The sequence below is a fragment of the Klebsiella sp. SYXHC3 genome (assembly GCF_057196925.1).
In genome coordinates this window covers 84,684-127,016 of the sequence record NZ_JBXUNG010000012.1, presented here as the reverse complement: position 1 = coordinate 127,016, position 42,333 = coordinate 84,684, and the positions used below count along the sequence as shown (strand labels likewise).

Annotated in this window: 44 protein-coding genes; 18 read left to right on the top strand and 26 right to left on the bottom strand. The window is 55.4% G+C overall.

Annotated elements, in window-relative coordinates; translation table 11 throughout:
* Together AC2CGP_RS21925 and AC2CGP_RS21920 are read left to right on the top strand one after the other, a co-directional pair.
* Positions 1-1,073, top strand: a 1,073-nt coding sequence (locus AC2CGP_RS21925; protein WP_484502454.1) for a VENN motif pre-toxin domain-containing protein, incomplete at its 5' end; no start/stop codon positions are given.
* Between the two features lie 304 nt (positions 1,074-1,377).
* A complete protein-coding gene (locus AC2CGP_RS21920) occupies positions 1,378-2,085 on the top strand; it encodes a hypothetical protein (RefSeq protein WP_227503938.1) in 708 nt (235 codons plus the stop codon).
* Between the two features lie 448 nt (positions 2,086-2,533).
* Here the strand turns inward: AC2CGP_RS21920 and AC2CGP_RS21915 are convergent, their stop codons facing one another.
* From AC2CGP_RS21915 to AC2CGP_RS21865, 11 genes are all read right to left on the bottom strand, one after another.
* Complete coding sequence (locus AC2CGP_RS21915) at positions 2,534-3,046, bottom strand: 4-hydroxyphenylacetate 3-monooxygenase reductase subunit (protein ID WP_002887467.1); 513 nt, start codon at positions 3,044-3,046, stop codon at positions 2,534-2,536.
* A gap of 19 nt (positions 3,047-3,065) precedes the next feature.
* Positions 3,066-4,628, bottom strand: coding sequence for a 4-hydroxyphenylacetate 3-monooxygenase, oxygenase component (gene hpaB, locus AC2CGP_RS21910; protein WP_002887473.1), 1,563 nt, complete (start codon positions 4,626-4,628; stop codon positions 3,066-3,068).
* A 225-nt stretch (positions 4,629-4,853) separates the two neighbouring features.
* Positions 4,854-5,744 carry a 4-hydroxyphenylacetate catabolism regulatory protein HpaA gene (gene hpaA, locus AC2CGP_RS21905; RefSeq protein ID WP_015368434.1) on the bottom strand — a complete coding sequence of 297 codons (891 nt, stop codon included), beginning with the start codon at positions 5,742-5,744 and terminating at the stop codon, positions 4,854-4,856.
* 9 nt (positions 5,745-5,753) lie between these two features.
* Positions 5,754-7,112 carry a 4-hydroxyphenylacetate permease gene (gene hpaX / locus AC2CGP_RS21900; RefSeq protein WP_008807576.1) on the bottom strand — a complete coding sequence of 453 codons (1,359 nt, stop codon included), beginning with the start codon at positions 7,110-7,112 and terminating at the stop codon, positions 5,754-5,756.
* Positions 7,113-7,133: 21 nt separating this feature from the next.
* Positions 7,134-7,931 carry a 4-hydroxy-2-oxoheptanedioate aldolase gene (gene hpaI, locus AC2CGP_RS21895; protein WP_213759903.1) on the bottom strand — a complete coding sequence of 266 codons (798 nt, stop codon included), beginning with the start codon at positions 7,929-7,931 and terminating at the stop codon, positions 7,134-7,136.
* Positions 7,932-7,941: 10 nt separating this feature from the next.
* Positions 7,942-8,745: a 2-oxo-hept-4-ene-1,7-dioate hydratase gene (gene hpaH / locus AC2CGP_RS21890; protein ID WP_002887487.1), complete on the bottom strand. Its 804-nt coding sequence runs from the start codon at positions 8,743-8,745 to the stop codon at positions 7,942-7,944.
* A gap of 137 nt (positions 8,746-8,882) precedes the next feature.
* Positions 8,883-9,263, bottom strand: coding sequence for a 5-carboxymethyl-2-hydroxymuconate Delta-isomerase (locus tag AC2CGP_RS21885; protein ID WP_015368431.1), 381 nt, complete (start codon positions 9,261-9,263; stop codon positions 8,883-8,885).
* Between the two features lie 9 nt (positions 9,264-9,272).
* A complete protein-coding gene (gene hpaD / locus AC2CGP_RS21880) occupies positions 9,273-10,130 on the bottom strand; it encodes a 3,4-dihydroxyphenylacetate 2,3-dioxygenase (protein WP_009485358.1) in 858 nt (285 codons plus the stop codon).
* Between the two features lies 1 nt (position 10,131).
* Positions 10,132-11,598 (bottom strand): 5-carboxymethyl-2-hydroxymuconate semialdehyde dehydrogenase, encoded by a 1,467-nt coding sequence (hpaE, locus tag AC2CGP_RS21875; protein WP_009485357.1) that lies wholly within the window; start codon positions 11,596-11,598, stop codon positions 10,132-10,134.
* Entirely contained in the window at positions 11,595-12,359 is a 765-nt protein-coding gene (locus AC2CGP_RS21870; protein ID WP_009485356.1) for a fumarylacetoacetate hydrolase family protein, read from the bottom strand. The genes hpaE and AC2CGP_RS21870 overlap by 4 nt, the downstream gene beginning before the upstream one ends.
* Entirely contained in the window at positions 12,356-12,988 is a 633-nt protein-coding gene (locus tag AC2CGP_RS21865) for a fumarylacetoacetate hydrolase family protein (protein ID WP_047036823.1), read from the bottom strand. Before AC2CGP_RS21865 ends, AC2CGP_RS21870 begins: the two co-directional genes overlap by 4 nt.
* A gap of 48 nt (positions 12,989-13,036) precedes the next feature.
* On the opposite strand from AC2CGP_RS21865, the gene AC2CGP_RS21860 reads away from it, so the two are divergent.
* Both AC2CGP_RS21860 and hpaR read left to right on the top strand, forming a co-directional pair.
* Positions 13,037-13,228, top strand: a complete 192-nt coding sequence (locus tag AC2CGP_RS21860) for a hypothetical protein (protein WP_047036825.1) — start codon at positions 13,037-13,039, stop codon at positions 13,226-13,228.
* Positions 13,229-13,275: 47 nt separating this feature from the next.
* Positions 13,276-13,710, top strand: coding sequence for a homoprotocatechuate degradation operon regulator HpaR (hpaR, locus tag AC2CGP_RS21855; RefSeq protein ID WP_045411671.1), 435 nt, complete (start codon positions 13,276-13,278; stop codon positions 13,708-13,710).
* 102 nt (positions 13,711-13,812) lie between these two features.
* Here hpaR and AC2CGP_RS21850 read toward each other — a convergent pair whose 3' ends face one another.
* Both AC2CGP_RS21850 and AC2CGP_RS21845 read right to left on the bottom strand, forming a co-directional pair.
* Positions 13,813-15,174 carry an MFS transporter gene (locus AC2CGP_RS21850; protein ID WP_045411674.1) on the bottom strand — a complete coding sequence of 454 codons (1,362 nt, stop codon included), beginning with the start codon at positions 15,172-15,174 and terminating at the stop codon, positions 13,813-13,815.
* Positions 15,175-15,354: 180 nt separating this feature from the next.
* Positions 15,355-16,269: a GntR family transcriptional regulator gene (locus tag AC2CGP_RS21845; protein ID WP_045411676.1), complete on the bottom strand. Its 915-nt coding sequence runs from the start codon at positions 16,267-16,269 to the stop codon at positions 15,355-15,357.
* Between the two features lie 141 nt (positions 16,270-16,410).
* Here AC2CGP_RS21845 and AC2CGP_RS21840 point away from each other — a divergent pair, with 141 nt between their 5' ends.
* A complete protein-coding gene (locus AC2CGP_RS21840; RefSeq protein WP_213759905.1) occupies positions 16,411-17,433 on the top strand; it encodes a zinc-binding alcohol dehydrogenase family protein in 1,023 nt (340 codons plus the stop codon).
* An 11-nt stretch (positions 17,434-17,444) separates the two neighbouring features.
* Complete coding sequence (locus AC2CGP_RS21835) at positions 17,445-18,890, top strand: tagaturonate reductase (RefSeq protein ID WP_213759906.1); 1,446 nt, start codon at positions 17,445-17,447, stop codon at positions 18,888-18,890.
* A 257-nt stretch (positions 18,891-19,147) separates the two neighbouring features.
* Here the strand turns inward: AC2CGP_RS21835 and AC2CGP_RS21830 are convergent, their stop codons facing one another.
* Both AC2CGP_RS21830 and AC2CGP_RS21825 read right to left on the bottom strand, forming a co-directional pair.
* A complete protein-coding gene (locus AC2CGP_RS21830) occupies positions 19,148-20,368 on the bottom strand; it encodes an amino acid deaminase (RefSeq protein ID WP_038434870.1) in 1,221 nt (406 codons plus the stop codon).
* 43 nt (positions 20,369-20,411) lie between these two features.
* On the bottom strand, positions 20,412-20,591 hold the full coding sequence (locus AC2CGP_RS21825) for a hypothetical protein (protein WP_032410742.1): 180 nt from the start codon (positions 20,589-20,591) through the stop codon (positions 20,412-20,414).
* Here AC2CGP_RS21825 and AC2CGP_RS21820 point away from each other — a divergent pair.
* The 5 genes from AC2CGP_RS21820 to AC2CGP_RS21800 all read left to right on the top strand — a co-directional run bounded on the left by AC2CGP_RS21820 (position 20,569) and on the right by AC2CGP_RS21800 (position 25,554).
* A complete protein-coding gene (locus tag AC2CGP_RS21820; protein ID WP_110916084.1) occupies positions 20,569-22,008 on the top strand; it encodes an N-acyl-D-amino-acid deacylase family protein in 1,440 nt (479 codons plus the stop codon). The two genes, AC2CGP_RS21825 and AC2CGP_RS21820, sit on opposite strands and share 23 nt — an antisense overlap.
* 10 nt (positions 22,009-22,018) lie before the next feature.
* Positions 22,019-22,411 carry a RidA family protein gene (locus tag AC2CGP_RS21815; protein WP_015368415.1) on the top strand — a complete coding sequence of 131 codons (393 nt, stop codon included), beginning with the start codon at positions 22,019-22,021 and terminating at the stop codon, positions 22,409-22,411.
* Positions 22,412-22,598: 187 nt separating this feature from the next.
* Complete coding sequence (locus AC2CGP_RS21810; RefSeq protein WP_015368414.1) at positions 22,599-24,086, top strand: sodium:solute symporter family protein; 1,488 nt, start codon at positions 22,599-22,601, stop codon at positions 24,084-24,086.
* Between the two features lie 9 nt (positions 24,087-24,095).
* The gene (locus AC2CGP_RS21805) at positions 24,096-24,968 is read left to right on the top strand and encodes a 2-dehydro-3-deoxygalactonokinase (protein ID WP_063402368.1); all 873 of its coding nucleotides are present in this window, start codon (positions 24,096-24,098) and stop codon (positions 24,966-24,968) included.
* The gene (locus AC2CGP_RS21800; protein ID WP_045365382.1) at positions 24,955-25,554 is read left to right on the top strand and encodes a 2-dehydro-3-deoxy-6-phosphogalactonate aldolase; all 600 of its coding nucleotides are present in this window, start codon (positions 24,955-24,957) and stop codon (positions 25,552-25,554) included. Before AC2CGP_RS21805 ends, AC2CGP_RS21800 begins: the two co-directional genes overlap by 14 nt.
* Here AC2CGP_RS21800 and AC2CGP_RS21795 read toward each other — a convergent pair.
* Positions 25,551-26,414: a MurR/RpiR family transcriptional regulator gene (locus AC2CGP_RS21795; protein WP_045379739.1), complete on the bottom strand. Its 864-nt coding sequence runs from the start codon at positions 26,412-26,414 to the stop codon at positions 25,551-25,553. The genes AC2CGP_RS21800 and AC2CGP_RS21795 overlap by 4 nt on opposite strands.
* A 93-nt stretch (positions 26,415-26,507) precedes the next feature.
* On the bottom strand, positions 26,508-27,041 hold the full coding sequence (locus tag AC2CGP_RS21790; protein WP_045388816.1) for a GNAT family N-acetyltransferase: 534 nt from the start codon (positions 27,039-27,041) through the stop codon (positions 26,508-26,510).
* Between the two features lie 32 nt (positions 27,042-27,073).
* Between AC2CGP_RS21790 and AC2CGP_RS21785 the strand changes: the two genes are divergently transcribed.
* Positions 27,074-27,889: a GNAT family N-acetyltransferase gene (locus AC2CGP_RS21785; RefSeq protein WP_213709491.1), complete on the top strand. Its 816-nt coding sequence runs from the start codon at positions 27,074-27,076 to the stop codon at positions 27,887-27,889.
* 27 nt (positions 27,890-27,916) lie between these two features.
* Here AC2CGP_RS21785 and opgB read toward each other — a convergent pair whose 3' ends face one another.
* From opgB to AC2CGP_RS21755, 6 genes are all read right to left on the bottom strand, one after another.
* Positions 27,917-30,208 (bottom strand): phosphatidylglycerol--membrane-oligosaccharide glycerophosphotransferase, encoded by a 2,292-nt coding sequence (opgB, locus tag AC2CGP_RS21780; RefSeq protein WP_484502453.1) that lies wholly within the window; start codon positions 30,206-30,208, stop codon positions 27,917-27,919.
* A gap of 256 nt (positions 30,209-30,464) precedes the next feature.
* Entirely contained in the window at positions 30,465-30,956 is a 492-nt protein-coding gene (locus AC2CGP_RS21775) for a YjjA family protein (RefSeq protein ID WP_015368407.1), read from the bottom strand.
* 65 nt (positions 30,957-31,021) lie between these two features.
* Positions 31,022-31,759: a replicative helicase loader DnaC gene (dnaC, locus tag AC2CGP_RS21770; RefSeq protein ID WP_015368406.1), complete on the bottom strand. Its 738-nt coding sequence runs from the start codon at positions 31,757-31,759 to the stop codon at positions 31,022-31,024.
* Positions 31,760-31,761: 2 nt separating this feature from the next.
* The gene (gene dnaT, locus AC2CGP_RS21765) at positions 31,762-32,301 is read right to left on the bottom strand and encodes a primosomal protein DnaT (protein ID WP_015368405.1); all 540 of its coding nucleotides are present in this window, start codon (positions 32,299-32,301) and stop codon (positions 31,762-31,764) included.
* Between the two features lie 85 nt (positions 32,302-32,386).
* On the bottom strand, positions 32,387-32,860 hold the full coding sequence (locus tag AC2CGP_RS21760) for a threonine/serine exporter (RefSeq protein WP_015704312.1): 474 nt from the start codon (positions 32,858-32,860) through the stop codon (positions 32,387-32,389).
* Positions 32,851-33,627 carry a threonine/serine exporter family protein gene (locus AC2CGP_RS21755; protein WP_015368403.1) on the bottom strand — a complete coding sequence of 259 codons (777 nt, stop codon included), beginning with the start codon at positions 33,625-33,627 and terminating at the stop codon, positions 32,851-32,853. The genes AC2CGP_RS21760 and AC2CGP_RS21755 overlap by 10 nt, the downstream gene beginning before the upstream one ends.
* Before the next feature lie 270 nt (positions 33,628-33,897).
* Between AC2CGP_RS21755 and pobA the strand changes: the two genes are divergently transcribed.
* From pobA to bglJ, 4 genes are all read left to right on the top strand, one after another.
* Positions 33,898-35,082 carry a 4-hydroxybenzoate 3-monooxygenase gene (pobA, locus tag AC2CGP_RS21750; protein ID WP_020079676.1) on the top strand — a complete coding sequence of 395 codons (1,185 nt, stop codon included), beginning with the start codon at positions 33,898-33,900 and terminating at the stop codon, positions 35,080-35,082.
* A 24-nt stretch (positions 35,083-35,106) separates the two neighbouring features.
* Positions 35,107-35,976, top strand: a complete 870-nt coding sequence (locus AC2CGP_RS21745) for a helix-turn-helix domain-containing protein (RefSeq protein WP_166479833.1) — start codon at positions 35,107-35,109, stop codon at positions 35,974-35,976.
* A 259-nt stretch (positions 35,977-36,235) separates the two neighbouring features.
* A complete protein-coding gene (locus AC2CGP_RS21740; protein WP_020079675.1) occupies positions 36,236-36,958 on the top strand; it encodes a helix-turn-helix transcriptional regulator in 723 nt (240 codons plus the stop codon).
* The gene (gene bglJ, locus AC2CGP_RS21735; RefSeq protein ID WP_015368397.1) at positions 36,919-37,599 is read left to right on the top strand and encodes a DNA-binding transcriptional activator BglJ; all 681 of its coding nucleotides are present in this window, start codon (positions 36,919-36,921) and stop codon (positions 37,597-37,599) included. The genes AC2CGP_RS21740 and bglJ overlap by 40 nt, the downstream gene beginning before the upstream one ends.
* Positions 37,600-37,607: 8 nt before the next feature.
* Here bglJ and AC2CGP_RS21730 read toward each other — a convergent pair whose 3' ends face one another.
* The gene (locus AC2CGP_RS21730) at positions 37,608-38,066 is read right to left on the bottom strand and encodes a YbaK/EbsC family protein (RefSeq protein WP_020079673.1); all 459 of its coding nucleotides are present in this window, start codon (positions 38,064-38,066) and stop codon (positions 37,608-37,610) included.
* Between the two features lie 336 nt (positions 38,067-38,402).
* Here AC2CGP_RS21730 and AC2CGP_RS21725 point away from each other — a divergent pair, with 336 nt between their 5' ends.
* Positions 38,403-39,746: a PTS sugar transporter subunit IIC gene (locus AC2CGP_RS21725; RefSeq protein ID WP_015368395.1), complete on the top strand. Its 1,344-nt coding sequence runs from the start codon at positions 38,403-38,405 to the stop codon at positions 39,744-39,746.
* A 37-nt stretch (positions 39,747-39,783) separates the two neighbouring features.
* On the opposite strand, the gene fhuF is transcribed toward AC2CGP_RS21725, so the two are convergent.
* Both fhuF and AC2CGP_RS21715 read right to left on the bottom strand, forming a co-directional pair.
* The gene (gene fhuF / locus AC2CGP_RS21720) at positions 39,784-40,572 is read right to left on the bottom strand and encodes a siderophore-iron reductase FhuF (RefSeq protein WP_020079672.1); all 789 of its coding nucleotides are present in this window, start codon (positions 40,570-40,572) and stop codon (positions 39,784-39,786) included.
* 112 nt (positions 40,573-40,684) lie between these two features.
* Positions 40,685-41,731, bottom strand: coding sequence for a GGDEF domain-containing protein (locus tag AC2CGP_RS21715; RefSeq protein ID WP_015368393.1), 1,047 nt, complete (start codon positions 41,729-41,731; stop codon positions 40,685-40,687).
* Between the two features lie 265 nt (positions 41,732-41,996).
* On the opposite strand from AC2CGP_RS21715, the gene AC2CGP_RS21710 reads away from it, so the two are divergent.
* A complete protein-coding gene (locus tag AC2CGP_RS21710) occupies positions 41,997-42,236 on the top strand; it encodes a DUF1435 domain-containing protein (protein WP_032706671.1) in 240 nt (79 codons plus the stop codon).
* Positions 42,237-42,333 lie beyond the last annotated feature (97 nt).

Below are 42,333 nucleotides of genomic sequence, written 5' to 3'. Positions count from 1 at the left end.
ACCAGAAGGTGGCGCAGGCGGTAACGGCGGCGATGCAGGGGCTGGCGGGTGGCAACCTGGCGCAGGCGGCGAGCGGGGCAGTGAGTCCGTATGTGGCGGAAATCATTCACAGCCAGACGACGGACAGCGCGACGGGTAAGGTGAATGTGGAAGCCAATGCGATGGCGCACGCGGTGTGGGGAGCGATAGCGGCGGCATCGGGAAATAACAGCGCGCTGGCGGGAGCGGCAGGCGCGGTGAGCGGCGAGCTGCTGGGCCGCTGGATAGCGGCGGAATATTATCCGGATGTTAAGACAGAAGAACTGTCGGATGAGCAGAAGTCGACGATAAGCGCGCTGAGTACGCTGGCGGCGGGACTGATGGGGGGGCTTAGCGGAGGCAGCAGCGCGGATGCGGTGGCGGGGGCGCAGGCCGGGAAGAATGCGGTGGAGAATAACCTGATGGGCGGGAACGAATGGAGCCAGGGTGAGAAAGCCAGAGAGCATGGCGCAGATGTTCTCTCATGCGCAGATAACCCGTCTGGTGAAGCCTGCCAGCGAGGAATTGCTGAAAATAAAGCTTATGCAGGTGCGTTGGCTTCAGCGGGGCTAATCTATCTGCCGGGAGGAATGCAGATTACTGGCGCGATAGGTGGAACGGCAAATGCTGGTATCCAGTATCTTATGAATGGAGAAGTTAATCCAACGGATGTGCTCATTGCGACGTATGTTGGAGCATTTACTGCAAATACGGGAGCCTGGGGAACCGTGGGCTGGAATGCGGCAGGTGGTGCAACATCCAGCTATCTGAACGGTGATGATCCATTTAAAGGTGGCGTAATAAGTGGTGCCGCTTCGGGTATCGGTTATGGAATAGGTAAAGTTGCCAAAATTTCATTAGATAAATGGGTTAATCCTGCATGGAAAAATTACGAGTGGGTTAATTTGGAGATGGGAATAAGCAAACCATTACCTTTATCACCGATACCTGGAATATCTGGGAACGCTATATCATCAATCATTACAGAAGCAACAGGACAAGGTGGCTCTAAAACTACTAATAATTTGTGGAAGAGAACTGAAAATGAAAAATGATTTTTACCGTTGGCTCACTGTTTTCACTGTTCTGATGATAATCATGAGCTTGAGTTCATTTCTTGCACTTTTTATTAAGCCAATTATTTTTTATTTCGAAACAGGAACTATTAATGTTTCAGTTATTAATTATTTGTTTTTGAGTATAAAAATTGGCTCGTTTGTTAGCGGGGTAATAATCATTGGTTTATGGATTAAACATCGATTTAATATCCACTAATATAGCTATTTAAAAAGATCCCGGCGCCAGTGCCGCGATCCTATCCATATAATAAACTACGATACGGGCGGAAAGTACCAGAAGGTGGCGCAGGCGGTAACGGCGGCGATGCAGGGTCTGGCGGGGGGCAACCTTGCGCAGGCGGCGAGTGGCGCAGTGAGCCCGTATGTGGCGGAAATCATTCACAGCCAGACGCCAGACTGCGATACAGACTGTAAAGGAAAACTTGCTGAAGATGTGGCAAAAGGGAATGCAGTAGTATCAGCCCATCTGGCAGGTACTGTTGGGTTAGGTATATTGCCAAAGGGGGCTCTGATAACAGCAACCATCAGTGGCGGAGCCAATACTGCAATACAATATGCCACGACTCGTGAAGTGAATTACACAGATGCGTTGATAGCGACTTGGGTTGGAGCAGCAACCGCAAAAACTGGTTGGTTAGGAACTGTGGGATGGAATGCGGCAGGTGGAGCAACATCAAGTTATATTAAAGGAGATGACCCCATGGTTGGGGCTATAACAAGTAGTGTTGGCTCTGGATTAGGATATGGGGTTGGTCATTATGTAGTGAAGCCTACTGCAAATACAATCGGTAAATGGATAACTGGTGGATGGGACCCCAAATTTGATCCCGTTAGATTAAAATATACGGAAATAAAAGGGCTGATTGGAATATCGAAAGAAATATCGCCAAGTAAAATTCCTGGAGCAACAGGAAACATAACTGGTTCCTTTCGCACAGAATACGGCAGTGTTGAAACTCAAGAAATTATCAATAAGGTTAAGAAATGAGTAGTTCAATCTTTCTTTTAAAAAGAAAAATGATCGCTAGTTTTTGCATATTTTTTGTCTGTATGTTCTCTGTAATTATTACTGGGCTATTGGCAAAAATTTTTTTTGTTACAGTACTATGGATTCTGGGTGATGAATTTCAATTGTCATGGAATGATATCCTACAAGGCATAAAAATCGGGAGTGTGGGAGGAGGGGTACTAGGTATCGGAATTATTCTTTCGCGCCTTTTTAAGGTTGAAGGATTCTAGTTCACGTTCAGAAGAAGTTTGTTCATAATATTATGAGTCCGCTATGTGACAAGGAGAAAGAGCAGAACCAGCCGGCGGTGACGCAGGGCAAGCTGAACGCGCAGGCGGCGCGGCGCTGACACAGTTTGCCCGGCAGGAACGCTAACGCGAATCTGTATTGCCCCTCCCCGTTATCCGGGGAGAGGCTGGCGAGGCCATTACACCGCGACTTCCATTTCCATCATCACCGGGTGGAAACGGCGTTTAAAGTAAATCAGGCCGTGCCCTTGCGGGCTCAGGGTAATATTGCGGATCTCCACCAGATACACCAGGTGGGTACCAATAGTTTGCACCTGGCTAATCTCGCCTTCGAGACTGGCCAGCGAACCCTTCAGTACCGGCTGTCCGAGCGCGCCCTGCTGCCAGCCGCTGAGGGCAAACCGCTCTTCCATCGTCACCCCGGTCATCCCGGCGAAATGACGGGCCATGATTTCCTGCTCGTGGTTCAGCACGTTGATGCACAACTTGCCGTTGCCCTGAAATACCGGGTTCATCGCGCTGTTGGCGTTGATACAAACCATCACCGATGGCGGCGTATCCGTCACCGAGCAAACCGCCGTGGCGGTAATGCCGCAGCGGCCGGCTTCACCTGCGGTGGTGACAACGTTAACCGCAGCCGACAGGCTGGCCATGGCATCGCGAAAACGCAGGCGTTGTTCATCTAATTGCATTATGACCTCCCGCTGTGAATTACTTCAGCAGCTTATCCAACATGTTGATATCAGCGTTATTGTGCAGATGCGGCACCGTCCAGCCGTTCTGGTCGTACTCGGACAGGCAGCGGTCAACCATCGCCATCATTTTGTCCATATTGCCGGAGCTCTGCGCCTGGCGCAGACACTGCAGGCGAATTTCATCCTGGCTACCGGAGTAGTTGATCTCATACAGTTCATGGCGGCCGCCGAATTCGCTGCCGATGGCGTCCCACATCAGTTTGAGGATCTTGATACGTTCAACGTGATCCATACCGTTGGAGCCGCGCACGTACTTCGCCAGATACTGATCGATCTGCGGGTTGTTCAGATCGCGGGCGCTGGACGGCAGATAAATCAGGCCGCTGGTGACGTTACGCTCGATGATGTTCTTGATCTTGGCGTAGGCCATCGGCGCCATCACGCGATAGGTCTGCAGCGCGGCGTGATCCGGCAGCCATGCGCCGTTGACCCACGGCGTCGCTTCCGAGCACATGGAATCGCTTAACGCCCAGAACATGTTGCGCCACGCCACCACTTCGCCAAGGTCGGCCTGTACGCCGCGGAATTCGAGGGTGCCGGTACATTCCAGAGAACGCTTCAGCAGGGCGGTGATAAAGTCGAGTTTTACCGCCAGGCGCACGCAGGCCTGCAGCGGGTACATGCGGGCGAAACCACCTTCCATGGTCCAGCGGCGGCAGCGGTCAAAGTCGCGATAAATCAGTACGTTCTCCCATGGGATCAGCACCTTATCCATTACCAGAATCGCGTCGTTCTCGTCGAAACGGCTGGAAAGCGGATAGTCGTACGGCGATCCGGTCGCGCCGGCGACCATCTCATAGGAGGCGCGGGAGATAAGCTTGACGCCTTCGGCATCCATCGGCGCGACGAACATCAGCGCGAAGTCCGGGTTCTCGCCCATCACCTGTGCGGAGCCGAAGCCGATCATGTTGTAGTGGGTCAGCGCCGAGTTGGTGGCGACCACTTTCGCGCCGCTGACGATGATCCCGGCATCGGTCTCTTTTTCCAGCTTGATGTAGACATCCTTCACTTCATCAGCCGGCTTGTGGCGGTCGATCGGCGGGTTGACGATAGCGTGGTTAAAGTACAGGCCGGTTTCCTGAATGCGGGTGTACCAGTTGCGGGCGTTCTGCTCGAACTGGCCGTAAAACGCCGGGTTGGCGCCCAGCGCGCAGCCGAAGGCGGCTTTGTAGTCCGGGGTGCGGCCCATCCAGCCGTAGCTTAAGCGCGACCATTCGGCGATGGCGTCGCGCTGCTGGCGCAGATCGTCGGCGCTTTTCGCCACGCGGAAGAATTTGTGGGTGTAGCCGCCGCTGCCGGTATCGGTGCCCCAGCACAGGGAATCCTGCATCTCCGGTTTGTGCAGCGCATCGTACAGCTGAGCGACGGAAGCCGCGGCATTACGGAAGGCCGGATGCGTGGTGACATCCTTCACGCGCTCGCCGTAGATATAAATTTCGCGGCCATCCTGCAGGCTTTTTAAATACTCTTCGCCAGTTAACGGGCGTTTCGCGTCGGCGCGGAAATCTTCAGGTTTCATAGGGGCCTCTTCAGTATTTATCGGAATAATGATGTTAAATATATGTTTTGTTTTTGTTGTTTAATTGAAGCGGTTATTGCGCTTGTCGTGAAGGGACGTTTGCGACAACGGCGGGTACTTTTCAGGCGGGAGTGAATTTTGTGATCTCTGCAGCTTTTGGCGGGCGGCGCGGCGCTGACAGGCCCTATGGACCGTAGCCCCGGCAAGCGCAGCGCCGCCGGGGTATTACGATACCGGTACTTTTTGCGCCCGGTAACTGCTTGGCGAGCAGCCGACCTGGCGGCTAAAAAAGCGCGCAAAATAAGCGGGATCTTTAAACCCCAACTGCCAGGCTATCTCATTGACCGCGCTATCGGAAAACAGCAGCAGCCGCTTCGCCTCGCGTAGCTGGCGGTCGAATATCAGCCGCTTCGGCGGGCGGTTGGCGAAGCGGCGGCAGATATCGGTCAACCGCGATTCGGTCAGATGCAGCTCGCTGGCGTAATCCGGTACCGTCCAGTGTTGATGGAAGTGGCTGTCGATCATCTGGTTAAAGCGCTGGAATAATTTCAGCTCGCCGCGCATGCCGCTGGCGGCATGATCGTCGAGCCTGGCGTTGCGCAGCAGCAGGGTAAATACCGCCTGCGCCAGCAGCGCCAGGGTATGCTCGCGCCCCGGTAACTGAGCGGTGGATTCACGGCGAATCAGCTGCCAGTAGTGCGCCAGCGCCGCCAGCTCGTCGGGTTTATCCGCCAGCGACAGGCAGATCCCCGGCAGACCGAAGGTCTCCCGCGTACCGGGATAAAGCACCTCCAGCAGCGGCCAGATGAGTTCTTCGTGCACCGTCAACACGTGACCATCGCTATCGGACTCGGTAATAAAGGCGTGCGGTACCGAGGGCGGTGTTATCACAAACAGCGGCGCCTGCACAGAATAGCGGTGGTCATCAAGCTGCAGCTCAATCTGTCCGGTATCAAGAAAGTGCATCTGAAAATAGCGGTCGTGGCGATGCGCCTGCATGTCGCGGCCAAAAAAGGCCGCCATGCGGGCAAACGACTGATAGTGCACCTCTTCGGTGCCCAGACTCTCGTCGTAATCTTTATTGATGTCGATGTTGGCGATTGAATGCTGGCACATACCCGCTCCTTAGTGGCCTTTTTGCGCCGCTAAGCCCGGCGCGGCGGCGGCGTCCTCGCGCTGGCTCATCGGAATGCGGGTGAGCACCAGCGCGCCGACGATCAGCAGCCCGGCGACAAACCACAGCCCGGAGCTAAAGCTGCCGGTGGTATCGCGCAAAATGCCGATCAACAGCGGGCTGACGGCAGAGCCGACGTTGCCGATGGCGTTGATCACCGCCAGCGCCACCGCGCGCGATTGCAGGCTGATCACCCGATCCGGGGTGGTCCAGAAAATGGCCATCGCGGTAAAGGATCCCACCGAAGCCATAATAATGCCGATCAGTTGGATCAGGCTGTGGTGCGTTGCCGAAGCCAGCAGCCAACCCGCCGCGGCGAACAGGTAGGGCAGGATGGTATGCATCTTGCGCTCTTTGCGCCGGTCGGAGCGGCGGCTCCACCAGATCATGCCGAAAATGGTGCAGAACTGCGGGATCGCCGCCAGCAGGCCAATCATGATGTTGCTACTGCCGGTGTTGAAGCTCTGCAGGATCTGCGGCGTCCAGATATTAATGGCGCTGAGGGTATTGGTCAGGCAGAAGTAGGCGAGGGTATACATCAGCACCGCTGGCGTCAGTACTTCGCGCAGCGTGGAACGCGGCGAAGCCGGGACGATCGCCGCATGTTCCCGTTCGCGATCGATCATCGTCTTCAGCGCCTGTTTCTCTTCGTTATCCAGCCAGTTGGCTTTATCCGGCGTGTCGTTGAGGAAGAACCAGGTGACGACGCCGAGCACCACCGACGGCAGGCCTTCCAGCAGAAATAGCCACTGCCAGCCTTTCAGGTTCCACAGGCCGTCGAGCGCCAGGATATAGCCGGAAAGTATCGAGCCGAGCATCATGGTCACCGGCATGGCGATCATAAACAGGGCGTTGGCGCGGGCGCGATGGTAGGCCGGGAACCACCAGGTCAGATAGACGAGGATCCCCGGCAGAAAACCGGCCTCGGCGATGCCGACCAGCATCCGCAGGATGTACAGCGTATGCGGGCTGGTGGCGAACATGGTGCAGGTCGAGGCGATCCCCCAGACCACCATGATCCCGGCGATCCAGCGGCGCGCGCCAACTTTCGCCAGCATGATATTGCTGGGGATCCCGCACAGCACGTAGGTGACGTAGAACAGCGTCGCCGCCAGGCCGAACATGGTGGAGGTCAGGCCGAGATCTTTACCCATCGTCAGGCCGGCGAAGCCGATATTAATGCGATCCAAAAATGAGAAAACAAAGAGAACAAACAGGAAGGTGATCAGGCGGCGGAACAGCTTTTTGATCACCCGGTTTTCTACTTCAACGGCTTTATTATCATTGTGTTGCAGGGTAGAGGTAGTCATGTTGCGCTCCACATTATCCGTTCAATAGACGGATTTATTGTTATCGGTTGTGGTGGTTGCGGTGTGGGTAAAACGGGCCGCCAGCGCTTCTGCGCCGCGGGCCAGCAGGGTGGTATCGACGCCGACGGCGACGAACAGCGCGCCCAGTTCGAGATAGCGTTTCGCCAGCTGTTCATTGGCCATCAGGATCCCCGGCGCCTTTCCGGCCTGGCGGATTTGCTGGATGGCATCTTCAATGGCGGCCTGCACTTCCGGGTGTTGTGGGTTGCCGCCGTGGCCCATATCAGCGCTGAGATCCGCCGGGCCGATAAACACGCCATCCACCCCTTCGACATCGAGGATCTGCGGCAGATTTTTCAGCGCTTCGCGGGTCTCAATCTGTACCAGTACGCACATGGCGTCATTGGCCTGATGGATATAGTCCGGGACACGATTCCAGCGCGAGGCGCGGGCAAGCGCGCTGCCGACGCCGCGAATGCCGGCAGGCGGGTAGCGGGTGGCTCTGACCGCCAGCCGCGCTTCTTCGGCGTTCTGCACCATCGGCACCAGCAGGGTTTGCGCGCCGACGTCCAGCAGTTGTTTAATTTGTACCGGATCGTTCCACGACGGACGCACCACCGGCTGGCTGGGGTAGGGCGCAATGGCCTGAAGCTGGGTCAGCACCGTTTGTACATTGTTGGGCGCGTGTTCGCCGTCGATCAGCAGCCAGTCGAAGCCCGCGCCGGCCAGCAGTTCGGCGCTGTAGCTGCTGCACAGCCCAAGCCACAGGCCGATTTGCGGACGCCCGGCCTTGAGCGCCTCTTTAAATGCGTTGTTCATGTTGCTCTCCTCAAACAAAGCGGCAGCTGATGGCGCCCATGTTGCCGTAGTCGACGTGGAAGGTATCGCCCTTGCGCGCCGGGACCGGGCGGGTGAAGGAGCCGCCGAGGATAATCTGCCCGGCTTCGAGCTGGACATCGTATGGCGCCAGTTTGTTGGCCAGCCACGCCACGCCGTTGGCCGGATGATTGAGTACGCCCGCGGCGACGCCGGTCTCTTCAATCACGCCGTTGCGATACAGCAGGGCGGAGATCCAGCGCAGGTCGAGCTCGTCCGGTTTAATCGGCCGGCCGCCGAGGATCACCCCGGCGTTGGCGGCGTTATCGGAGATAGTGTCGAACACTTTGCGCGGACGCTGGGTTTCCGGGTCGATGTTGTGGCAACGCGCGTCGATAAGCTCCAGCGCCGGGATAACGTAGTCGGTGGCGTTGTAGACATCAAACAGCGTGCAGTTCGGGCCGCGCAGCGGTTTGGCCAGCACGAAGGCCAGCTCGACTTCGATACGCGGCACGATAAAGCGGTCGGTGGGAATATCGCTGCCGTCGTGAAAGAACATATCGTCGAGCAGCGCGCCGTAGTCCGGCTCGCTGATCTGCGAACTGGCCTGCATCGCTTTAGAGGTCAGGCCGATCTTGTGGCCTTTGAGCACGCGGCCTTCGGCGATCTTCATCTCGACCCACTCGCGCTGGACGGCGTAGGCGTCCTCAATGGTGATCGACGGATAATCCAGCGAGATCGCGCGGATCTGTTCACGCTGTTTTTCGGCCTGGTTCAGCCGCTGGGCAATCAGGGTACGGGTCTGTTTATCGAGCATAGTGATTCCTGTGGCATTACCGGAAATGTGCACAATCGAGTAGCCCGGGCGAGGCGTTTACGCCGACCCCGGGGTGGCCCGGAGCAAACCCCGGCGTCGCGTTGCTCGGCCGGGCTACCTGCTTGAGCCTCGATGTATTATTTAAATAACGCGTGCACGTTGTTCTGTTTGTAGTTCAGCGTCGGGTCGAGTTCTTCCATGGCGAACGACAGCGCCAGATAGCGGCTCTCCATCAGCGCGGCAAAGTGGGCTTTGATCAGCGCGAAAAGCATTTCGCCCACCTCCTGGCGGCTCTCAAGGCTGCGCCCGGCGCCGATCTTCAGGGTCATATGCACGAAGGCGTAATCATGCTTGCCGTCGGCCATCTGCCAGGTATCGAGCCAGTGGGCGCGGCTACGAATGCCGCCAATCGGAAAGATACCGGTGGCGGCCAGCGCCTCGTTGACTTTAGCGAACAGCCCCGGTAAATCGGCCTGTTCGCGGATATTGTCGCTACACTCGGCGATAAAATGCGGCATACGGCCTCCTTACGCCTGCGCCGGCAGCGGGAACACGGCGTTAACCTGGCCGGTACCGGAACTGGCGAATAGCTCGGTGATAAACTCCACCTTGCCGTCGTATTTATCCCAACCCAGCAGGCCGAGCAGCATCACCGTGTCGTGCATGTTGCCTTCGCCGTAGCAGTAGTCGGCGTACTCCGGCAGCATGGTGCAGAACTCTTTGAATTTGCCCTCGCGCCACAGTTTCACCACGCGCTCATCCATCTGATGATCAAACTCGCGGGTATAGCTGTTCATCCCCTCTTCGGCGCGCTGGTCGTCGATAAAGCGATGCGACAGCGAACCGCTGGCCAGCACCGCTACGGTGCCGTCATATTTGTCGATGGCCTTGAGGATGGCCTCGCCCAGCTTGCGGCTGTCGGCAAAATCGTGAACGGTACAGAAGGCGGAAATGGACACCACTTTGAAATGCTTATCGCTATTCATGTAGCGCATCGGCACCAGGGTGCCGTACTCCAGCTTCAGGCTCGGAATATTGTGCGCTTTGGCGCGTACGCCAAGCTTGACGGCCTCGTCGGCAATCAGGTGGCCCAGCTCCGGGTTGCCGTCGTAGTCGTAGGTCATGTCGCGAATAAAATGCGGCAGTTCGTTACTGGTGTAGACGCCCTGAAAATGGTCGGCACAGTTGATGTGGTAGGCGCTGTTGACCAGCCAGTGGGTATCGAACACGATGATGGTATCAACGCCCATTTCACGGCAGCGCTTGCCAATTTCTTTATGCCCGTCGATCGCGCCCTGACGGCAGCCGTGGTTTTTCCCCGGCAGCTCAGACAGATACATCGACGGCACGTGAGTGATTTTTGCTGCTAACGCTAACTTACCCATATCAGACTCCCCATTTCGGGATCGGATGGTCGCCCATCGAGATGCAGACGTTTTTCATTTCGGCGAATACTTCAAAGCTGTATTCGCCGCCTTCGCGGCCGGTGCCGGAGGCCTTCACGCCGCCGAACGGCTGGCGCAGGTCGCGCACGTTCTGGGTGTTGACGAACACCATCCCGGCTTCAATACCGCGTGCCAGGCGCAGCACTTTGCTGACGTCCTGGGTCCAGATATACGACGCCAGGCCGTATTCCACATCGTTCGCCAGGCGCAGCCCTTCCGCTTCGTCTTTGAACGGCAGCAGGCAGGCGACCGGGCCAAAAATCTCTTCCTGGGCGACGCGCATGCGGTTGTCGACATCCGCCAGCACCGTCGGGCGCAGGAAGTTGCCGGATTTCAGATGCGCCGGCAGGTCGGACGGTTTATCCGCGCCGCCGGCCAGCAGGGTGGCGCCCTCTTCAATGCCGAGGCGAATGTAGCCGGACACTTTCTCCCAGTGCTGCTTGCTAATCAGCGCGCCGACCTGGGTATTCGGATCGGTCGGATCGCCCACGCGCAGGCGGTTGGCGCGCTCGGCGAAGCGTTTGACGAACTCCGGATAAATACTCTGCTGAATGAAAATGCGCGAACCGGCGGTGCAGCGTTCGCCGTTGATCGAGAAAATGGTGAACAGCGCGGCGTCGAGCGCGCGCTCGATATCGGCGTCTTCAAAAATCAGCACCGGCGATTTTCCGCCAAGCTCCATGGAGTACTTTTTCAGGCCGGCGTTTTTCATGATGTTGCGCCCGGTGGCGGTGCCGCCGGTGAAGGAGACGGCGCGCACATCATGATGGCGTACCAGCGCGTCGCCAGCGGTGGCGCCATAGCCCTGCACCACGTTGAGCACGCCAGCCGGGATCCCGGCCTCCAGCGCCAGCTCGCCCAGACGATCGGCGGTCAGCGGCGACAGCTCGGACATTTTCAGCACCGCGGTATTCCCCAGCGCCAGGCACGGCGCCACCTTCCAGGTGGCGGTCATAAACGGCACGTTCCACGGCGACACCAGCGCGCAGACGCCAACCGGCTGCACGAGGGTGTAGTTGAGCATCTTGTCATCGACCGGATAGGTCTTGCCGTTCATCTGTTGGCACACTTCGGCGAAAAATTCGAAGTTATGCGACGCCCGCGGGATCAGCACGTTTTTGGTCTGGTGGATAGGCAGGCCGGTATCGGCGGTTTCCATCGCCGCGATCTCCGGGACGTTCTGATCGATCAGATCCCCCAGGCGGCGCATCAGGCGCGCGCGCTCTTTCATCGGCAGGTTAGCCCACTTCGGGAAGGCCTCTTTCGCCGCCGCTACCGCCTGGTTGATTTCGGCTTCGCCGCCGGAGGCGACTTCAGCCAGTACCTCGCCGGTGGCCGGGTTGGTGGTATGAAAATAGTCTGCGCCGGCAACGTTTTTACCGTTGATCCAATGGTTAATCTTTTTCATGACAGTGTCTCCTCATACGCTTGCTGGCTGATGATATGGTTGACCAGGCGGCCCACGCCCTCAACTTCAACGATCACCTCGTCGCCCGGCACCACATCGGATAGCCCTTTCGGCGTGCCGGTGGCGATCATGTCGCCCGGTTGCAGGGTCATAAATTCGCTTAAATAAGCGATGAGGAACGGGATGCTGAAGATCAGATCGGCGGTGGTGCCCTGCTGGCGCAGTTCGCCGTTGACCCAGGTACGCAGGGCCAGATTATGCGGATCCGGGATCGCCTCTTTGGCGACGATCCACGGGCCGATCGGCGTCAGGGTGTCGCGGCTTTTCACCCGCAGGTTCGGGCGGTAGTAGTTTTCCAGATAGTCGCGGATCGCGTAGTCGTTGCACACGGTATAGCCAGCGACATAATCCATGGCCTCGGCTTCGCTGACGCGGCGCGCGGTTTTCCCGATCACCACCACCAGTTCGGCTTCGTAGTGCATGTATTCGACGTTATCCGGGCGTACCGACTGCTGCTGGTGGCCAATAAAGGTGTTTGGCGCTTTGATGAACACCAAAGGCTCGGTTGGCGGTTTAAACTCCAGCTCGCTGGCGTGGTCGGCGTAATTCAGCCCCAGCGCGAACAGCGTGCCGTCGGCGGGCGGCAGCCAGCGGAATTCGCCTTCTTTCAATACCGTGCCATCGGGCAGGCGAACCTGGTCACGTTCATCGACCAGCACGTCGCGTACCTGTCCCTGCCATTCAATACGTGCCTGTTTCATGCCAGCTCTCCTTCTGCGACAACCGGGTTTTCGAGCGCCGGGAAACCGTCGGCGAGAATACGTACGCGGTCGCCGGGGCGCAGCGTGACGCGGGAGTGGGGCGTGCCGATAAGGATCGCGTCGCCGGGATTGAGGGTGGCGAACTCGCTTAAGGCGCTCAGCAGCTGCGCGGCGTTACGCTGCAGATCGCCGGTATGCCAGCTATCCGCCTCGCGGCCGTTGATTTCGGTGATGATGGTCAGGTTATCGACGTTGCGCACCGCCGACAGCGCGCCGATGGGGCAAAAGCCATCGCGGCATTTGGCCTTGATCGCCGGGCGATAAAAACTCTCTTCCGGCAGGCTAACGTCGTTAGCCAGCGCGTAGCCGGCGATATAGTGCGCCGCCTCTTCCGCCGCCACTTTACGCGCGGTTTTGCCGACAATCAGCGCCACCGTCGCACCGCTTTGTACGGTCTCGTCCTGCGGATGGGGAATGGCTTCGCCATCGCCAATCACGGTATTGCGGGGTTTGATGAACCAGACCGCGGTTTTCGGCGGCGTCTTGTAGGGGGCCTGTTGAAACGCTTCGCGCCAGGCGTCGAGCTGGCTGCGATGATTGAGCGCAACGGCGAAGATGGTACCTTTCATTCACCACTCCTCTGGTACTGATTATCGATTCGAAGGAATTTCATTAATATGTTAATGATCATCTTTTATTCTTTGCGCGCCGGTTTGGCAAATAGAAGTGAATGTTTTGTGATCGGATTAACACAATATTTACATATTTTTCATTTATTTATTATTTATCATATAGATATATTTATTTTTAATGACGGCTGGTACTTTTCAGGTGCAGAAACCGGTTGTACATGGCAGGATTATGGCTAATTATTAAATTGTTAATAAGTTTTGGTGAGCGTTGTTGAGGGGATACCATGCATGATTCATTAACCATTGCGCTGCTGCAGGCGCGGGAAGCGGCGATGGCCCATTTCCGGCCGATCGTCAAACGCCACAATCTGACCGAACAGCAGTGGCGTATTGTGCGTATCCTTGCGGAAAACCCATCGATGGATTTCCACGACCTGGCCTGGCGCGCCTGCATTTTGCGCCCCAGCCTGACCGGGATTCTGACGCGCATGGAGCGCGACGGTTTAGTGTTGCGTTTAAAACCGGTCAACGATCAGCGCAAGCTCTACCTGTCGCTGACGCCCGCCGGGCTGGCGCTGTATGAGAGCGCCCAGGCGCAGGTGGAAGAGGCCTACCGGCAGATAGAAGCGCAGTTTACGGCGGAGAAGATGCGTCAGTTGACCACGCTGCTGGAGGAGTTTATTGCGCTGGGTAATGGCGCGGGGGAAGAGGAGTCATAAGAAATTCCAGAGGAAGAACAATGTCCGGGCTGGTGTGCCATTGGCTTTAAAGCGGCTGGAGATGGGGGGGTTCATGCCCTGCCATCGGCAGGGCTATAAGGTTTAGCTGTTACGCGGATCGCTAATCGGCTGGCGAACCAAGAAAACGTAGGCCAGCGCGCCGAGGGCGGTCACGCAACCACAGATAATCAGCGCCAGCTGGAATGAGTGGGTGGTATCGACGATAAATCCGGTCACCACCGGTGCGAAGGACGCGCAGATAAAGCTGGCGAAGTTCTGGATGCTGCCGACGGAAGCGGTCATCCTTGATGCCACTGCAACGTGGATTAACCCCCAGCAGGAAGTGCCGGCAAAGTGGATGCAGAACAGCGCCATACCGATTAATAGCACCGCAGCTATTGATGTTGTGGCCTGTGGTACCACGAGCGTAAACGCGGCGGAGCAGAACATTCCGGCAATAATGCAAATTTTGCGGCTTTTAATTGGCGCCATACCCCCTTTGACCAGCCAGTCGGTGACGTAGCCGTTGATGAGCATCCCGGCGGCACCGAACAGAAACGGGATGGCGGCCATAAAACCGGTGCTTTTCAGATCGAGGTTATACGCTGTTTGCAGATAGCCCGGCAGCCAGGCCAGATACAGCCACGCGGTATAGTTGATGCCGCTGAAGCCGAGCATCATTCCCCACATGGTCTTGTTTTTGAACAGGCTGCGCCATTCGGCAAAGCTTAGCGGGTCACGACGAACGTTGACGCTTCCGGCGTTAAGGTAGGCCTGCTCTTCGGCAGTGAGATCGATATCCTCCCGGTTGCGATAGAGCATATACCAGCCGATAGCAACGAAAATCCCCAGCACGCCGATAGTGATAAACATCCCGCGCCAGCCCATCATTAGCATCATCGCGGCCAAAATCGGTGGGCTGATGGCGACGCCAATGGTTGAGGCGGCGTTAAAAAAACCCATCGGACGTCCGCGCTCTTTAATATTAAACCAGTCGTTGATCACCTTTACACCGCAAGGATTCATCGGCGCTTCGCCGATCCCCATGCCGATACGCACCAGTACGAACTGGGTAAAATTGTGAACCATTCCCGAGACCGCCTGAAACAGCGACCAGAAAAACATGCCAAGCCCCAGCATGATGCGTGGACCTTTGCGATCCAGCAGCGGCCCACAGGGAAGCTGCGCGATACCGTAGGCCAGAGAGAAAACAGACAGCAGTGCGCCGATTTCGGTGGCGCTGAGCCCTAACTCTTCACGGATGGTTAAATTAGCGACGGATAAGGAGCTTCTATCGAGGTAGTTAATGACTGCTGCCAGAAATAGCAGAATCATTGCCGTTGTCTGAATTTTTTTAATCCGAGTACTACGTTGTAATGTATTATCTAACGGAACTGAAATCGTCTCCGCTTTCCCTTTTTCAAAGGTTGTCTGCGGGTCGATGGTTATATTTCTTTGTTCCACGCCTGACTCCTGGCTATTCTATTTGAACGACAAGTGACATCGAATGGTTTAAACACCACCCACATTTTTCACAGTAAAGTAAGTCGACTTGTTTTCAGCATAAATAACCTTTTTGGGGCCTGGCGGATTACGTTTTTAGATTTGTGCTTCTGATTGTCATTTTCTGTTTTTAATCGGTACTTAATAAAGCGGAGACTCATTCTGCTTAAGGGAATTAATCATTGATTGCTTCGCGGAGTTCAGGTGGTTACGCAGCGCCAGGTTGGCGTCCAGGTCGCTACGGCAGATAAGCGCGCTCAGAATGGTCATATGTTCGTCAATGGCGATGATATTGCGTTGTTTAAGATCGCTTTCATCCCACTGATAGTGAAAGTGGAAGATAACGGAAATAATCTCAAGTGATTGATTAAAAAATATATTATCGGCAGCGGAAAGTAATAACGTATGAAAATCACGATCAAGCTGCGAGAACATACGAAAACTGTCGCCGATGCTGTCTCTTAGGGCGCGATGGCGCTCGAGCAGGGTTTTCGCCTGCAGCCAGCGGGCGTCGTTGTCCGGCAGGTTGAGAAAGTGCTGGAGCGCATGGGTTTCCAGCATCTCCCGTAGTTCGAACAGCTGTTCCGCCCAGGATTGCTCAAACTTTTTCATGTTCCACTGGCCGCGCTTCTCACTTTCAATCAGGTTATAGCGGCTGAATTTCAATAAAAACTCTCTGACCACCACCGGGCTGACGCCCGCGGCACGCGCCAGCTGTAGCTCGGAAAACTTTTCTCCGGCGCGCAGTTGGCGCTGGTTGATCATAGTAAAAAATGCCTGCTCGAAGATACGGTTCTGTTCAGCCAGTGAGGCGCTGGAACCATCGAAGCCGTCCCGCACTTCGGGCAAACGGAGGATCTGGTAATCCTGATTGACCCGACTCAGTACACCGCGTTCGCATAAGTGGCCGAGAATGTGGCGCACGGTGGTGCGGCTGATGTTGTACATCTCTGCCAGCGCGCTTTGCGAGGGCAGCGGCGAGGGAATAAAGCCGCGCGCCATATCGTTAATGACCTGGTTAATCACGTTATGGCGAAGGTTTTGTGAACGGCTCATAGTGTATTTCTCTTCCTTTTTGAATATTAAAACCGGATTTAAAACAGTTTTGTGCGCGGAGTTTCACAGTTTTCGCAATGACTTTATCCTGAATTGTATTTTTCATCGATATCTAAGCCAACCAATACGGAGGCAATAATTATGACGTCGATGAATACTTTAGTGTGTCAGGAACCAAAAAATCTGACCTGGGAAATACGTCAGATCCCTATTCCTGACGACGATGAAGTTCTTATTAAAATAAAAGCGGTGGGGATTTGTGGAACGGATATTCATGCATGGGGCGGTAATCAACCCTTTTTTAGCTACCCGCGTGTACTCGGTCATGAAATATGCGGTGAGATAATTGGCCTGGGTAAAAATATTCATAACCTGAAAAGCGGTCAGCAGGTTGCCGTCATTCCTTACGTGGCGTGTCGTCAGTGTCCGGCCTGTCTGAGTGGGCGGACAAACTGCTGCGAGAGGATTTCCGTGATTGGCGTACATCGCGATGGCGGATTTAGCGAATATCTCAGCGTTCCGGTAAAAAATCTGCTGGTGGTGGATGATGTTGACCCTGAGGCCGTAGCGCTGATTGAGCCGTTCGCCATTAGCGCCCACGCGGTGCGGCGCGCGGCTATTCAGCCAGCAGATCAGGTGCTGGTAGTTGGCGCAGGACCGATTGGACTGGGGGCGACGGCAATTGCTAAAGCTGATGGGGCGCAAGTGGTGGTGGCTGATACCAGCCCGGCTCGACGCGATCATGTGGCGCAGCATCTTGGCCTGACCACTCTCGACCCCTCCGATCCGCAGTTTACCGACCAGTTGTGTGAAACGTTTGGCGGCTCTCTGGCGCAGAAAGTGATCGACGCGACGGGGAATCAGCAGGCCATGAATAACACCGTAAATTTAATTCGCCACGGCGGCAGCATTGTTTTTGTCGGCCTGTTTAAAGGCGAGCTGCAGTTCCCGGATCCAGAGTTTCATAAGAAAGAGACGACCATGATGGGTAGCCGCAACGCGACGGAAGAGGATTTTGCCAAAGTTGGGCGGCTGATGGCCGAGGGAAAAGTGACTGCCAGGATGATGCTGACCCACCGTTACGATTTCAGATCATTGGCTGAAATCTACGAAAGCGAAGTCATTAACAATCGCCAGCTTATCAAAGGCGTCATTCATTTTTAGCAGGAAAAGCTATGAAATCGTTAAACAGAAAAGATTTTCCCGGGCCGCAGCACCCGACGCGCGTGCTTCAGTTTGGTGAGGGCAATTTCCTGCGGGCGTTTATTGACTGGCAGCTAGATTTGTTAAATGAGAAAACCGATCTGGCGGCAGGCGTGACCATTATTCGCCCGATCAACACCGAGTTCCCGCCGCCGTTAAATACTCAGGACGGGCTCTATACCACGGTGATTCGCGGGCTGGATGAGAGCGGCGAGGCGGTGAGCGAAACGAGGATCGTCCGTTGTGTGAATAATGAGATCAATCCCTGGCAGGATTTTGCCGCTTATCTCGCGCTGGCCCGTAATCCGGATATTGAGTTTGTGTTTTCGAATACTACCGAAGCAGGCATTAGCTATCATGCCGGAGACCGGCCCGATGATATGCCGCCGGTGAGCTTTCCGGCGAAGCTGGCTCAGCTCCTACTCGAACGGTTCCGCTATTTTGATGGCGCAGCGGATAAAGGCTGGACGATTATTCCCTGCGAGCTGATTGACTATAACGGCGAGGCGCTGAAGGCACTGGTGCTGCGTTATGCCGAAGAGTGGCGGCTGCCCGCGGCATTTAGCGATTGGGTTAAAACAGCCAATACCTTCTGTTCCACGCTAGTCGATCGCATCGTGACGGGCTTCCCGCGCGATGAGGCGAAAAAGCTGGAAGCGGAGCTGGGGTATCACGATGCGTTTCTTGATACTGCCGAGTACTTCTGGTTGTTCGTTATCCAGGGGCCGCAAACGCTGGCGAAGAAACTGCGGCTCGATCGTTGCCCGCTTAATATACGTATCGTCGACGATATTCGGCCTTATAAAGAGCGCAAAGTCGCCATTCTCAATGGCGCGCACACTGCGCTGGTCCCCGTGGCGTGGTTGTGCGGCGTGGATACCGTTGGTGAAGCGATGCAGGACGAAGTCATTCGCCATTATGTGCAGCAAACCATCAGCGAAGAGATTATTCCTGCGCTTGATTTACCTGTCGACCAGTTACGGCAGTTTGCGGATGCGGTCACCGGGCGCTTTCTTAATCCGTATATCCGCCATCAGTTGCTGTCTATCGCCCTGAATGGGATGACCAAATTCCGTACCCGGATCCTGCCGCAGTTGCTGACGAATATTCGCCAGCATGGCGTGATTCCGCCGCGGCTAACGTTCGCTCTGGCGGCGCTTATCGCCTTCTATCGCGGCCAGCGTGAGAGACAGATGTATCCGCTACAGGATGATGAAGTCTGGTTAACCCGCTTTGCCAAAGGATGGGCGCAGGTGGCGAACGGTCACCCACTGCATGAACTCGTTGTGGAGGTTTTGCAGGATGAAGCGCACTGGGGGGAAGATCTGCTGGCGATTCCCGGACTGACCGAACAGGTTACACAGTATCTGGAGGTGATTCTGACCGTTGGGATGCGCGAAGCCCTGACGCGGCTATAGCCGGTTTGTTGTGCGGCGTTATGTAGACACTGTTATCGGTTTGCAACTTTTAAGGGGTTTTCCCGGACGCGGCGCGTTGCGCCTTCTCCGGGCTACCAAATCGCAAAGCGCTGTAGCCCCGGTAAGCGGCAGCGCCACCGGGGGATTTTGAAATCACCAGCACCAGTAGTGTCAGCCAGCGTGGTGAAGAAATTAACGGCAGGTCGCACGGAGCGTAGCCCGAGTAAGGCGCGAAGCGCCGTCCCCCGGGATGCCTGTCAAAACAGCGTGTCGAGCTCGTCCAGCACGTTGTAGTCGTCATCGACCAGCAGCAACGTCTTCCACTTATCAAAGGTCAGACAGGGGTGCGAAGTGCCGAACAGCAGAATATCGCCGACCTGCACATCGCTGCCCGGCGCCAGGCGCAGCATGCAGTGCTGATCCATGATGCCGATACTGACGATCGACTCCGCGCGCAGCGCTAACTGCTGGCCGTTACGATAATGGGCGATCGGCTGCGGCAGCCCGGCGTCGAAGGCGCAGTCGCGCTTGCCGAAGTTTACCACCGCGCGATCCGCCTCAGGCACCGATTGCACCATCGCCATCAGCTCCAGCGCTGATGTAAGATCGCCGGCGAGATCGCAGGCAATCGGATCGCGGGCGATCAGCTCTTGTTGTGCGAGATCGTAGATCCCGCGATCGTGGGTGATATAACAGCCAGGGCGGATGACGATACGGCAGCGGCGCGGTTTTGCCGCCGCCAGCCAGATGTTGCACACCACGTCATACCAGACGGTGCCCGCGCCGGTGAGAATAAATTCGCCGTCAACCAGCGACTCCATGCGGCAGGCAAGCGCCGCGGCCTGTTGTAATAACGCTTCCACCTGCGGTTGTGGATCGTCGCCGTGCAGCACTCCTTCATACAATTCCAGTCCGCGTAGCCGTAACCCCGGCAGATCGCTTACCCGCTGCGCCAGCGCCAGCGCGTCATCAACGCTACGACAGCCGCAGCGCCCGCCCGGCACGCCAAGTTCAATCAGCACATCCAGCGTTTGTCCCTGGGCGGTGAAGAAAGCGGAGAGGGTGCGCACGTTGGCCTCGCTATCGACGCAGCAGATAAAATCCACTGCCCGATAGTGGGCTTTTAGCTGCGCGACCACCTGCATATTGGCCTTGCCGACCAGCTGATTGACCATCAGGACGCGTTGGATGCCGCTGGCCATCGCCGCGCTGGCCTGCCAGGCGCTGCCCACGCCGATCCCCCACGCTCCCGCTCGCTGCTGCGCCTGAAATATCCATGGCGTCATTGTCGTTTTGCCATGCGGCGCCAGCGACACCCCGCGGGCGTCGGCGTAACGCTGCATCCATGAAATATTATTTTCCAGCGCCGACTTTTTTAGCAGCGCGGCGGGTAGACAGACCTCTTCCGCCAGCAGATTAGCCGGCGCGGACATGAGGGCGGATTTGTGCGGGATGAGCGGTGCTGAATGGTATTTCATAACACTATCCTTTCAGAGTTTATAATCGGTTAGTCGCTGGGTATCATTTATAACTATTTGATAAATATATTTTTAATATAAAAATGTTATTCGTTTTGAATAAAAGTATCACAAAACGATCTGGGTTTTGCGTAGTTTTCCACTGTTTTTTGCGCTTGTAAATGGTTAACTTGTCGGCATGTCGAAAGGGAGTAATTGCTATGAAAGTTGACTGGCTTTTCAAAAACGTCACGGTGATCGACGGGAGCGGCGGGCCGCAATACCGTGCTGATGTGGCGGTGAAGGGCGACCGAATAATGGCTATCGCCCCGGCGCTGGACGTCGCGGCGGAGCAGGTGATTGATGGCCAGGGGCGGGTACTGGCGCCGGGCTTTATTGATGTGCATACCCATGATGATATCAACGTTATCCGTATGCCGGAGTACTTGCCGAAGCTCAGCCAGGGGGTGACGACGGTGATCGTCGGCAACTGCGGGATTAGCGCGGCGACCGCCACCATGCGCGGCGAAGTGCCGGACCCGATGAATCTCCTCGGCGAGCAACAGCACTTTATCTATCCCACCGTGGAGGCTTATGCCCATGCGGTTGAAGCGGCGCGGCCGTCGCTGAATGTCGGCACGTTAATCGGTCACACCGCGCTGCGCAATAACCATATGGACGATCTGTTTCGTCCGGCGAACGAGACGGAAATCGCCGGCATGCGCGTACAGCTACGCGATGCGCTGCGCCAGGGGGCATTAGGGCTCAGTACCGGGCTGGCCTATGCCAGCGCCTTCCAGTCGACCACCGAAGAGGTGATGGCGTTGGCGGAAGAGCTAGCCGCCGGGAAGGGGGTCTATACCACCCATTTACGTTCAGAGTTCGAGCCGATTCTTGAGGCGCTGGACGAAGCCTTCCGTATCGGCCGTCACGGCAACGTGCCGGTGGTGGTTTCGCACCACAAGTGCGCCGGGGCGAAAAACTGGGGGCGTACCAAAGAGACGCTGGCGTTTTTCGATGAGATGCGCCAGCAGCAGGATATCGCCTGCGACTGTTATCCCTACTCCGCCAGCTCGTCGACGCTGGATATGAAACAGGTGACCGATGAGTTTGATATCGTGATCACCTGGTCCGAAGCGCAGCCGGAGCAGGCGGGGAAAACGCTGCAGCAGATCGCCGATGAGTGGCAGGTGAGCCTGCACGAGGCCGCGGCGCGGCTGATGCCGGCGGGCGCTATCTACTACAACATGGATGAACAGGACGTACGGCGGGTGATGCGCTATCCGGTCACCATGATTGGCTCTGACGGGCTGCCGAACGATCCGATGCCGCATCCGCGCCTGTGGGGCGCCTTCCCGCGGGTACTTGGTCACTATAGCCGCGACGAGCAGCTATTCCCGCTGACTACCGCGGTACACAAGATGACCGGGCTGTCGGCGGCGCGCTTCCAGCTGGCGGATCGCGGGCTGGTGAAAATTGGCTACTTCGCCGACCTGGTGCTGTTTGACCCGCAGACGGTGCGCGATGTCGCCAGTTTCTCCGACCCGAAACGCCCGGCGGACGGCATTGAGGCGGTGATGGTCAACGGCGTGATGAGCTACGGCAGTGATAAGAAAATTACCGGGCGGGCAGGGCGTTTCCTGCGCCGTCGGATGGACTAAGGAGTTGAGTATGAGTATCAAACGTTATGGCGTGGAAGGCGGTACCGGAACCGGCGGTCAGCATCTGCCGTTCGCCCGCGCGGTGGAAGCGGGCGGCTGGCTATATGTCTCCGGGCAGACGCCGATGAAAAATGGCGAAGTCGTAGAAGGCGGCATCGTCGAACAATCGCGGCTGGCGATCCAGAACTGCGTCGACATCATGAGCGAAGCCGGTTACGGCCTGGCGGACGTGGTACACGTGAAGGTGATCCTCACCGACGCGCGCTATTTTCAGTCGTTCAATAAGGTTTTTCGCGAGTTCTTTGGCGATAATCCGCCAGCGCGCATTTGTTGCGTGGCGGACCTGGTGGTGGATTGTAAAGTAGAAGTGGATGTGACCTGTTTTAACGCTGCGCGACAATAACGCCTGACGGCAAAAAAATAATTCCCTCCCTTTCCGGGAGGGATCATCAAAAAAATGTGATATCGGCACCAGAGTGAATAAATAAATCGGTGCCACTGGGTTCGCTATGCCTTTTTTCAGGCATGGTTCCTGTTAACTCATAATATTCAGCGGCACGAATATTATTTATTACGTCTGGATGTGAGCCATGAATAATATGTCATTTATGATTTGGTTTTCCGTTTATGCCTGCGCGATGATTACCTTAGGTTGGTACGTTTCGCGCAAACAGAAAACCGGCGAAGACTTTTTACTTGGCGGTCGTTCGCTGCCGATGATCCTCACTCTCGGTTCGACGGTCGGCACCATGGTGGGGACCGGCTCCAGCGTCGGCGCCGTCGGCTTTGGCTACAGCAACGGCTGGGCCGGGATGCTTTACGGCCTTGGCGGCGCGGTGGGGATCCTGCTGGTGGCATGGTTATTCGCACCGGTACGTAAACTTCGCTTCATGACCATGAGTGAAGAAATGTCGTATTACACCGGCGGCAGTAAAATTATTAAAAACCTCGTCGCGATACTTATTTTTATTGCCTCTATCGGCTGGCTGGGAGCGCATATATTAGGCGGCGGATTATATCTGGCGTGGGCCAGCGGCATTGATATTAATGTCGCGAAAATTATTATCGCGCTGGCTTTTGTGGTTTATGTCGGTATCGGCGGCTATTCCGCGGTGGTGTGGATCGATACCATTCAATCGATCGTGCTGTTCGTCGGCTTTATTTTAATGGCGGTGCTGGCGGTTCATCACGTTGGCGGCTGGAGCCATATTCAGCAGGCCGTCGATCCGGCGGCGCAAAGCCTGTTCGCGGTCGATAAATTAGGCGTGTTGCCGGCGCTATCATTGGCGATGGTGATCGGCGTCGGCGTGCTGGCGACGCCTTCTTATCGCCAGCGTATTTACTCGGCGAAGACCGTCTCCTCGGTGCGCCAGTCCTTTACCATTACCGGCCTGCTGTATCTGGGCTTCTCTTTCCTGCCGGCGATCATCGGTATGGCGGTATGGACCATGAACCCGCAGCTGGAAAACAGCGGCTTCGCTTTCTTGTTTGCCACTCAGGTGCTGCCGCCGGTGCTGGCGATGGCGATCCTGATTGCCGGGATGTCGGCCAATATGTCTTCCGGTAGCTCTGATGCCATCGCCGCGGTGTCCATTATGCTGCGCGACCTCTACACCCTGGTGACCGGCCATATGCCCGCGCCGGAGAAAGCGATTCGCCTGTCGCGGATCTTCCTGGTTCTGGTGATTGCGCTGGCGCTGCTGTTTGCGCTGACCTCCAACGACATCATCAGCTATATCACCAAAATGATCTCGATGATTATGTCCGGCATGTTTATCTGCACCATGCTTGGCCGCTTCTGGAAACGTTTTAACTGGCAGGGCGCGGTCGCCGCGCTGGCCGGCGGCGCCGGGGCATCGGTTGCGGTGCTGGTAGATAGCGACTGGTTGGCTTTCTGGGGCAACCCGTGTATTCCGGCGGTACTGACGAGCCTGGTGGCTTCGGTGGTGGTGACGTTACTGACCCCGGCCAGCAGCATGAGCCGCGAGCAGGCGCTGGAGATGATTACCCGCGAGCGTGAAAGCCGCCCAACGCCGCCGCCGCTGCCGATTGGCAAACGTCATACCTCACGCGGGTAAGGGGCAATCATGAACGAGTATATTGCCGTCGATTGGGGCTCTACGCAGCTGCGGGCATGGCGGATGCGTGATGGCGAATGCATCGACCAGCTGAAGCTGCCCTGCGGCGTCACGCGCCTGAACGGGCAGCGCGCCGAAGCGGTATTTCAGCAGCAGCTGGCGCCGTGGCGCGGCGACCCCGCGCTGCCGGTGGTGATGGCGGGCATGATCGGCAGTGATGCCGGCTGGCAACCGGTGCCTTATCTGGCCTGCCCGCTGGCGCTGGAGGCGCTCAACGGTCAGTTACATGAGGTGGCGGAAAACGTGTGGATCGTGCCGGGGCTGAAAGTGGCGCAGGCCGCAGAGTACGATGTGATGCGCGGTGAAGAAACGCAGTTGCTGGGCGCCTGGCAACTGATGCCCGCGGAGTGTTACGTGATGCCCGGCACCCACTGCAAATGGGTGCAGGTGCAAAACGGCGTGGTGCGCCAGTTCGCCACGGCGATGACCGGCGAACTGCATCACCTGCTGCTTAACCATTCGTTGCTCGGCCAGCAACTGCCGGTACAACAACCCGATGACGCCGCTTTCGCTCTCGGTATGGAAAAAGGGCTAACTCAGCCGGCGCTGCTGGACGGGTTATTCAGCGCTCGCGCCGCGCGGGTGTTAGGGGCGCTGGCGGCGGCTTCGGTGAGCGATTATCTCTCCGGGCTGTTGATTGGCGCGGAGGTGGCGACCTTTAGCGAACGCTACCGCGCCAGCCGCGTGGTGCTGGTTGGTGAGCACTCGCTCAGTGCCCGTTATCAGCAGGCGATGGCGGCGCGTGGGTTAGCCGTTTCCTGTTGTTCCGGCGAGGCGGCGTTTCTTTCGGGTATAGCGAGGATGATTGATGGACAAGGTTAAACTGGTGGCGATTTTACGCGGTATTCAGCCTGGTGAGGCGGCGGAGCATATCGCCGCACTTATCGAGGCGGGTTTTCGCTATATTGAAATTCCGCTTAACTCGCCGGACTGGCAGCAAAGTATTCCGGCGATGGTGCGCCAGTTTGGCGAGCGGGCGGTGATTGGTGCGGGGACGGTGCTGAAGGTTGAACAGGTTGATTTTCTGGCTGAAGCCGGGGCGAAACTTATAGTGACGCCCAATACGGCCCCGGCGGTGATCCGCCGCGCGGTAGATAAGGGGATGTTGGTGTGCGCCGGCTGCGCGACGGCCTCCGAGGCGTTTAGCGCGCTGGATGCCGGGGCGCAATGGCTGAAAATCTTTCCGTCATCGGCATTCGGCCCGGACTATATCCGCGCGCTGAAAGCGGTGTTACCGCCGGAGGTGCCGGTGCTGGCGGTCGGTGGCGTGACGCCGGAAAACCTGCACAGCTGGCGTCAGGCTGGCTGCGCGGGGGCAGGGCTAGGCAGCGATCTCTACCGCGCCGGGCAGCCGTTGGCGCGTACCCGTCAACAGGCGCAACGCTTTATCGCCGCCTGCGGCGATTAATCACCGAGCGGCAGTCGGTCGACGCCGTCGCGGTGGTCGTCGAGCGCCAGCTTAATGCGGCGCAGGCGGTCTTTCGCCTGCGGTTTATTGGCCATCGCCAGCTCGGTGGCCAGCACATCCACCATCGCCAGCATCGCATAGCGTGAAGCGCTGGGCTTAAAGATATAGTCGTTTTCGCTCACCAGCAGCGGCAGGACTATATCGGCCTGCGCCGCCAGCGGCGTTTCCGGCGGGGTAATAGCGACAATTTTCGCCCCGTATTGCCGGGCGATAGCGGCGCTTTCGATCATCTCTTTGGTATAGCCGCCGAGCGACAGCACAATCACCACATCTTTCGCCGTCACCGCCGAACTCATCATGCGTACCAATAGGCCGTCGCTCTGGCTGACTACCGGCAACCCGAGGCGGAACAGGCGATACTGGATCTCCTGCGCGCAGATGGTCGAGCCGCCGCCCATACCCAGCGCAAGCACCTGGCGGGCGCCGCTAATCCATTCCACCGCGCGTTTCAGCGCCGCAAGATCCAGCGCCCGGCGGTTGGTTTCCAGTACGCTGATGATCGATTCATAAATTCCCTGTACGCCTTCCAGATCCGGCACATCGAGAATAAAGCGCTGACCAATGGCCAGCGACTGGGCGAGCTTCATTTTCAGTTCGCGCACGTCTTTGCAGCCCAGCGCACGCGCAAAGCGCGTCACCGATGCCTGGCTGGTGTCGGTCAGGCGCGCCAGTTCGGCAATCGGCATTTCCGCCGCGGCGGCGACGTCGTCGAGAATAAACTGCGCAATGCGCTTTTCGGTCGCGGTCAGCGCCATGAAGCGGTCGGTGATGCAGGAGATGATATCGATCGAGTAGGCCATTCCGGGTATCAGGTTATGTATTAGGTTATGTATTGGGAATGGTACTTTGTACCATATGCCGGTGACAAAATCAGCGCGGCGCCTCTCGCGGCGCTAAAAATCAAGGCGCATCGCGCAGCGGGTTTCCGCCGTCAGGCCGTGCTCCGTTTCCAGCGCGCGTTTCGCCGCCAGCCCTTCGGGTAGGTGCAGTTCATTGAGGATGGTGAAGCCCAGCCGGGTATAAAATGGCGCGTTCCACGGCACCTCGCGAAAGGTGGTGAGCGTCACCGCCGGGAAGCCGTCGCGGCGGGCGTTGTCGATAGTTTGGCTAAGCAGGGCGCGGCCAATACCCTGGCCCTGCCACTGCTGATGGACGGAGATTTCTACAATAAACAGGGCATCGTCCAGCGGCTCGCTCAGCAGGAAACCGACGGGCCTGTCGTCCGCGAGCGCCAGCAGGCTATGGCCGGTTTCCAGGTATTGCCGGTGCTGTTCAACGCTCATTACCGGGCTTTCCGCCAGCCAGGCGAAAGCGGGAATGTGCGCAAAGGATTGGGCCGCCGAACGTTCCAGCGCGGGCAGCTGCGGCAGATCGCCTTCTTCAGTCAGGCGAAAAGTGATGGTGGGGTTTATAGTGTTAGTTTTCATCGCCTCAGCATAGCAGCCTCAGGGAGAAATGCATGGAGTTCACCGCCGTTCCTGCCGTCCAGTTTAGCGGCGCGCAGTTGACTACGATTTTGAATGACTGCTTTGCCGATTATCTGGTGCCGGTGTCGATGTCGGTAGATCTGTTTGTACAGCGCTTTAGCGCCGAAGGGTTAAACCTGTTGCAGTCTAAGGTGTGGCTGGCAGGAGATGAACCGGCGGCTATCGGGCTCATCGCTCGCCGCGGGCGCGATGCGCGGCTGGCGGCTTTTGCTATTCATCCCGGCTTTCGCGGCAAAGGACGAGGGCGACAATTGATGACCTCGCTTATCGCCGATTTACGCGCTCAGGGCGTACAGCGAATGTGGCTGGAGGTGATCCGCGATAATCACCGGGCGGTGGCGCTGTATCAGTCATTGGGCTTTACCGTGCGTCACGGGCTGTGCGGCTATCTCAGCGCGGGGCAAGCGGAGCCGCGTGAATCCAGCCTGGATGAGTATGATTTGCTGAGCCTGCTGCGTCATGCAAGCCTGGAGCTGGAAGGGCAACTGCCGTGGCTGCTGGATCCGCTGACCTTTATTACCTTGCCCTGTCGGGCGTTGACGCTGCAGCAGCAGGCCTTCGCCGTACTGGCGACCACCGCCAGTAAGCCGCAGCTACAGTTTTTATGGCTGACGTCGGCGGCGCGCGGACGCGGGCTGGGGCGGGAAATGCTGCTCGCGCTGGCTCAACAGTTTCCGGGATTAAGCACTTCGGTGACCATCCCGGAAACCTTCACGCCGCTGTTTAAATCGGCGGGCTATGCGCCGCTGGCGCTGCAGCAGTACGAGATGTGCCTGCGCTTGAACTAGCCCGGCGCAGACGCCGGGCCGCAGGCGTTAACCTTCGCGACTGACGATTTTAATGTCGACCATACCAATGCCCAACTGGCGCGGCGCGTGGCCGACAATATTGCCTTCGTTGGTGGACTGCGGCTCCGGCGGAGTGATTGTTAAGGTGTTGCTGCGCGCCGGATTGTCGAAATGCAGCGTCGTCGTGGTCACTTCATTGGCTAAAGTAAGTACTTGCTCGCTTTTCCCGACGCGCACTGGTATTGGCTTGTTGGCGTTCGGGCCGAAGGCTTTGGCGGTGATCACCAGATCGAATTTTTCCGGTAGCGGTTCTTTATATTCAATCTTCACCTCGTCACCGAGCTGGGCATTAGACCAGCGCCCCCACAGTTCAGGCCGCGAGATGCCGCTGAACTGTTTGACCTCTTCCGGCGCGCCGGCGACATTAAACACAAAGCTATCGGCTTTGTAGCGAATATCGTTATCGACAATTTTCAACGTATCGACGTTGCCTTTATAGCGCTCCATATCGATGACGGTATCTTTAAAGGCGGTTTTGCCCTGCCACTGTGGCTTATCGACATGCTGTACTTTTTGTTCGCCGCCCAGTTGACCCTGAGAGACACACCAGTCGGTGGACAGCGCCAGTTCCGGCCGCCATAGTTGGCCCATCTTGTAGCAGCGGTCGACCCATACGAAGTTGTCGCGCGGGGCGAAATCCGCCAGTTGGAAGCGTAGCGGCGCGGAATATTCGCTTTCCGGAATCGGCTCGACGCGCTGATCAGAGACCCGCAGCAGCAGCGGCAGACGGAAGTGGCTACCGGAGAATGCGATCATGTTCTTCTGCGAGTCGATGCTGAAATTCTTCATCTCTTTCGGGAAATTCCACAGACGAATGACGTCCGGTTTCCATGCCAGCACTTTCTCTTTCATGTTCATGAAGATAGTGGAGAGCGACTCTGCAGAAAGGCTGCTGCGGCCAAGGCCGATATAGTTATCGCCGCCGAGAATATCCAGCACCGTTGCGCCGTTATCCATGGTATTACGCTTCACGGCCAGCACATCCTGTTGAGGCTGGTCGCCGCGCAGGATAAAGAACAGGTTGCTGCGATCCTGTTTGTTCAGATAATCCCAGGCGGTGTTCTTCATCGCCAGATGATCGGACGAAACCACGATGACCGTATTTTTGAAGTACGGCGAGGCCTTAATCTTTTCAATCAGCGCGGCGATGTGCTCCTGGCTACAGGCCACGGCGCTGAAGGAGAGGTTCTTTTTGCCATCCATGTCATAGCGTTTACGCTCGCAGGTGCGTGAGATAAAGCCGTCAGGGTGGTGGGTATCGACGGTGAGAGCGAACAGCGAAAAGCGTTTGCCGGATTGGGAGAGCGCTTCGAACTTTTTCCACGTTTCGTCGAGCACGGTGTCGTCGTAGAAGCCCCAGTCGTTGCGGTAGGACGGGTCAGCCACCGTTGTTTTCAGCTCTTCCGCGCCGTACAGGTGATCGAAGCCGTGAGATTTGAGGAAAACGTCTTTACCAGCAAAACGCAGGTTGGCGCCCTGCACAAAGTAGTTTTCGTAACCGGAGTTTTTCAGGATATCGCCAAGACAGATATTTTGCGGAAAGAAGCTGGATACCGCCGCGGAAGCGTTGCCTTCGAACGGCGCGAACAGCGGAATACCGCACTGGGAAGCGACCATGCCGGCGATGGTGTAATCGGTGCCGGGAAGCTGCGCGGTGTTGCTGAAATCCAGCCCTTCGCTTTTGATTTTACCCAGTTCCGGCGTTAGTTCGGGGAAAGCCTCGTTATTGAAATAGGTGCGTTCCAGGCTCTCGCCGTAGATATAGACCAGATTCAGCTGCGGATTGTTGATGCTTTTCGACGGCTCTTTGTAGTAAGCCGTGAAGTCCGGATCGCCGTCTCGGGACTGCGATTTCACGAGTTCGGTGATTTGACGGAACGCCGGGCTGGCGTCGACGGAGGCCAGCGCCAGTACCAGCGCAATCAGGCTGTAGCCAAAGTGATGCGGATGATGCCGGCGACGGCGTAATATCCAGCCGAGAGCGCCAAATACGGCGACCAGCGCCAGCACCAGACCGATACCCGGCAGAATATATTTACTGACGCCCGCGCCGGTCAGGCTGTTGGTCAGGGTATAGAGTACCGCATCGTTAATACCGTCGCCGGTGAAGTAGTCGCTGGCGTACAGGGTGATATTAAGCACAACAAACAGCCCCAACACCGCCAGGGTGGCAGAGAACCACCAGGTGTTGCGACCGGCTTTCCAGGCATAGATCACCACCGAGGCGAGAAACAAGGCGATGGATAACAACTCTGACACAGCTAACCCTCGTATGCGCCAGCGGCGGGCTGGCCGGATAGATCGATTTTCACGCTACACTGTAATGGCAGCGCCTTTCTGCTGCAATTGTAGTGTCATGAAAGTGTGCTGTGATTCAGAATTGGTTTAGAAAGCGTCTTTTTTGTACGATGTCTCATCCTGTCGTCCCGGGGAAAACAGGAGCAGAAAAGTAAAAATAGCGATTGCGGCCGCGCTGGCAACGCTAAAGCGCCAAACGCGGCATCGGCGGGGAACTTTAAGACAGGAAGTTAACGCCCTGTTTCAGTACCAGGTCACAGGCTTTGGTCTTCACTTTTTCAGCCAGCGGGCTGCTGCCGAGAGTGTTCAGATTCAACTGCTGGCCGTTATTACTGCTCAGCAATCCCTGTAGCCCTTCCAGATAACCGGTATCCTGTTTCTGTTTCTCCGGCGTGCTCAGGCCAAGCTTATCCAGTACCTGGTTTTTAACGTTGTCGGCGTTGGTGACCGAGGTCAGTTTTTTTTGCGCGCAATAAGAGAGAACGCCGGCGGCATTGTTCATGCTGCTGGAGGTGAGCGCCTGGTTGCCGCCGTTGAGCAGGCTGGTTAAGGACGACATCGACATACCGCCGCCGCTTTGCTGGGAGCTGCTGCTGAGCTGGCTGGCGGCGCTATTGAGCGAGTCCTGCCAGGAGGCGGCGTAGGTAGGGGCCGCCATCAACGCGCCGGCTGCGATAGCGGCGCAAAAAGCTGTCTGCAAAGATTTCATAAACGTACTCTTCGTCGTTACTTAAGAATCTCTTCAGTATAACGCCGCTTGCGCTCGGAAATCTCTCAATACTCTTTACCGGTAACGCGATCGCGGTAGCTATCCCAGGTGAAGTTCACCCACAGGCTATTGCCAAGGCGCATGCGATCCATAACGCGTTCGCCGAGCAGTTTGTTCATTTCATCCATGGTACTGTTAGTCAGCATGCCGGTTGGGCGTTTCGAGGAGGAGCGACGATCGACAATCTGGTTGATAATCACTTTCTCGTAGCGTGATTCGGTTTGCATACCGATTTCGTCGATAACCAGCAGATCGACCCGGCTCAGGTCGCTGAGCAGTTGCTCTTCGCTGGTTTCCCGATTACCAAAGGTATCTTTCATCGCCGACATAATATCGGCGACGGTGATGATTAATACCGATTTACCGCGCAGCAGCAGCTCGTTGCAGATAGCGGCGGCAAGATGATTTTTACCGGTGCCCGGCTTGCCGGAGAAGATGAAGCTCGCAATATTGCCGTCAAACTCTTCAACGTACTGGCGGGCGCGGGACAGAGCGATCATCTGCCCGTCGTTTTCGACCCGGTAATTATCGAATGAACAGTTCTGATGTAATGGACGGATCCCGGAGCGATTAAAGGTGCGCTGCATTTTCATCGCCCGATTTTCCCGCTCCAGCGCCTCTGAACGCAGCCTACCTTGCTCTTTTTGCCAGGCCAACAGCTCTTCGCCGGTTTTAAACGCCGGTTGCACGTGGGCTGGCATCATTTTTTGCAGGCGCTTCATGAGGTCGCCAACGTTTTTCATGCTCATCCTCGGAAACCTCGCGGGATCTGGTTATCGGGTTCGCTAATAGCGTTCACATCGCGCTTCGGCTGCCCGCCGTTGCTGGCGCGGCCGATTTGCACGCTACGCGCCAGCTTCTGCTGCCACTGCACGTGGTGGAAAACTTTGCCTTCCGCCTGCCAGTAGGCGACGAAGGCGGCCAGTTCTTCCGGGGTGACCGGCTGCGTCAGGGCGATACCCCACAGCGCCGCCAGACGCTGAAAATCGGCATCAGGCTGCCAGCCGGCATACATGGCGAATTTTCCCATCGGCACGGCGACGGGCGCGGCGCTCGGCTCATCAAAGAACTGCGCATCCAGCGCGATATCGCTGGTGGGGCGCGCCAGTTTAGCTTCCAGCTCCAGCAGCTGCGCCAGGCGCTCCGGCGTCAGCGCGTAAAACGCCGGGGCGTTATTGGCAAATACGGCGACGGCGCCGCTGGCTGATTTTTGCAGCCTGGCCGCGTGGTTCTCGACGAAATCGTCAAGACCGCAAAAGTCGGTGGTTAAAATTCGTGAAGACATAACGCTATCTCAACTCTGAACAGCAAAGAGTGGGGGAATTGCTGACATAGTAGCATAGTGCGAGGCCAGGAAGCAGCGCTGGCGGTTACACGCGCGGGCGTTTGCGATAGAGCCACAGACCGGGAATAGACAGCCCGATAGAGAGCGCCCCGACGATGGAGGAGGCTTTTAAAAAGTTGCTCAACAGCATAATCATCATCTCTTCGGAGTAACCAAAATGGCTGATTTTGACGGCCGAGATCATCGCCGTATAGGCCGAAATACCCGGAAACATTGGGATCACCGCGGCGACGGTAAATATCTTCGGGTGCGCCAGATACCAGCGCGACCACTGAATGCCTATACTACCGACCAGTAACGCGGCGAGAAAGGTGGCCCATTCTATATTGAAGCCTGCGCTCATCATCACCATCCGCGAGCCGTGGCCGATAGCGCCCAGTAACGCGCACCAGCGCAGCGCGCGCTGTGGGACGTTGAACACCATCGCAAAGCCGACAGCAGGGATGGCCGCCAGCGCCATATCCTGCGCCAGGTCGAAAAGATAAGAGATTATGCCCATCCGCGTAGCCCCCACATGGTCATTGCCATTACTACCCCGATACAGGTCGCCAGCGTCAGCAGGCTGGCGATCGCCCAGCGAGCCAGCCCGGTATTGATATGGCCCTTGAACATATCGGCCACGGCGTTAATTAACGGAAAGCCGGGAACCAGCAACAGCACGCTAGCGGCCATGGCGATAGTCGGCGTCTCGCTAAATGCCGGCAGACGCAGCATTAGCCCGGAAATGGTGGTGGCGACAAAGGCGGTAATGCAGAAATTAATCTGCGGATGCATGGAACGGTGGGTTAGCAGCTGGCGAATATACATGGCGACGGTACTGGCGAAGAAGGTAACCACCGCGCCATCCCAACCGCCGTTGTTCAATTTACAAAAGCAGGCGCAGGAGAGGCCGACCATTAATACCAGTAGCCAGCGCGGGTAGCGTAAGGGTTTGATCTGCGAGAAGCGCTTCTCGACGTCTTTGTAATCCAACAGCTTATGTTCGGCCATGATCACAATATGCTGTACCTCCGTCACCACATGCATGTTGATTCCGCGATCGCTGTTTTTACGCGTGGAGGTGAGACATTCGCCGTCTTTAATCGTGGTGAGCACAATCGCGTTGGAGGAGATAGCGCTTTCAACGCTATCCATACCTAACGCCCGCCCGAGGCGGGTAGAAAGCTCCTCAACCAGTGCGCTTTCCGCACCGTGCTGGAGTAAGTAAAGGGCACACTGGATGCACAACCGGGTGACGGCGCGCTGCTCTGATTTATCTGCCTGCATAAGTACCTGCTGTCCGCGTCTCTATTGATACTTGTACCTGAACTTCACCCCGGTGTGCGGCGTGCGGGATCAAACTATGTGCAAAAATTGCTCCATCAATAGCGTTGGCTGAAATTTGAACCGCACCACACTTTCGTCACTTCGTTGGAAAGTGCAATTTTTACCGCCATTCATCCCTTCTTTTTCCCGTTTGAGTTATCAAAAATGCATCCATGAACTTTTAGTAAACAAAAAATAAACAAATAATTAACCTTTGAGAGCGAGTACCCCATGAGAACACAGGTTGCCATTATTGGCGCGGGCCCTTCGGGGCTACTGTTAGGCCAACTGCTGCATAACGCTGGTATTCATACCGTCATCCTTGAGCGTCAGAGCGCGGAATATGTGCTGGGACGTATACGGGCGGGGATCCTCGAAAACGGTACCGTCGAGCTACTGCGCGAAGCGGGGGTGGCAAAGCGGATGGATGCGGAAGGGCTGGTTCATCATGGCGTGGAGTTTTTATTTGAAGGCCAGCGGGTACCGGTACCGCTCAGCGAGTTGACCGACGGTAAAAGCGTGATGGTCTACGGCCAGACCGAAGTCACCCGTGACCTGATGGCGGCAAGACGCGACAGCGGCGCGCCGATTATTTATGGCGTTAGCGAGGTGGCAATCGAGGATGTTAAGAGCGACCGACCGGTGGTCTCTTACGTGAGCGGCGGCGAAAAGTGTCGCCTGGAGTGCGATTTTATTGCCGGTTGCGATGGTTTCCACGGCGTTTCGCGGCAAAGCATTCCACGTGACATTCTCAAAGAGTATGAAAGCGTGTGGCCGTTTGGCTGGTTAGGTTTGCTGGCGGACACGCCGCCGGTAAATCCGGAGCTGATTTACGCCCATCACGAACGGGGATTTGTATTATGTAGTCAGCGCTCACTCACTCGCAGCCGCTATTATCTGCAGGTGCCGTTAAGCGATAACGTCTCAGCATGGTCAGATGAACGCTTCTGGAATGAGTTAAAGCGGCGTCTGCCGGAGGATCTGGCAAGTAAGTTAGTGACTGGTCACTCACTTGAGAAAAGCATTGCGCCGCTGCGCAGCTATGTCGTCGAGCCGATGCAGTATGGCCGGCTATTTCTGGTCGGCGATGCTGCGCATATCGTACCGCCAACCGGCGCGAAGGGGCTTAATCTGGCGGCGTCGGATGTCAATTATTTATGGCGGATCCTGCGCGAGTATTATCGCCATGGCCGTGCGGACCTGCTTGCGAGCTATTCGCGCTTCGCTCTCGACCGCGTATGGAAAGGTGAAAGATTCAGCTGGTTTATGACTCGCCTGCTGCATGACTTCCCTGAACAAAGTGATTTCGATAAAAAAATGCAGTCCGCCGACCGTCGCTACTATCTGGGGTCTCGCGCAGGGCTGACGACGATTGCCGAAAATTATGTGGGTTTGCCGATGGAGCAGGTAACGTAACGGCTAACGAAAACCGGAGATGCCATGTCGACCGCAAGTACGATCCCTGTTTTTAAATTATATGGCGAAGAGCGCGGTTGGCCGACGCCAGATCTGCTGCATTGTGAATCCATTTTGCAGCGCAGCAGCCTTTATGAGTGGCATATCCGCGTGCATCAACATGCCGAAATGGTGCAGCTATTGTATCTGCACAAGGGGCGCGCTGAAATCGAAGTTGAGGGCGCGACGAGGGTCATGACCGAAGCCTGTATTCAGGTTGTGCCGGCATTATGCATTCATGGCTTCCGTTTTTCTCCCGGTACTCTGGGATTTGTCCTGTCGCTTTCACTGCCGCTGCTGAGCCGCTTTGAAAGCCAGTTTGGTCGAACGCTTGATGTGCTATCACAGCCGCAGTGCGTGGCGGTAAAACGCTCACGCGGCCATATTCACTCGCTGTTTACCGCTTTGCGTGAAGAGTACTGTGAGGAGCATGATGCGCGAGAAATGATGCTGCATTCGCTGCTGGGGGCGTTATTGGTATGGTTGAATCGTCAGTGCCAGCCGACACCGATAGCAGAAGACAAAGCCGAACGTAAACGTAGCGTTATGCGCCATTTTTCCCGCCTGATTGAAAGTCATTACCGGGAACATTTGCCGCTGGCTGAATATGCAAAGCTAGTGGGGCTTTCCACAACGCATTTAAATTATTTGTGTCGTGAATTTCATGGCTGCAGCGCATTAGGCGTCTTACATCGACGCTTAATGTTAGAAGCGCGGCGTAACCTGCAATATACCAGCATGACCATCACACAACTTTCTGATTATTTAGGGTTTACTGACGCTGCTTATTTTTCGAGATTCTTTCGGCGATATAATGGCGTCTCGCCAAAAGCATTTAGGAAAGAAATTAAATAAGTTATTTATTTAATTCTTAAGGTAATTTTTCTAATGAGGGCTTTAATTTTTTCTAATTTATTGATGGCATCATTTTGTGTTAGGGTAAATCGTTGGTGAGAGTAATAGTTATATATCCCTCACGGTTATGGAATTAACTTCAGGGCGTGCATTATGCCCACCAGGGACGATAAAGATTCAGTAGGTGAAATAATATTATAGTAGCCATTCATCCATCATTTATTTTGGATGTGAATCTTTGACAGGAAGCGGAGGTTTTATGTTGCCAGGACAAGGTAAATTTGGCGTCATCATCAGTAGAATACCAGTTATGCAATCTGGCCTGAAGGCTATTTTGAGGGAGCATCTCCCTGATTACGATCTGAGTTTCTGTGGCTCGCAGGATGAACTCACGTTACTGCAGCTTCGCCGCGCCGTACTGGTCGTCGTTGACCTCTCCGGACACATTGAACGCCCGCGAGATATTTGTGAGCATTATTATTCGTTAATGAATCAATACCGGGATATTCACTGGATTTTTATGGTTGGCCACTCCTGCTTCCCTTTGGCAGTCGAGTTTCTCATGCGGCCGGAGAGTTCGCTGATTTCTGATAGCGAGCCGGTAAGACGTTTCATTGAAGTCATCCGCGCCGGCAAACTTTCCGCTGAGAGAATTAGCCAGACGCTTTTTTCACCTGAGATGGATAACTTAGGTGATGAAGCAAGCGAAGCGGTCATCCTGACCTTTTCTGAGCGCAAAGTGTTGCGGCTACTGGCAAAAGGGTGGGGAATTAATCAGATTGCCGCTTTGTTGAAAAAAAGCAATAAAACGATAAGCGCGCAGAAAAATAGTGCCATGCGCCGACTTTCGTTACGCAGTAATGCAGAAATGTATGCCTGGATCAATAGCGCTCAAGGAATGAAGGAACTGAATCTGTATTCAGCCTATGGAGATAACACGGAATGGAAAAAAATCTCACAACACGATGTGTCGCTATCGTAGAAAAATGCGCAATGACTGAAATGGCGCTTCGTTACATTTTAAGTAATGAAGCGGGTAAAAAATATAGCGTCCATTTTTATAAAGATACTCAGGCCTTAAAGCGCGAATTCGCTTCCAAAAACTTTATCGCCGTTATTTTTTCTCTTTCCGGTAGCAGGCGCATTCGCCTGGAAAGCCTGCTCTTTTTACACGAAATTGCGCAAACCCGCCCTGAAATACAGCGAATCGTACTGGCGGATAATACGGCGGAAATGCGTCTGATCAGTCATCTGACGCCCTCAAGCCCACAAACTATCCTCAATAAATCATCTTGTCTTACTCGCCTGCAGGAACGTTTACTGCAGCTAATCGAACAGGCGCCGTTGGATAAAGAAAGCATTCTCAATCGCAGCTATAACTCTTGTGGGCATATTCTTAGCCCAACGGAACATACCATTCTGCGTTACATGACTTACGGCTATTCGTTACCCGAAATCGCCACCCAGCTTGATCGAAATATCAAAACCATCCGCGCGCATAAATTTAACGCGATGACCAAGCTGGGCGTTAACTCTGATATTGGCCTACTGAGCGCGGCGGACATTTTGCTGTGTCTGCCGGCTAATAATGACGATGGCCGGGGAATGCGCCTGGCGCAATAACTGGCAATCTACAGGCAGACGTCGACCCAGTCGGCTTCTGTCAGTTGCGCCATACGTTCAGGTGAAATTCGTACCGCGCTATGAATAGCCCCCGCTGCTGGCAGAACTTCGGTATATTGTTTGAGCGAGATATCGCAGTAAACCGGCAGCGGATTTTCCAGGCCAAACGGGCAGACGCCGCCGACGGGGTGTCCAGTGAGCGTAACGACTTCATCGCTGCTGAGCATTCGCGCTTTTGCCCCGAAAGCGTCTTTCAGTTTTTTATTATCCAGCCGGGCATCGCCTTTGGCGACGATTAATATAACCCGGTCTTTTACTTTTAAAGATAAAGTCTTAGCGATTTGCCCCGGCTCGACCCGATGCGCGGCGGCGGCAAGCGCAACGGTCGCCGTACTTTGATTCAATTCGATGATTTCAATATCGGGGGCATGTTCAGCAAAAAACTGCCTCACGGACTGCAGACTCATGGGGTTCTCCTGATAGTTTTCCGCTTAAATCTGTCACAAGGTCGGAAATCTGTAAATATTGTCGATAGATAATCAGGAATTATTCTGATTTCTGGATCTTCTTCACAATCGCCGCAACCGGTTACTGTAACCGGTTGCAGTATGACCTTCGTCGATGAATACTGACAAGGTAACTCCCTGTAGCAAAGATAACTAACAGCCGCGCGTGAGATATTCCTGCTGGCAATATGGCGACCTTAAACCCCGGGTAGCTACTGTCCATACGCAGTTAATTTCAGCATAGCGGCAAGATTACCGTTGTTGGGCCTGTTTCGATAGCCTGTCAGGAGGGCTGCTATGTCTGCTAACCATGCTGCGTTTAATCTGATATTTCGCTTTGTAGAGAACTATATAAGTCCCGTTGCCGGGCGCATTTCTTCGCAGCGCCACGTCATGGCTATTCGTGACGGATTTATCTCGGCCATGCCGTTTATGATCGTAGGTTCCTTTCTCTTAGTCTTCGCTTATCCGCCTTTTTCACCGGATACCACCTGGGGCTTCGCCCGTGCCTGGCTGGATTTGGCTAAAGAGTTCGAAGGACGGATTCTGACGCCTTTTGATATGACCATGGGCATCATGTCCATTTATATCTGCGCGGCGATTTCCTACAACCTGGGCAAGCATTATGAAAAGGCGCACCAGCTCGATCCTTTCATGTGCGCCATGCTGTCGATCATGGCGTTCCTGCTGATCGCTGCGCCAAAAACCAATGGCAGTTTGCCGGTTGATAGTCTTGGCGGCACCGGGATCTTTACCGCGATCCTGGTGGCGATTTATTGCGTGGAGATGATGCGATTCCTGAAGGCGCACAATATCGGGATCCGTCTGCCGGATCAGGTGCCGCCGATGATCAAAAACTCGTTCGATCTGCTGATCCCGGTCCTGGTGGTGGTGCTGACGCTCTATCCGTTGAGTCTGTTTATCCAGCATCATTTCGACATGCTGATCCCGCAGGCCATCATGGCTATCTTTAAACCGCTGGTATCCGCCGCGGATTCATTACCGGCCATTCTGCTGGCAGTGTTGATTGGCCACCTGCTGTGGTTCGCAGGGATTCACGGGGCGGCGATTGTCTCCGGCATGCTGCAGATGTTCTGGCTCACTAATCTGGGGATGAACCAGCAGGCCCTGGCGCAGGGCGCGCCGCTGCCGCATATTTTTATGGAAGCGTTCTGGACGTTCTTCATCGTTGTCGGCGGTTCCGGCGCAACCATGGGGCTGGTGTTCTGCTATCTGCGCAGCCGTTCCGCGCATTTGCGCTCTATCGGCCGTTTAAGCGTGGTGCCCAGCCTGTTTAACATTAACGAGCCGGTTATTTTCGGTACGCCTATCGTGATGAACCCGGTATTCTTTATTCCGTTCCTGCTGGCGCCGATGGTTAACGCGGTGATTGCCTGGGCGGCCATGAAGTTGGATCTGATCGGTCGTGTTATCTCCGTTGTGCCGTGGACGGCGCCGGCGCCGATTGGCGGCGCATGGGCGTTGGGATGGGATTTCCGCGCGGCGATTCTGGTCGTTGTCCTCGCTTGCGTATCGGCTATCATCTACTTCCCGTTCTTTAAAGTGTACGAAAAGCAACTGCTGGCGCAGGAAGCTGAAGAGGCGCAGCGCGCGGCGCAGGAGAACGAGCAGACCGCATAAAATGACAACGGGCGGCATATTGCCGCCCGTCAGGTAATTACTTTAACGTGCAGTCGCCGCATTGTTGAACGTCCGGCAGGCGATAACGCTGACAGCAAGTTCGGCGTACCAGCAGCCCTTCGCGCAGGACTACCGTTCGCCACAGCGGGTTATCCTCGCCACTGGCCTGCTGTTTTGCAAAAAAACAGTGTTGACGTAGCGCGTTCACCTGCTCGTCGCCAAGCAGATTTTTCATTTCACCGAGATACCAGTTAATCAGATAGCCGGTATTGCTCCAGATAAGCTTACCGTTAATGTCGCCGGTAGCTTCCAGCGCTTCCACCACCGGTTTCAGGGCTTTATTGACCAACATATCCATACGCGCTTGCGCGGGAAGCATCAACGCATCATGGTCGGCATGCACGTCAATCCAGAAGCAAGCCGCGCGCCCGCTTTCATGGAATTCAACGCGAAAATGCTCCGGTTCAAGGCTAATTGCCTGTTCTTCCGTAAGCAACGCCAGCATTAGCGGCGGCACCAGCAGGCCGATATACCACTGCGCCCACAGTGAAAGCAGGGGTTTTTGTTCGCGCGGTTGGCTGGGCTGATGGCGATAAATATGGTCGGAATAGGTGGACAGTAATGAACTAAGGGACGTTGGTCGTGACCATTCCGCGAGGGTTAGAGCAAACGGGGGAGCTTCTTCATCCAGACGCAGGAAATCCAGTAGATGCGGGCGTACCGCAGCGATCTTTTCCCGTACCGCATTCGCTAATGCATGCTCGACGGGCGCAAGCGGCGCACGCCAGATGATGTCATCGCTGAAGGAGAAGGTACGGTAAGCCATCAGATTTCCAGATACAAATCTAAATGATAATGATTGCTGATACTAGTTGTTCGTTGCAGGGAGCGCAAGCGATTTGTCAGCGCCGCATATCCTTCGCGGCGGGCTGGAAGCGTTAGTTGACGAGAATGATATTACGTCCCTGGTTTTTGGCTTCATATAGCGCGCTATCGGCGCGTTTTATCGCACTGTCGATGTCGCCACTCACCAGAGGGGTCATCCCGATACTGATAGTGACATGAGTGGCGACGCTTTCGTTAAAACGATGCGCGATTTTTAAATCGTAAACCCGTTGGCGAATACGCTCTGCTGTCTGGAAGGCGGATTCCGCCGAGCTGCTGGTCAGCACCACCATAAACTCTTCACCGCCAAAGCGAGCGACGATATCGCGTGAACGCACGGAATTACGAATCGCCGCGGATACCTGGATTAGCGCCTGGTCGCCCATCATATGGCCATAGTTATCGTTGTAGGCTTTGAAATGGTCAATATCCAAAAGCAGGATGAAATGTTCGCAGGTATCCACTGCCAGGATGTTATCCATCCGGTTTTGCAGGCCACGGCGGTTATACAGGCCGGTTAATGGATCAAGCATACTGAGATCGTTCAGGGTGTTACGCTCTTGCAACAGTTTATCCATTAGCCCTTGGGTAAAATTATCGCTGCGCTTTTGCATAATGTTTTGCAACGTAATTCCAGCAACTGGCAGGACAAAGCAGTAAAACATCCGCATCCACTGTTCGCCGCCGGCCAGTACCAGACACACCATAAAAGTCGGTAGCGAATGTAGAGTAAAGGCAATGATATTGTTAGAAAAAGCGATAGTTCCAATAAACAGGATGCTTAATAAGGCAATAACCAGAAAGTTAAAATGTGGAGGTGGTAACAATGAGGCTTTTATTACGATGTGCCAGGCCCATAGCATGCCAAATAACAGAGAAATAACAGGAATATTTATTTTCTGTTTTGGAAATTTCCAATTCCATAACAAGAACCCCAGGCTGGCGGCACAGATCAGCGAACTCGGCAGCGTGACGGTGACAATGGTAAACAGCGGACTGAGCAGCGACAGAGCGGCAGAAACACAATTAAGTAATAAAAAAAGTCGTAAGGAATACTGATATTTTTGCTCGTAATGAGCCCGCCAGGTTTGTGCAGTCATATTGGTACTATCATTATTAGTAGTTAAGTTTCAAGATGATGGCTGCCAAAGGGGAAAAATATAAAACAACACGTAATATAAGGCTATCTGCGCAAATGATCAGACAATGTAATATATAGATTTAATTTGCTTAATTTATCATCCCAATGAATGTATGTCATTACTCCTGAATGCAAGAGTAATAAAAGTTAAACTCTCTGGCATGACAAATGATAAAAGTTATCATATGATATTGGTTATCATTATCGTTGTGAGAGGCGAAACCATGTTGCAGCGAGCTTTAGGGAGTGGTTGGGGAATTCTGCTGCCGGGCGTACTGGTGATGGCGTTAGGCATGATTGGCCTGCCGGTGGAAGCCTGGCGCGTGATGATTGTGCTGGGGTTACTACTATCGGCGGCAATGATCTGGCACCGTCAGTTACGTCATTTCGTACTGTTGCCGTCAAGCGTAGCGCTGGTCAGTGGAATAATGCTGATCATGTTGAATTTGAAGCTGATGGGATAAAACAGAGAAGGGTAAGAATATTGGTGCGAGGGGGGGGACTTGAACCCCCACGTCCGTAAGGACACTAACACCTGAAGCTAGCGCGTCTACCAATTCC

Excerpts from the sequence above, each read along its gene's own strand:
- AC2CGP_RS21915 (WP_002887467.1), bottom strand. The coding sequence starts at position 3,046 with ATGCAATTAGATGAACAACGCCTGCGTTTTCGCGATGCCATGGCCAGC.
- hpaB (WP_002887473.1), bottom strand. The coding sequence starts at position 4,628 with ATGAAACCTGAAGATTTCCGCGCCGACGCGAAACGCCCGTTAACTGGC.
- hpaA (WP_015368434.1), bottom strand. The coding sequence starts at position 5,744 with ATGTGCCAGCATTCAATCGCCAACATCGACATCAATAAAGATTACGAC.
- hpaX (WP_008807576.1), bottom strand. The coding sequence starts at position 7,112 with ATGACTACCTCTACCCTGCAACACAATGATAATAAAGCCGTTGAAGTA.
- hpaI (WP_213759903.1), bottom strand. The coding sequence starts at position 7,931 with ATGAACAACGCATTTAAAGAGGCGCTCAAGGCCGGGCGTCCGCAAATC.
- hpaH (WP_002887487.1), bottom strand. The coding sequence starts at position 8,745 with ATGCTCGATAAACAGACCCGTACCCTGATTGCCCAGCGGCTGAACCAG.
- AC2CGP_RS21885 (WP_015368431.1), bottom strand. The coding sequence starts at position 9,263 with ATGCCGCATTTTATCGCCGAGTGTAGCGACAATATCCGCGAACAGGCC.
- hpaD (WP_009485358.1), bottom strand. The coding sequence starts at position 10,130 with ATGGGTAAGTTAGCGTTAGCAGCAAAAATCACTCACGTGCCGTCGATG.
- hpaE (WP_009485357.1), bottom strand. The coding sequence starts at position 11,598 with ATGAAAAAGATTAACCATTGGATCAACGGTAAAAACGTTGCCGGCGCA.
- AC2CGP_RS21870 (WP_009485356.1), bottom strand. The coding sequence starts at position 12,359 with ATGAAACAGGCACGTATTGAATGGCAGGGACAGGTACGCGACGTGCTG.
- AC2CGP_RS21865 (WP_047036823.1), bottom strand. The coding sequence starts at position 12,988 with ATGAAAGGTACCATCTTCGCCGTTGCGCTCAATCATCGCAGCCAGCTC.
- AC2CGP_RS21860 (WP_047036825.1), top strand. The coding sequence starts at position 13,037 with ATGTTAATGATCATCTTTTATTCTTTGCGCGCCGGTTTGGCAAATAGA.
- hpaR (WP_045411671.1), top strand. The coding sequence starts at position 13,276 with ATGCATGATTCATTAACCATTGCGCTGCTGCAGGCGCGGGAAGCGGCG.
- AC2CGP_RS21845 (WP_045411676.1), bottom strand. The coding sequence starts at position 16,269 with ATGAGCCGTTCACAAAACCTTCGCCATAACGTGATTAACCAGGTCATT.
- AC2CGP_RS21840 (WP_213759905.1), top strand. The coding sequence starts at position 16,411 with ATGACGTCGATGAATACTTTAGTGTGTCAGGAACCAAAAAATCTGACC.
- AC2CGP_RS21835 (WP_213759906.1), top strand. The coding sequence starts at position 17,445 with ATGAAATCGTTAAACAGAAAAGATTTTCCCGGGCCGCAGCACCCGACG.
- AC2CGP_RS21830 (WP_038434870.1), bottom strand. The coding sequence starts at position 20,368 with ATGAAATACCATTCAGCACCGCTCATCCCGCACAAATCCGCCCTCATG.
- AC2CGP_RS21820 (WP_110916084.1), top strand. The coding sequence starts at position 20,569 with ATGAAAGTTGACTGGCTTTTCAAAAACGTCACGGTGATCGACGGGAGC.
- AC2CGP_RS21815 (WP_015368415.1), top strand. The coding sequence starts at position 22,019 with ATGAGTATCAAACGTTATGGCGTGGAAGGCGGTACCGGAACCGGCGGT.
- AC2CGP_RS21810 (WP_015368414.1), top strand. The coding sequence starts at position 22,599 with ATGAATAATATGTCATTTATGATTTGGTTTTCCGTTTATGCCTGCGCG.
- AC2CGP_RS21805 (WP_063402368.1), top strand. The coding sequence starts at position 24,096 with ATGAACGAGTATATTGCCGTCGATTGGGGCTCTACGCAGCTGCGGGCA.
- AC2CGP_RS21800 (WP_045365382.1), top strand. The coding sequence starts at position 24,955 with ATGGACAAGGTTAAACTGGTGGCGATTTTACGCGGTATTCAGCCTGGT.
- AC2CGP_RS21795 (WP_045379739.1), bottom strand. The coding sequence starts at position 26,414 with ATGGCCTACTCGATCGATATCATCTCCTGCATCACCGACCGCTTCATG.
- AC2CGP_RS21790 (WP_045388816.1), bottom strand. The coding sequence starts at position 27,041 with ATGAAAACTAACACTATAAACCCCACCATCACTTTTCGCCTGACTGAA.
- AC2CGP_RS21785 (WP_213709491.1), top strand. The coding sequence starts at position 27,074 with ATGGAGTTCACCGCCGTTCCTGCCGTCCAGTTTAGCGGCGCGCAGTTG.
- AC2CGP_RS21775 (WP_015368407.1), bottom strand. The coding sequence starts at position 30,956 with ATGAAATCTTTGCAGACAGCTTTTTGCGCCGCTATCGCAGCCGGCGCG.
- dnaC (WP_015368406.1), bottom strand. The coding sequence starts at position 31,759 with ATGAAAAACGTTGGCGACCTCATGAAGCGCCTGCAAAAAATGATGCCA.
- dnaT (WP_015368405.1), bottom strand. The coding sequence starts at position 32,301 with ATGTCTTCACGAATTTTAACCACCGACTTTTGCGGTCTTGACGATTTC.
- AC2CGP_RS21760 (WP_015704312.1), bottom strand. The coding sequence starts at position 32,860 with ATGGGCATAATCTCTTATCTTTTCGACCTGGCGCAGGATATGGCGCTG.
- AC2CGP_RS21755 (WP_015368403.1), bottom strand. The coding sequence starts at position 33,627 with ATGCAGGCAGATAAATCAGAGCAGCGCGCCGTCACCCGGTTGTGCATC.
- pobA (WP_020079676.1), top strand. The coding sequence starts at position 33,898 with ATGAGAACACAGGTTGCCATTATTGGCGCGGGCCCTTCGGGGCTACTG.
- AC2CGP_RS21745 (WP_166479833.1), top strand. The coding sequence starts at position 35,107 with ATGTCGACCGCAAGTACGATCCCTGTTTTTAAATTATATGGCGAAGAG.
- AC2CGP_RS21740 (WP_020079675.1), top strand. The coding sequence starts at position 36,236 with ATGTTGCCAGGACAAGGTAAATTTGGCGTCATCATCAGTAGAATACCA.
- bglJ (WP_015368397.1), top strand. The coding sequence starts at position 36,919 with ATGGAAAAAAATCTCACAACACGATGTGTCGCTATCGTAGAAAAATGC.
- AC2CGP_RS21730 (WP_020079673.1), bottom strand. The coding sequence starts at position 38,066 with ATGAGTCTGCAGTCCGTGAGGCAGTTTTTTGCTGAACATGCCCCCGAT.
- AC2CGP_RS21725 (WP_015368395.1), top strand. The coding sequence starts at position 38,403 with ATGTCTGCTAACCATGCTGCGTTTAATCTGATATTTCGCTTTGTAGAG.
- fhuF (WP_020079672.1), bottom strand. The coding sequence starts at position 40,572 with ATGGCTTACCGTACCTTCTCCTTCAGCGATGACATCATCTGGCGTGCG.
- AC2CGP_RS21715 (WP_015368393.1), bottom strand. The coding sequence starts at position 41,731 with ATGACTGCACAAACCTGGCGGGCTCATTACGAGCAAAAATATCAGTAT.
- AC2CGP_RS21710 (WP_032706671.1), top strand. The coding sequence starts at position 41,997 with ATGTTGCAGCGAGCTTTAGGGAGTGGTTGGGGAATTCTGCTGCCGGGC.